The organism is Streptomyces sp. NPDC091280 (genome assembly GCF_044768565.1).
Taxonomy (GTDB): Bacteria; Actinomycetota; Actinomycetes; order Streptomycetales; family Streptomycetaceae; genus Streptomyces.
Genome location: NZ_JBIVUZ010000003.1, coordinates 568,555 through 623,606, shown reverse-complemented (window position 1 = coordinate 623,606; position 55,052 = coordinate 568,555). Strand labels below are relative to the sequence as shown.

The 55,052-nt window shown below is 70.1% G+C and carries 58 protein-coding genes and 3 tRNA genes (2 of these 61 only partly in view); 33 read left to right on the top strand and 28 right to left on the bottom strand.

Going from position 1 to position 55,052, the window contains the following annotated elements; translation table 11 throughout:
• The 7 genes from ACIQPR_RS12910 to ACIQPR_RS12880 form a co-directional block, all read right to left on the bottom strand.
• Window positions 1-33: the beginning of a hypothetical protein gene (locus ACIQPR_RS12910; RefSeq protein WP_266770641.1), read on the bottom strand. It extends 162 nt beyond the left edge of the window; 33 of the gene's 195 nt are visible here — the first part of the coding sequence; its start codon is at window positions 31-33; its stop codon lies beyond the left edge, outside the window.
• A 16-nt stretch (window positions 34-49) separates the two neighbouring features.
• Complete coding sequence (locus tag ACIQPR_RS12905; protein ID WP_262060931.1) at window positions 50-241, bottom strand: mobile element transfer protein; 192 nt, start codon at window positions 239-241, stop codon at window positions 50-52.
• A 2-nt stretch (window positions 242-243) separates the two neighbouring features.
• Entirely contained in the window at window positions 244-426 is a 183-nt protein-coding gene (locus tag ACIQPR_RS12900; RefSeq protein ID WP_403646206.1) for a hypothetical protein, read from the bottom strand.
• A 3-nt stretch (window positions 427-429) separates the two neighbouring features.
• The gene (locus ACIQPR_RS12895; RefSeq protein ID WP_403646203.1) at window positions 430-1,071 is read right to left on the bottom strand and encodes a DUF2637 domain-containing protein; all 642 of its coding nucleotides are present in this window, start codon (window positions 1,069-1,071) and stop codon (window positions 430-432) included.
• A gap of 82 nt (window positions 1,072-1,153) precedes the next feature.
• Window positions 1,154-2,536 (bottom strand): FtsK/SpoIIIE domain-containing protein, encoded by a 1,383-nt coding sequence (locus tag ACIQPR_RS12890; protein WP_403646200.1) that lies wholly within the window; start codon window positions 2,534-2,536, stop codon window positions 1,154-1,156.
• The gene (locus ACIQPR_RS12885; RefSeq protein ID WP_403646197.1) at window positions 2,536-2,892 is read right to left on the bottom strand and encodes a hypothetical protein; all 357 of its coding nucleotides are present in this window, start codon (window positions 2,890-2,892) and stop codon (window positions 2,536-2,538) included. The genes ACIQPR_RS12890 and ACIQPR_RS12885 overlap by 1 nt, the downstream gene beginning before the upstream one ends.
• Window positions 2,893-3,060: 168 nt before the next feature.
• Window positions 3,061-3,849 carry a GntR family transcriptional regulator gene (locus tag ACIQPR_RS12880; protein WP_403646194.1) on the bottom strand — a complete coding sequence of 263 codons (789 nt, stop codon included), beginning with the start codon at window positions 3,847-3,849 and terminating at the stop codon, window positions 3,061-3,063.
• A 110-nt stretch (window positions 3,850-3,959) separates the two neighbouring features.
• Here ACIQPR_RS12880 and ACIQPR_RS12875 point away from each other — a divergent pair, with 110 nt between their 5' ends.
• The 7 genes from ACIQPR_RS12875 to ACIQPR_RS12845 all read left to right on the top strand — a co-directional run bounded on the left by ACIQPR_RS12875 (window position 3,960) and on the right by ACIQPR_RS12845 (window position 9,049).
• Window positions 3,960-4,367, top strand: coding sequence for an NUDIX hydrolase (locus ACIQPR_RS12875; RefSeq protein WP_403646479.1), 408 nt, complete (start codon window positions 3,960-3,962; stop codon window positions 4,365-4,367).
• 46 nt (window positions 4,368-4,413) lie between these two features.
• Window positions 4,414-4,842 (top strand): ATP-binding protein, encoded by a 429-nt coding sequence (locus tag ACIQPR_RS12870; protein WP_403646191.1) that lies wholly within the window; start codon window positions 4,414-4,416, stop codon window positions 4,840-4,842.
• Window positions 4,836-5,219: a hypothetical protein gene (locus ACIQPR_RS12865; protein WP_403646188.1), complete on the top strand. Its 384-nt coding sequence runs from the start codon at window positions 4,836-4,838 to the stop codon at window positions 5,217-5,219. Before ACIQPR_RS12870 ends, ACIQPR_RS12865 begins: the two co-directional genes overlap by 7 nt.
• 76 nt (window positions 5,220-5,295) lie before the next feature.
• Window positions 5,296-6,138 carry a hypothetical protein gene (locus ACIQPR_RS12860; RefSeq protein WP_403646185.1) on the top strand — a complete coding sequence of 281 codons (843 nt, stop codon included), beginning with the start codon at window positions 5,296-5,298 and terminating at the stop codon, window positions 6,136-6,138.
• A gap of 403 nt (window positions 6,139-6,541) precedes the next feature.
• A complete protein-coding gene (locus ACIQPR_RS12855) occupies window positions 6,542-7,342 on the top strand; it encodes a TIGR04255 family protein (protein ID WP_403646182.1) in 801 nt (266 codons plus the stop codon).
• The gene (locus tag ACIQPR_RS12850) at window positions 7,342-7,965 is read left to right on the top strand and encodes a hypothetical protein (RefSeq protein WP_403646179.1); all 624 of its coding nucleotides are present in this window, start codon (window positions 7,342-7,344) and stop codon (window positions 7,963-7,965) included. Before ACIQPR_RS12855 ends, ACIQPR_RS12850 begins: the two co-directional genes overlap by 1 nt.
• Window positions 7,966-8,299: 334 nt before the next feature.
• Complete coding sequence (locus ACIQPR_RS12845; RefSeq protein ID WP_403646176.1) at window positions 8,300-9,049, top strand: hypothetical protein; 750 nt, start codon at window positions 8,300-8,302, stop codon at window positions 9,047-9,049.
• Window positions 9,050-9,627: 578 nt separating this feature from the next.
• Here ACIQPR_RS12845 and ACIQPR_RS12840 read toward each other — a convergent pair.
• Window positions 9,628-10,023 (bottom strand): hypothetical protein, encoded by a 396-nt coding sequence (locus ACIQPR_RS12840; RefSeq protein WP_403646173.1) that lies wholly within the window; start codon window positions 10,021-10,023, stop codon window positions 9,628-9,630.
• A gap of 485 nt (window positions 10,024-10,508) precedes the next feature.
• Between ACIQPR_RS12840 and ACIQPR_RS12835 the strand changes: the two genes are divergently transcribed.
• Window positions 10,509-11,486, top strand: a complete 978-nt coding sequence (locus ACIQPR_RS12835; RefSeq protein ID WP_403646170.1) for a cytochrome c oxidase assembly protein — start codon at window positions 10,509-10,511, stop codon at window positions 11,484-11,486.
• Between the two features lie 58 nt (window positions 11,487-11,544).
• Here ACIQPR_RS12835 and ACIQPR_RS12830 read toward each other — a convergent pair whose 3' ends face one another.
• Window positions 11,545-12,156, bottom strand: a complete 612-nt coding sequence (locus tag ACIQPR_RS12830; RefSeq protein ID WP_403646167.1) for a TetR/AcrR family transcriptional regulator — start codon at window positions 12,154-12,156, stop codon at window positions 11,545-11,547.
• A gap of 98 nt (window positions 12,157-12,254) precedes the next feature.
• On the opposite strand from ACIQPR_RS12830, the gene ACIQPR_RS12825 reads away from it, so the two are divergent.
• Window positions 12,255-13,058 carry an SDR family oxidoreductase gene (locus ACIQPR_RS12825; protein WP_403646164.1) on the top strand — a complete coding sequence of 268 codons (804 nt, stop codon included), beginning with the start codon at window positions 12,255-12,257 and terminating at the stop codon, window positions 13,056-13,058.
• 45 nt (window positions 13,059-13,103) lie between these two features.
• On the opposite strand, the gene ACIQPR_RS12820 is transcribed toward ACIQPR_RS12825, so the two are convergent.
• The 4 genes from ACIQPR_RS12820 to ACIQPR_RS12805 form a co-directional block, all read right to left on the bottom strand.
• Entirely contained in the window at window positions 13,104-15,008 is a 1,905-nt protein-coding gene (locus ACIQPR_RS12820) for a copper resistance CopC/CopD family protein (protein ID WP_403646161.1), read from the bottom strand.
• 177 nt (window positions 15,009-15,185) lie between these two features.
• Window positions 15,186-15,953, bottom strand: coding sequence for an SDR family NAD(P)-dependent oxidoreductase (locus tag ACIQPR_RS12815; RefSeq protein WP_403646158.1), 768 nt, complete (start codon window positions 15,951-15,953; stop codon window positions 15,186-15,188).
• Window positions 15,950-16,423 carry a cupin domain-containing protein gene (locus ACIQPR_RS12810; RefSeq protein WP_403646155.1) on the bottom strand — a complete coding sequence of 158 codons (474 nt, stop codon included), beginning with the start codon at window positions 16,421-16,423 and terminating at the stop codon, window positions 15,950-15,952. Before ACIQPR_RS12810 ends, ACIQPR_RS12815 begins: the two co-directional genes overlap by 4 nt.
• Window positions 16,424-16,432: 9 nt before the next feature.
• Window positions 16,433-19,414 (bottom strand): GNAT family N-acetyltransferase, encoded by a 2,982-nt coding sequence (locus tag ACIQPR_RS12805; RefSeq protein ID WP_403646152.1) that lies wholly within the window; start codon window positions 19,412-19,414, stop codon window positions 16,433-16,435.
• A gap of 89 nt (window positions 19,415-19,503) precedes the next feature.
• On the opposite strand from ACIQPR_RS12805, the gene ACIQPR_RS12800 reads away from it, so the two are divergent.
• From ACIQPR_RS12800 to ACIQPR_RS12780, 5 genes are all read left to right on the top strand, one after another.
• Window positions 19,504-20,217 (top strand): siderophore-interacting protein, encoded by a 714-nt coding sequence (locus tag ACIQPR_RS12800; RefSeq protein ID WP_403646150.1) that lies wholly within the window; start codon window positions 19,504-19,506, stop codon window positions 20,215-20,217.
• A gap of 71 nt (window positions 20,218-20,288) precedes the next feature.
• Entirely contained in the window at window positions 20,289-20,885 is a 597-nt protein-coding gene (locus ACIQPR_RS12795) for an HhH-GPD-type base excision DNA repair protein (protein WP_403646148.1), read from the top strand.
• Window positions 20,886-20,997: 112 nt separating this feature from the next.
• On the top strand, window positions 20,998-21,663 hold the full coding sequence (locus ACIQPR_RS12790) for an HdeD family acid-resistance protein (RefSeq protein ID WP_403646146.1): 666 nt from the start codon (window positions 20,998-21,000) through the stop codon (window positions 21,661-21,663).
• Window positions 21,664-21,748: 85 nt separating this feature from the next.
• Entirely contained in the window at window positions 21,749-22,069 is a 321-nt protein-coding gene (locus tag ACIQPR_RS12785) for a hypothetical protein (RefSeq protein ID WP_403646143.1), read from the top strand.
• Window positions 22,070-22,127: 58 nt separating this feature from the next.
• Window positions 22,128-22,250, top strand: a complete 123-nt coding sequence (locus tag ACIQPR_RS12780) for a hypothetical protein (RefSeq protein WP_403646141.1) — start codon at window positions 22,128-22,130, stop codon at window positions 22,248-22,250.
• Between the two features lie 65 nt (window positions 22,251-22,315).
• Here the strand turns inward: ACIQPR_RS12780 and ACIQPR_RS12775 are convergent, their stop codons facing one another.
• Window positions 22,316-23,851 (bottom strand): helicase HerA-like domain-containing protein, encoded by a 1,536-nt coding sequence (locus tag ACIQPR_RS12775; RefSeq protein WP_403646139.1) that lies wholly within the window; start codon window positions 23,849-23,851, stop codon window positions 22,316-22,318.
• Window positions 23,852-23,956: 105 nt separating this feature from the next.
• Between ACIQPR_RS12775 and ACIQPR_RS12770 the strand changes: the two genes are divergently transcribed.
• Window positions 23,957-24,253 (top strand): type II toxin-antitoxin system VapB family antitoxin, encoded by a 297-nt coding sequence (locus ACIQPR_RS12770; protein ID WP_003999914.1) that lies wholly within the window; start codon window positions 23,957-23,959, stop codon window positions 24,251-24,253.
• Between the two features lie 121 nt (window positions 24,254-24,374).
• Entirely contained in the window at window positions 24,375-24,995 is a 621-nt protein-coding gene (locus tag ACIQPR_RS12765) for a LytR C-terminal domain-containing protein (RefSeq protein ID WP_403646476.1), read from the top strand.
• Between the two features lie 100 nt (window positions 24,996-25,095).
• On the opposite strand, the gene upp is transcribed toward ACIQPR_RS12765, so the two are convergent.
• Complete coding sequence (gene upp, locus ACIQPR_RS12760) at window positions 25,096-25,731, bottom strand: uracil phosphoribosyltransferase (protein ID WP_403646137.1); 636 nt, start codon at window positions 25,729-25,731, stop codon at window positions 25,096-25,098.
• Between the two features lie 148 nt (window positions 25,732-25,879).
• Between upp and ACIQPR_RS12755 the strand changes: the two genes are divergently transcribed.
• From ACIQPR_RS12755 to ACIQPR_RS12720, 8 genes are all read left to right on the top strand, one after another.
• Complete coding sequence (locus ACIQPR_RS12755) at window positions 25,880-26,074, top strand: hypothetical protein (RefSeq protein ID WP_403646134.1); 195 nt, start codon at window positions 25,880-25,882, stop codon at window positions 26,072-26,074.
• A 244-nt stretch (window positions 26,075-26,318) separates the two neighbouring features.
• Entirely contained in the window at window positions 26,319-26,852 is a 534-nt protein-coding gene (locus ACIQPR_RS12750) for a hypothetical protein (RefSeq protein ID WP_019073297.1), read from the top strand.
• Window positions 26,853-26,908: 56 nt separating this feature from the next.
• Window positions 26,909-27,340, top strand: a complete 432-nt coding sequence (tadA, locus tag ACIQPR_RS12745) for a tRNA adenosine(34) deaminase TadA (protein WP_403646130.1) — start codon at window positions 26,909-26,911, stop codon at window positions 27,338-27,340.
• Window positions 27,341-27,385: 45 nt separating this feature from the next.
• A tRNA-Ser gene (locus ACIQPR_RS12740) sits at window positions 27,386-27,470 on the top strand.
• Between the two features lie 58 nt (window positions 27,471-27,528).
• The gene (locus ACIQPR_RS12735; protein ID WP_403646494.1) at window positions 27,529-27,771 is read left to right on the top strand and encodes a hypothetical protein; all 243 of its coding nucleotides are present in this window, start codon (window positions 27,529-27,531) and stop codon (window positions 27,769-27,771) included.
• Between the two features lie 192 nt (window positions 27,772-27,963).
• Entirely contained in the window at window positions 27,964-28,845 is an 882-nt protein-coding gene (locus tag ACIQPR_RS12730; RefSeq protein ID WP_403646127.1) for an RNA polymerase sigma factor SigF, read from the top strand.
• 304 nt (window positions 28,846-29,149) lie between these two features.
• A complete protein-coding gene (locus ACIQPR_RS12725) occupies window positions 29,150-30,046 on the top strand; it encodes an RNA polymerase sigma factor SigF (protein ID WP_403646124.1) in 897 nt (298 codons plus the stop codon).
• A gap of 59 nt (window positions 30,047-30,105) precedes the next feature.
• Window positions 30,106-30,756: a hypothetical protein gene (locus tag ACIQPR_RS12720; RefSeq protein WP_403646121.1), complete on the top strand. Its 651-nt coding sequence runs from the start codon at window positions 30,106-30,108 to the stop codon at window positions 30,754-30,756.
• Between the two features lie 55 nt (window positions 30,757-30,811).
• On the opposite strand, the gene ACIQPR_RS12715 is transcribed toward ACIQPR_RS12720, so the two are convergent.
• Window positions 30,812-31,015: a hypothetical protein gene (locus ACIQPR_RS12715; RefSeq protein ID WP_403646118.1), complete on the bottom strand. Its 204-nt coding sequence runs from the start codon at window positions 31,013-31,015 to the stop codon at window positions 30,812-30,814.
• Window positions 31,016-31,215: 200 nt separating this feature from the next.
• Between ACIQPR_RS12715 and ACIQPR_RS12710 the strand changes: the two genes are divergently transcribed.
• The 4 genes from ACIQPR_RS12710 to ACIQPR_RS12695 all read left to right on the top strand — a co-directional run bounded on the left by ACIQPR_RS12710 (window position 31,216) and on the right by ACIQPR_RS12695 (window position 35,663).
• Window positions 31,216-31,737 (top strand): MarR family winged helix-turn-helix transcriptional regulator, encoded by a 522-nt coding sequence (locus tag ACIQPR_RS12710; RefSeq protein ID WP_403646115.1) that lies wholly within the window; start codon window positions 31,216-31,218, stop codon window positions 31,735-31,737.
• A 21-nt stretch (window positions 31,738-31,758) separates the two neighbouring features.
• Window positions 31,759-34,242 (top strand): MFS transporter, encoded by a 2,484-nt coding sequence (locus ACIQPR_RS12705; protein ID WP_403646112.1) that lies wholly within the window; start codon window positions 31,759-31,761, stop codon window positions 34,240-34,242.
• Window positions 34,243-34,342: 100 nt separating this feature from the next.
• Window positions 34,343-35,164, top strand: a complete 822-nt coding sequence (locus tag ACIQPR_RS12700; RefSeq protein WP_403646109.1) for a YceI family protein — start codon at window positions 34,343-34,345, stop codon at window positions 35,162-35,164.
• Between the two features lie 28 nt (window positions 35,165-35,192).
• Window positions 35,193-35,663 carry a PPOX class F420-dependent oxidoreductase gene (locus ACIQPR_RS12695; protein WP_403646106.1) on the top strand — a complete coding sequence of 157 codons (471 nt, stop codon included), beginning with the start codon at window positions 35,193-35,195 and terminating at the stop codon, window positions 35,661-35,663.
• A 9-nt stretch (window positions 35,664-35,672) separates the two neighbouring features.
• On the opposite strand, the gene ACIQPR_RS12690 is transcribed toward ACIQPR_RS12695, so the two are convergent.
• From ACIQPR_RS12690 to ACIQPR_RS12650, 9 genes are all read right to left on the bottom strand, one after another.
• Window positions 35,673-36,443: a TetR/AcrR family transcriptional regulator gene (locus ACIQPR_RS12690; protein ID WP_403646103.1), complete on the bottom strand. Its 771-nt coding sequence runs from the start codon at window positions 36,441-36,443 to the stop codon at window positions 35,673-35,675.
• A 12-nt stretch (window positions 36,444-36,455) separates the two neighbouring features.
• Window positions 36,456-37,955 carry an MFS transporter gene (locus ACIQPR_RS12685; protein WP_403646100.1) on the bottom strand — a complete coding sequence of 500 codons (1,500 nt, stop codon included), beginning with the start codon at window positions 37,953-37,955 and terminating at the stop codon, window positions 36,456-36,458.
• Between the two features lie 106 nt (window positions 37,956-38,061).
• Window positions 38,062-40,347, bottom strand: coding sequence for an ArnT family glycosyltransferase (locus tag ACIQPR_RS12680; protein ID WP_403646097.1), 2,286 nt, complete (start codon window positions 40,345-40,347; stop codon window positions 38,062-38,064).
• A complete protein-coding gene (locus tag ACIQPR_RS12675) occupies window positions 40,344-41,852 on the bottom strand; it encodes a glycosyltransferase (RefSeq protein WP_403646095.1) in 1,509 nt (502 codons plus the stop codon). The genes ACIQPR_RS12680 and ACIQPR_RS12675 overlap by 4 nt, the downstream gene beginning before the upstream one ends.
• A 13-nt stretch (window positions 41,853-41,865) precedes the next feature.
• Complete coding sequence (locus ACIQPR_RS12670) at window positions 41,866-43,524, bottom strand: ATP-binding protein (protein ID WP_403646092.1); 1,659 nt, start codon at window positions 43,522-43,524, stop codon at window positions 41,866-41,868.
• Window positions 43,521-44,261, bottom strand: a complete 741-nt coding sequence (locus ACIQPR_RS12665; RefSeq protein ID WP_026179246.1) for a response regulator transcription factor — start codon at window positions 44,259-44,261, stop codon at window positions 43,521-43,523. Before ACIQPR_RS12665 ends, ACIQPR_RS12670 begins: the two co-directional genes overlap by 4 nt.
• A gap of 203 nt (window positions 44,262-44,464) precedes the next feature.
• On the bottom strand, window positions 44,465-45,475 hold the full coding sequence (locus tag ACIQPR_RS12660) for an amidohydrolase family protein (protein WP_403646089.1): 1,011 nt from the start codon (window positions 45,473-45,475) through the stop codon (window positions 44,465-44,467).
• Between the two features lie 120 nt (window positions 45,476-45,595).
• On the bottom strand, window positions 45,596-46,495 hold the full coding sequence (locus ACIQPR_RS12655; RefSeq protein WP_403646086.1) for a DUF2797 domain-containing protein: 900 nt from the start codon (window positions 46,493-46,495) through the stop codon (window positions 45,596-45,598).
• Window positions 46,496-46,531: 36 nt separating this feature from the next.
• Window positions 46,532-46,957 (bottom strand): HGxxPAAW family protein, encoded by a 426-nt coding sequence (locus tag ACIQPR_RS12650; protein WP_403646083.1) that lies wholly within the window; start codon window positions 46,955-46,957, stop codon window positions 46,532-46,534.
• A 73-nt stretch (window positions 46,958-47,030) separates the two neighbouring features.
• On the opposite strand from ACIQPR_RS12650, the gene ACIQPR_RS12645 reads away from it, so the two are divergent.
• Window positions 47,031-47,537, top strand: a complete 507-nt coding sequence (locus ACIQPR_RS12645; RefSeq protein WP_403646080.1) for a MarR family winged helix-turn-helix transcriptional regulator — start codon at window positions 47,031-47,033, stop codon at window positions 47,535-47,537.
• A 170-nt stretch (window positions 47,538-47,707) separates the two neighbouring features.
• A complete protein-coding gene (locus tag ACIQPR_RS12640; protein ID WP_403646077.1) occupies window positions 47,708-48,178 on the top strand; it encodes a hypothetical protein in 471 nt (156 codons plus the stop codon).
• Window positions 48,179-48,761: 583 nt separating this feature from the next.
• Here ACIQPR_RS12640 and ACIQPR_RS12635 read toward each other — a convergent pair.
• From ACIQPR_RS12635 to ACIQPR_RS12625, 3 genes are all read right to left on the bottom strand, one after another.
• Window positions 48,762-48,983: a hypothetical protein gene (locus ACIQPR_RS12635; protein ID WP_019073270.1), complete on the bottom strand. Its 222-nt coding sequence runs from the start codon at window positions 48,981-48,983 to the stop codon at window positions 48,762-48,764.
• Between the two features lie 156 nt (window positions 48,984-49,139).
• A tRNA-Arg gene (locus ACIQPR_RS12630) sits at window positions 49,140-49,212 on the bottom strand.
• A 195-nt stretch (window positions 49,213-49,407) separates the two neighbouring features.
• A tRNA-Ser gene (locus tag ACIQPR_RS12625) sits at window positions 49,408-49,498 on the bottom strand.
• Between the two features lie 169 nt (window positions 49,499-49,667).
• Between ACIQPR_RS12625 and ACIQPR_RS12620 the strand changes: the two genes are divergently transcribed.
• The 3 genes from ACIQPR_RS12620 to ACIQPR_RS12610 form a co-directional block, all read left to right on the top strand.
• Entirely contained in the window at window positions 49,668-50,135 is a 468-nt protein-coding gene (locus tag ACIQPR_RS12620) for an SSI family serine proteinase inhibitor (protein ID WP_403646075.1), read from the top strand.
• Window positions 50,136-50,310: 175 nt separating this feature from the next.
• The gene (locus ACIQPR_RS12615) at window positions 50,311-54,639 is read left to right on the top strand and encodes a PAS domain-containing protein (RefSeq protein ID WP_403646072.1); all 4,329 of its coding nucleotides are present in this window, start codon (window positions 50,311-50,313) and stop codon (window positions 54,637-54,639) included.
• Between the two features lie 232 nt (window positions 54,640-54,871).
• Window positions 54,872-55,052, top strand: partial view of a hypothetical protein gene (locus tag ACIQPR_RS12610; RefSeq protein WP_403646070.1) — the beginning only. 1,604 nt of this gene lie beyond the right edge of the window; only the first 181 of its 1,785 coding nucleotides appear in the window; its start codon is at window positions 54,872-54,874; its stop codon lies off the right edge, out of view.

The following is a 55,052-nucleotide window of genomic DNA, read 5'->3' as shown; positions in this document are numbered from 1 at the left end:
GAGCACGACGACGAGCGGCAGGCTGACGGTCACGGGGCGGAACTCCCTTTCAGCGGACGGGGCAGCGGTGGGTGTGGGCGGCCAACTCGGCGGCGGCCCGGCTGTCGTAGTCATGCGAGGCACCGCAGCGCGGGGCGGTGCAGGCGGCGGTGTGCTTCTCCTGGCCCCGGTCGTCGTAGGACGTGGCGACCTGGACGGGGCCGATGCGGATGACGTTGCGAAAGCGGCGGTTGGCGGTCACGATCAGTTCTCCTCTCGCGGGTTCGGGGCGGGGAACTCGGCGAGGATGCGGGCAGCTTGGGCAGAGTCCGATGTCCGGTCGGCGGCTTCCTCGGCGAGGAGCCGGGCGAGTGCCCACCGGTTGCTGCGGGCCATCTCGCGGGCCGCGTCGAGGTAGTCGGCGGCGGTGTTGAAGGTGAGGGGCACGGGTCAACTTCCTGTCGGTGTGAGGTGCTCAGCGATGGCTTCAGCTATGGGCGCAGGGATGCCGAGGCGGGCACGGAGGGTCGGGGTGTCGATGGGGATTCCGGTTCGGGTGTGGTGCTCGGCGGCGACCTTGCGGGCGTGCTCGACCAGGGCGGCCGGGACCGGCACGGCGGGGCGGTTGGGTGGTGCCTTGATGGCAGCCGGTTGTGCGGGTGTCGCAGGCGGGGGTTCGGCCGCGTCCTCCTGGACGTCGGCGGCCTCAATGTCGTTGGTTGCGGCGGGTGTTGCGGTGTGGGCGAGGAGAGTTCCGCCGAGGAAAGCGACGGCGGGCCAGCCCGCGACGAGGATGCGCAGCCAGGCGGGGACGTCTCCGAGGTCGAGCAGGCCGGCGGTGGCAACGTTCGCACCGAGGGACGCGGTCAGCGCGATGACGAACCAGCACCAGCCGGAGGCTTTCGCCTCTCCGGTCCGCAGTCGGCGCCAGGCGACGACGAGCAACAGGTCGACGCTGATCGGGTAGGCCCACGCTTTCCACCCGTCCTGTCCGGCCGCCGAGGCGATGTCGTGCAGGTGGGCGAAGGAGAGAGCGGCGGCGATGAGCGCTTGGACGAGTACCGCGTCGACGCGGGCCAGTTGGGCGCGCATGATGCGGCTCCTTCCGGGTTCGGGCATGGGAGGGGTAAGGACGTGGCGCAAGGTGGTCACGCCAAACCGGGGTGAGGGAAGGTCAGTTGGTTGCCGGGCGCGGCTGGATGTTCGGGCCCGGGGCCTTGACCGGTTGTGCAGGCGCGTACGGCTGGAAGCGCTTGAGTGCGGGCAGGTCGGGCACCAGGTGCGCGGAGTCGCGGCAGATCTCGGCGGCGTCGCCGAGGGACAGGTAGGGCGTGCGGATGCGGGACCAGCCGCCGGAGGTGTCGCCCGCGACGGCCAGGCCGGGGCGTTCGGGAGCAATGGCGCAGGCCGCACCGACAGCTTCGGGGGCGATGTCGCCCAGGGCCATCTTGGCGGAGGCTTCGTCATTGACGCGGTGGCAGACGCGGCCGGTGAGCTGGGCGCGGAGCATGGTCGCGCCCTTACCCAGCTCGGCGCCGAAGCGCTGCCCGCAGACCTCCAGGTAGATGCCCGCCGCGCGGCCGAGCTGGGCGAGGCGGATGAGCTGGGTGACCATCTCGTCGCGGCGTTCCTCATCCTTTCGGGTGGCGACGAGGAAGAGTTCGGCAACCTCGTCGACGAACAGCACGATCGGTACCGGGCGTTCGCTCTCGGGCAGGCCCCAGATGTCTGAAGTGATCTCCTCATCGGGGGTGTTGGGGGCGATTCCCTGCCGGGACTTGATCAGGTCGTAGCGTTCCTCCATTTCGTCGATAAGCGCGGGCAGCAGGTCGGCCGCCTGGTCGGGGTCGGTGGCCAGGGCCGAAAGTCGGGCAGCGAACGGGGACAGTTCCACGCCGCGCTTGCAGTCGATGCCGACCAGGGCGACCGGCTGACGGGCGAGTCCGGCGAGCAGGTGGCGCAGGTACATGGACTTGCCCGACAGGGTTGCGCCGAGGGTGAGTTGGTGCGGGACGGTGCGGTAGTCGCGTACGAACGGGGTGGCGTCCTCGCGCAAGGCGACCGGCACCTTGAGGAGGCCGGAGGGGAGCTTGCGGGTGCGCGGCATGCGGACCTTGCGCAGTACGTCGTAGCCGACGAGCCGGAGTTCGACGACGCCGGGCTTGACGGTGGTGACGTAGACGGCGTGAACTCCCCAGGCGTGCCGCAGCCGTTCGGCGGAGGCGGCGACGTCGGCGGGTTCCTGGCCCGGGGCAAGCCGCAGCCGTATCCGCAGTCCGGTCGTGGTGGGTCGGATGATGCCCCGGCGGGGCGGTACGGGCCGGACCTCGCGGCGGGTGGTGGCCTTGACCGCGAGGATGCGCAGCCGGGACGGGGCGACGGTCAGGCCGCAGGCCTCCATGACCGAGCCGTACGAGCTGAGCAGGCGGGTCGTGGATATCGGCAGGCCGATTGTGGACCAGTACGCGGCCGGGTGCATGGCCCGGGTGTAGGCGGCCCCGCCACCGATCGCGGCGAGGGGACCACCCACCTCCAGGAGCGTCGTCAGGTCGGTCATCAGGCGGCGACCCCGGCGCCGACCGGGAACGCGGCCGGAGTCACGGCGGCGGCCCGGAAGGCGATGCCGTGACGCTGCTGCCCGTTGAACACGCTCTCCCAGGGACGGGCGACCAGCCCCGGCAGCGAGACCGGAGCTCCGAGCGCGAGCCCTTCGGACACCCCGCCCTCCGGGACGGTGACCTTGATGAGGGACGACTCGCCCTCCTCGATGTAGACGACGCCGAGCGTCATCAGCGCCTCGCCGCTGACGGCGTCCTTGGCGATCTCGCCGGTCTGACGGTCACGAACCTTCGGCTCCGGAGCCTCGGTGAGGAGGATCGTCGCGGCGGTGGTCTCAACACGGATGGTACGCAAGGAAGCTTTCCTATCTACTCGTCTATATATGTAGCGATCCGCGAACCCGATCTCCGGGTTCGCGCGGACCACCCTGCCACACAACTTGCCCACTCGTCTATACGAGTATGCACGTTGGGGTGTACGAGTTCGGGAAGCGTCCCCCGCGCACCACCGCCGGTCATGCGATCAGGTCGCCGGGAGCTGGTAGGAGAGGACGTACGCGTCCGCCGCCATGACCGTGTCGCAGACCTCCACCGCCCGCCCTTCCGTGTCGTACGCGGTCCGGATCAGGTGGATCACGGGCACACCGGAGGCCAGCCGGAGCGTCTTGACCTCGGTGGGCGAAGGCATGCGGGCGCGGATCTCTTCCTCGAAGTGGTCGAGGTGGTGGCCGAGTTCTTCGAGACGGGCGTAGATGCCGCCGGGGCCCGGGTTGGGTTCGGCGATCTGCGTACCGCGGGCGATGTCGAGCGGAAGGTAGGAGGTGGCGAACTCGACCGGCTTCCCGTCCAGGAGATACCGGCGTCGGCGGGCGAGCACCCGCCGTACCGAGCCGAGACGGGTGGAGATGTCCTGGCTGGCCTTCTCCTCCTTGACCTCCAGGCTGTCGACCTGGGGGTGACTTCCGGCAGCGTCGGCCTCGACGATGAACGCGGACTTCCCCTGCTCACGGTGCCGCCGGGCGAAGCGGTCGGAGGCGAGGCGCCGTACGGGCGGGCGGGGCCGGACGAAGACGCCCTTGCCGTGTTCGGCATGGACCAGGCCCTCGCCCTGGAGGACGGAGAAGGAGTTGCGGACTGTCATCCGGGAAACGCCGTAGTGCTCGACGAGGTCAGCTTCGGAGGGCAGCTTGTCACCCTCGTGGAATCGCCCACGGTCGATCGCCTCACGCAGCTGGTCGGCGATCTGCCGGAAGACCGCACGATCGCTCGTGGGGTCGAGATCACCGAGCAGGCCGGAACGGAGAGGGCTCACGTTGAGTACTCCTTTAGGTATCTAGACGAGTGGGCGAGTGTTGTTGCTACGGTGGAGAGCCTAGCCAGCCGGGAGGGCCGAGGAACGTGAGCACTGACCGTCCGCACTCTGTGAGCGTCGCCGGAGTCATCGTCGACGACCACGGCCGCGCCCTCCTGATCAAGCGCCGCGACAACGGCAAGTGGGAACCCCCGGGCGGTGTCCTCGAACGCGAGGAGACCATCCCCGAGGCCCTCCAACGCGAAGTCCTCGAAGAGACCGGCATCAAGATCGCCCTTCCCGCGACCCTCACCGGCGTCTACAAGAACATGACCGGTCTGATCGTCTCCCTGGTCTTCCGCTGCCAGGCCGCCGACGGCACACCCACCACCGGAGACGAGACCCGCGCACTGCGCTGGGCCACCCGCGAAGAAGTATCCGAACTCGCCGACGAGGCATACGCGATCCGCGTCCTGGACGCACTCGACGCGGCATCCCCGCCGGCCATCCGCGCCCACGACGGCATCAAACTCGTCTAGCCCGAACCCGCTGCACATGGCGGCCTACCAGCACGAAGGAACTTGTATGCACGAGTATACGAGCACTGCGCGGGTCTGGGGACTCACTTGCCCAGGATTTCCCGAAGAGGTCAGCCGGGCCCGCCGCTGGACCCGCGACATCCTGCGCGACTCGCCGCTTGCGGAGGACGCCGAACTGATCGTGAGCGAACTGAGCGCGAACGCCATCCTCCACACGGCGAGTGGGCGGGAGGCCGGCACCTTCCACCTGGCGCTTGCGGTGTCCCCGCAGGTGGTCGCCCTGTCGGTGACGGACGGCGGGGGCACGGCTTCGGCCCCGAAGGTCGAGCACCGGGACCAGGAGGCGGAGCACGGCCGAGGGCTCGGCATGGTCAGCGCGATTGCTCACCGGGTCGTGGTCCACGACAGCGACGGTGGCCACACGGTCACCGCGGAGCTCTTCACGGACGTCCGACGAGGAGGGCACCCATGCTGAACACGACGGTCGACCCAGGCTTTTGGTGCGAGTGCTGGACCCGGCACGTGGACGACGACCGGCCGCCAACGCTCTTCGGCTCCTACGACGCGCGCACCGAGGTCGAGGCGAACAACTGGGTCTCCGAGATCCTGCGCACCATCTCACCGGCACTCGACTCCGGCGCCTCCGAGGAAGCGTGGGAACGGCTCTTCGACCACCGCGTCAATACCCGACGAGCCCTGTTGCGCCGCATGCCCTGGACCGTGTCCGTCACTCATGCCCGCACGCTCATCACCTGGACCGTAAGCCCCGTGACCTTCCTACCGCTGGCGCACCGTCAGGCCGCAGAACTCCCCACATGCGCATACGACTTCAAGCCCCACAGGTCCACTTGACGCTCAACACCTGGCCCAGATGCTCAACTCGCACCTCATCTCCCCACTGGGCCAGGCGTCGGGCATGCTCAGCCCTGTGAGCACCGACAGCAACGATCACCCTTTGAACAGCACCAACGCCACTGCGCACGGTGTCGGTGCAGACTTACCCAGGACAATTGCCGCCCTGGACGAGGCGGAGACGTACCGAGTCCTAGTGACGGGAACGAATTGGGCCACCTTCGGGCACGCCTATGCGTCAGCCGCTGAAGCTCCCAAGAGGTTGGCTGAACTCCTCGCCACGGACCAGAGCGTGAGGACCAAAGCGCTCGACTACCTGCACCACGCCCTGCACCACCAAAACACCCTCTACGAGGCGACGGTGCCCGCAGCGCTGTGTGTTGCCGCGATCCTTCCGAATCCACGAACCACCTGCGCCGTGGACAAGAACCACCACTTGACCACCGTATGCATGCGCGCCGAGTTGCTTCACTGGATCGCCTCGGTGGCTGACGCGGTCACGGAGGAGGTCGACGTCCTCAGCCGGCGGCAAGGATTCCCCCTGGACGACTACCCGCCGGCCGTCGGCATCCGAAAGATTCGACCGCAGCTGTACTCAGCCGCCGTGGCATACGTCGACGACACCGACCGGCAGGTAGCCGAGGCCGCGATCACAGCGTGCATTCCGCTCCTGGACGATCCCCGCCTGTTGCACCACCGCTCAGCACTGATACCTGCGATCCGGCAGACCCTGGGAACCAGCGAACGGTGGCAACACAGAGAGCAGGCCATCGACGCCCTCGACACATGGGGCGAGGACTCCACAGGCCTGGAGGGCCAGCAGAATCCCTTCATGTGCTGTGACAGCGACTCCCCAACGGACAGCGCCACATGGTCCATTGACACAAGCGAGGGCTACAGCGAACCGCCACCGTTCTGACCCACCCCAGTGATCACGACCTACCAACCGAGTGAGTTACAACTTTCTCTACTGGTTCAAGGCGGCTCGCTCCGCTCCCCGCGCGCGGCCTGGCCCCCGGCCGGGCCTGCGCTCCTGTCTCCGCCCCGCTCCAGCCCGGCCGGCGCCCGTGCCGCGCTCAAAGCGTTCAGCCACCTGACGTCAGAGAAGGCCACTCGTGCACACTGCGGTCGGGCTCAAAGCCTGGCCGAGTCGCAAACCAGAGGTACGGTCCCCTGACCATGCCCGACCCCAAATCGGACATGCCACCAGCCAAAACCGCTCCGCCAACCTCAGCATGTCTAACCGCAACGGCTAGCACCGCCCAGGATTCACAGGCGTACGACCCGCTGCCCCCAGGGGACTGTGAAGTAGAGTGTGAAGCGTGAGCGACTCTGAGCACTCGACGCCGTTTCCAAGCGAGCCAACTCCAGAGGTAAGGCTGCAAAGGGCGCCCCTGGTGAAGGTGATCGCGCAAGCACGTTTCCCTCAGCTTGCCAGTATGGCTGGTGGTGACATCGAGAAGACTTTCGCTCGCGCCATGGCTACCGACTTCCCTCTGGCGCAACAAGGGCAGTCATTCAATGTGGTACTCAGCCCGCAGGGGGTGACCCAGGAACCCACCAATGTCACCACTCTGCAACTGCGAACCATTGATGAATCCTGGATTGTCACGCTCACACCTGGCTCTTTGGCAATCGAGACCACATCATACCCCGGTCGAAATGCATTCTGTAGTCGCTTCCTGAAGGCGCTCCAAAAGTTTACAGAACTGGCCGGACCTCCTTATTTTGAGCGACTAGGCATTCGGTACGTCAACAGGATTTCAGACCCCAACCTACTGCAAATCCTGGATGAACTCGTAAGGCCAGAGGTATTGGGCACGGCAATTACTCCCTTGCCGGATGGATTTAACCTAAGCCACTGCCTCAGTGATAATGCATTCAATTGGCAAGGGGGAGGCTTGCAAGCAAAATGGGGAAAGCTTCCACCGGACGTCCATCTTGACGTCGCCTTGCCGACAGTGCATACATCTAACTGGCTCCTTGACCTTGACTCCTTCAGCACTGGAAGGCTTGACCCGAGCACCAGTAATCAAACCCTAAATAACCTGGCCGGGCGAGCTTACGATTTCTTCCGCTGGTCAGTAACTGACAAGTTCTTGGACACTTTCGGGAGGGAATGATGAACGAGGCTGGCACGACATCATCGGTGCCCTCGGGCACCAACATAACCCCCCTAGTCGGAGAGTCGCAGACAGAATCATTTGTTGCCAAGGCAGCACGCAAGGCCTGGCTCACTGGTGCCATCGTGACAGGCACGCTAGGAACAGTCGCCTTCACACTGCAGGCGCCGACGGTCGAACCGGTCGCCCTCTATTGGCAAAACGTAGAGGAATACTCCGGGCAACCATCAAGCCCCACCCCACTCGTTGAAGCAGAGAGTGCAGCGCAAAAAGCGCAGCCGGTTGACACCGAAACGGCCATTCGTCAGCTTCACTCCCAATCGGGACTCACTTGGGATCAGCTAGCACGTCTGTTCGGTGTCAGTCGTCGTGCTGTTCACCTTTGGGCTGCCGGCGGGCGCATGAACTCTCGGAATATTGAGTTCCTGGGAGTCCTGAAGCGAGTCGCGAGAGGCCTTCCGGCAAGTACCTCTGAGGAGCGTCGTGCGCTGCTATTCTCTCAGGACGGCGGCCGGAGCCTCTACGATGTCCTGCGCAACTTCCACACACCGCGCGATGAGAGCTCGACCGAATCTGGCTATAGCTTTGATCAACTGATCGGCGCCTTGCACGATAGGAAGTGAGTTGGACTCTAGAGAGCCGGGCACGACTCACGCTAAAGACTGTCCTTGCACGAGTGAGCCGCAGAAATCAGGGGGCCCAAAAACCCCCACCGATTCCACCGCTCGCCGACTCAAGAACTTCAGACAAGGCGACGTACTCGATATCGCCACAATCCCCATACAGAGTCGATCCACAAGTACGCTGAGGCGCTTTCTTTCTGCTCGAATTTTCGGAACGAGCATTCGAGGACATGAGTGCCCTCATGGCGTAGTTCTCATCTCTCAAACATGCGACATTGTTCTATCTAGTCGTTTTACCGTTCAAGTAGCCCCACTTGCCTATCTCCCTGAAAACATGGCAGCGGAAGCACGCAATGGAAAGCGGCCTCGCTACGTCCACGTTCCCAATTTTGGGGAGCATGCCTTTGTCGATCTCTCTGCTGTCGCCACCATCGATAAAGAGGATCTATCCAAGGTCACGCATAAGCATGGCGTATCTAGCGACATGGAGATTCGCAACTTTGGGAGGCGTGTCGCACGTCGATTTGGTAGGTTCGCATTTCCAGACGATGTAGTGCCATGGTTGAAGCCGCTTGAGGACCTGGTACAGAAGAAGCATGAAAAAAACAGCGCCGAAGGAGAAGCACTCCGTCAAGTATGTCAATTTCGAGTAGAGTGCGCAGCTAAATGGTCGGAAGGCGCTCCATATAGCCTAACTCTTTGCGTGATCCTCTACTCTGATGTTCTGCCCAGCCTATCCACCGCTAGCGGTGAAGACGATGATTTTGATATCCCGCTAAATTCGCGTTTGAAGCAGTGGCTATATAACGACGACATGACACCGAGGGCCTCCTCTGACAAGATCGCTCGCGAGCTCCAGAAATCCGATACACCTCCAGAGGATATTCACTGGCTTTGGATAGCATTGGCTCAGTCGTGGGCCCAGAAATGCGCTCCTGCGCCACGTGATCAGAGTCCAAACGTTATGGCAGCTGTGGAAATGATTGAAGCCGACGTAGTATCAGAAGATCGTTATCCACTCTCCAGGTATCGCCTCAGCGAGGAACTCGATCTTGATCACCTTTCTGGACCAAGCCCGGTCTAGGCGTCATCAGGGCTAGGTCAGCCGAACTAAGACACCCAGTGAGTGTCTAGTTGCGTGGCAACGCCCACGAACAATGGCGGACAAGCGCAGCGTTTGCACACCGTGAACTCAGGTGAGAGGCACATCAGCCCGAGGCAGCACCCCGACACGAAAGTTACTTCGGGACAAAGAAGCCATCGCCCGACGGCCCACCATCCCGCTTCTGCCGACGCGGCTTGCTCTAACCGACGTCATCGGGCAGCGTGGCTGAGACCCGGTGGTGGGTGCTCTGACACACGCGCGCCTGGTCGCTCGACGATCCGCCATCGTAGTTAACGTTCGTCGGCTGAGGCCCCAGACGTCTATGGTTCAGGGTCCGGCAGTTCGGGGATTGCGAAGGCAAGATGTGTGCCATTCGCGTGCCAGAACCTGCGGGGACTCACGGGGAACAACGGGGAGTCGACCACAGACCGCCATGGGCCGGAGCCCAGTTCCGCCGCAGCTCAGTACGGGAGTAGCGCTCAGAAGCCCCGAGCTTCCCAAGCTGAGGGCGTAGCGCCACAAACTGCTTCCTGGGACCCCGGCCGGCGGCGGCCCGACTAGGTACTAGGCCATCCCAAGGTCACATCGATGGCGCGAGCTTCCCACCCCGGTCTGTCCACAGCCACACGGACGTTCCAGGCACCTCGGTCACCAACCAGACGCACAAAGCGGGTGAGCCCTTCGACGTCGCCAACAGCCAGACGGCCATCCGACAGCAGGAGCTGGCCGTCGAACACGGTCGCAAAGGTCGGATCGAGGCCCGAGGCATCGGTCGAGTCCCTGAAGATACGGACTCGGATGAGATCCGATTGAGGACGGACCCGAACTGCCACATGGGTGTCACAACTGGCGGCGTCAGCGTCTCCCAGATCGAGGGAGACAGGTACCCAGTCGGTGGCACCCAAGTGCAACACCGGATGATTCACATACACCTCAACGCCTGCAATCTGCATCCGGCGCCCCCCTCACCAAGTCGACAGTCGCCCCCTGGCCGTCTTCGCATCCAGGGATCCTCAGTACGCAAGGATGATGGCACGAGGGACAGACATTCCTTCGAGGTCGGAATCTCGGCCCTTCCCCGTCTCAGTCTCCGTCTCATTCAGCACCGTTCACTGCCGTTCAGGCGAGACCCCAAGCCGTCTCAGTGCCAGCCGTTAGCCGCCCATGAACCCAGATGAACGCCGCCGTACCCAGCCCAAGCACCCACCACCACAGTTGGAAAGCGTGTTGGGGGCAACCCCTCACGAGTTCGAATCTCGTATCCTCCGCCAGTGCCTCACCGGGCACGATGTCGAAGGGCCCCACCATTCGTGGTGGGGCCCTTCGACGTTGTCCGTATCTGTTTCCGTATCCGTCCCAGGGCGGCTCCTGCCCACAACGCCCGGCGGCATAGAGTGCTGCGGCAGGTTCGGCAGGTGTGGGATGGAGGTGGGGCGGGATGGAGAGTCTGCCGCAGTTCAGTGCGGGACGGCTGTTCGGCTCCTGGCAGGTGGATGTGCCCGCGCTGCTGGTCGTCGTGCTTCTCGGTGGTCTGTACGGCTGGGGTGTCCTGCGGCTTCGGCGGCGCGGGGAGAGTTGGCCGGTGGCGCGGACCGTCGTGTTCGGGCTGTTCGGGCTCGGGACGATCGTGGTCGCCACGATGTCGGCGCTGGCCGTGTACGACCGCGTCCTGTTCTGGCCGGCCGCCGTCCAGAACGTGCTTCTGGATCTGATCGCCCCGCTCGGCCTGGCCCTCGGCGACCCGTTGCGGCTCGCCCTGCGGGCCCTGCCCGAACGCGCGGCGGCGCGTGCGCAGGGAGCTCTGACCGGCCGCGTGCTCCGGCTGCTCACCTTCCCTCTGGTCAGCACAGCACTGGTTCTGACGACGGAACTGACGATCTACTTCACGCCGTACTTCGAGACGGCGTTGGCGAACGACTGGCTGCACCAGTTGATGTACCTCCAACTGCTGCTCGCCGGGAGCCTGTTCGTGCTCCCCGTGCTCACGCGCGAGGAGGCGCTGCCCGCATGGTGCACGCATCCGGTGCGGGCGGCACTCGTGTTCGTCGACGGGGTCGTCGACGCGGTGCCGGGCATCGTGGTGATGACCCACGGCACGTTGATCGCGGGGTCCTGGTACCTCGCCCACGCCCCGTCCTGGGCCCCGGACGTCCAGCACGACCAGCAGCTCGGCGGCGGCGCGATGGTCGGCATCGCCGAACTCGTCGCCCTTCCCTTCCTCCTCGCGATCCTGGTCCAGTGGGCCCGCACCGAACGTGCCGAGACGGTCGCGCTGGACCGCCGACTGGACACCGAACTGGAGCGGGTCCCGCCGACACCCGCGCAAGCCGTGACGGACGACGGCCCGGAACTCGTCCGCCCCTGGTGGGAGACCGAGAACAGCGAGGTCGCGCAACGCATCCGGGGCCAGCGGTAAGGGGTCCTTCCCCCACCTCTTCCCCAGAGGCTCTCTCACGGCCCTCACACAACGGTCCTCACACCACCGTCAGGGCTTCCAACTCCCTTATCAGCCGGGCCCCTTCGCGGGTCATGATCTCCGGGTCGCGCAGCGCGTTGGAGAGCAGTGACATGCCCTGGTAGGCGGCTACGAGGGTGAGCGCGAGCCCTTCCGGGTCGGTCGCGCCGAGCTGGCGGTACTGCTCCTCCACCCACTCCAGCAGCTGCCGTACGACCTGGCCGGCGGTGACATCGAGGCCGTTCTCGTAGCGCTTGTCCAGTTCTACGGCGAGGGTGCCCATGGGGCAGCCGTGGCGGGCGGTGATGTCCTTCTGGTCTATCCAGCCGCCGATGAGGGTCTTGAGACGGGCGCGCGGGTCGGGGAGCCGGTCGAGGCGGGCGGTCAGGGTCGCGAGGTTGCCGGTGTGCTCGGTGAGAGCCGCCTCGATCAGTTCGTCCTTGGTCTTGAAGTAGTAGTAGACGTTGCCCGTCGGCACGTCGGCGGCGCGGGCGATGTCGGCGATGGTCGTACGCTCCACGCCCTGCTCGTGCAGGACCCGGGCGGTGGCGGTGGTGAGCCGCTGCCGCTTGCCGCCGGCCGCGGCGGATCGAGCTGGTTCGGAATCTTCGGAATCTTTTGAGTCAGTCACCTGACTTACTATAGACAACGAGCGGGTCGCTCGTGCTAACGTCGTTCACGTCGGAGTTAGTCAGCCGACTCACTCACACATCGTACAGGGGGATCGACGTGATCGTGGTGACGGGTGCGACCGGGAACGTGGGACGGGCGCTGGTACGGACGCTGACGCGGGACCGAGTCCCGGTGACGGCCGTGGCACGGCACATCAGCGGGCCGGGGACGGCGGCCGGCGACCTGGCCGAACCGGAAGGTCTGCGGGCCGCGTTCGAGGGCGCGGAGGCGCTGTTCCTGCTGGTGGCGGGCGAGCGACCGTACGACATCCTGGACGTGGCGAAAGCGGCCGGTGTGCGCAAGGTGGTGCTGCTGTCCTCGCAGGGCGCGGGAACCCGGCCGGAGGCGTACCCGCACCCGCGTCGATTCGAGGCGGCCGTCAGGGAGTCGGGGCTCGACTGGACGATCCTGCGGTCGGGCGGGCTGGACAGCAACGCGTTCTCCTGGGCCGAGTCGATACGCGCCCGGCGCACGGCAGCGGCTCCCTTCGCAGACGTGGGCCTGCCGTTCGTGGACCCCGACGACGTGGCCGCGGTCGCCGCCACCGTCCTGCGCGAGGCCGCGCACACGGGCGCGACCTACACACTCACCGGCCCCGCCGCTACGACACCCCGCGCGCGGGCGGCGGCGATAGCGAGGGCGCTGGGCGAACCGGTCACCTTCACCGAGCAGTCCCGCGCACAGGCCCATGAACTGATGGCGGGCTTCATGCCGCTCCCCGTGGTCGAGGCCACGCTCGACCTCCTGGGCGCGCCTACCGAGGAGGAGCGGCGGGTGAGCCCGGACGTCGAGCGGGTGGTGGGGCGGGCACCGGGTTCGTTCGCGGAGTGGGCGGAGCGCAACGCTGCGGCCTTCCGCTGACGGCCCGGCCCACCGCACGATCCCGGCCCACCGCACGATCCCGACCTACCGCACGATCCGCACCCGCCGCTCCACGCTCACCTGGTCGATGTCCGACGTCCTGATCGTCACCTTCATCGTCCAGGTGCCGGCGATGGGGATGTTGAGGGAGTTGGTGCCCCAGTAGCCGCCCTCGTCCTTGATGCCGGCGTCGAGGGGGCCGATCTTCTGGGACGGGAGGGTGAAGGAGAGGCGGAGTTCGGGGACAGTCGCGAAGCCGCCGTCGGGGCCGTAGACGACCGCTTCGACGGAGTTCTCGCCGACGCGGCCGGGGTCGATGGTGATCTGTACCTTGCCGCCGGCGTTGCCGACGCGGAAGGGGACCATCGTGACGGAGGCCGCGGGGATGCCGGCCGAGGTCGCCGTCCGCTGTGCCTCCGCCGCCGCCCGGCCGGGGAGTGTGTTGGTCAGCAGGGTGGTGATCACCAGCACGATGACGCCGACGGCGACTTCGAGCAGGACCGAGCGGCGCAGGCCGCGGCGGTATCCGTCCGGGGAGCCGTCACCGGCACCGGGGTCCGGGAGCTGCCGTTTGCCACCGGTGCCCGGCGGGGGATTCGGGTCGTCGCCGTCGTCGTCACCAGTGAGAGCCTGGGTCGTTGCCGTCGTCGTCGTCGTCGTCGCCGCCGCCGCCGCCGTCGCCGCCGTGTCCGGGCCCGCGTCCGCACCCGCACCCGCACCCGCACCCGCACCCGCACCCGCACCCGCACCCGCACCCGCACGGACCAACTCCGGTACGGGGAGCTGTACTTCGGTTCCTGCCAGCCGGGCCGTCCACTGGCGGGACCAGGCCGCCGCCGCGAGCAGCAGGAGTACCGCGCCGAGTTTCACGATCAGGATGCGGCCGTACGACGTGCCGGTCAGGGCGTTCCAGGAGCCGAGGCCGCGCCAGGACTGGTAGACGCCGGTGACGACGAGGACCGTCACCGAGATGAAGGCGAGGCGGGAGAAGCGGGCCACCGGGGCCGCTCGGAGGTCCGGGGAGCGGTAGAGGACGGTCAGGAGGGCCGTGAGGCCGCCCAGCCAGACCGACATCGCCAGCAGGTGCAGGACCGCCGAGGTCATCGCCACCGGTACCTGGATGCCGGCGGACGCGTGCTCCGCCGATGCCCAGGTCAGGGCCAGCGCGACGGCCAGGGCGGTGCCGGTGCCCAGGGCGGCCCGGCCGAACCGTTCCCGGCCCCGGAGCCGTAGGAGAAAGGCCGCTGTCGCGGCGAGGAGGAGCAGGCGGGCCGCCAGGGCCTGGCCGGGGCGGGTCGTCAGGGTGCGGGGGAGGGCGGCGGGGTCGAAGGCCGAGGCCAGGCCGGTGCCCGCCTCGTAGGGGGCGCGGAGGATGAGGAGGGCCAGGGTCGAGGCGAGGAGGGTCCACCAGCCGGTCAGGATCGGCTTGTTGAGGATGGCGGGGTTCGGGGGGCGGCACAGGGCCAGGAAGGTGGCCGTGCCGATGAGGAGGGCGGCGGCTATGTAGGCGAAGTAGCGGGTGACGTCGTACAGGCTGCCCGTCAGGGGGTTCTCGTTCGGGGCGGTGCTGATCGGGGTGGTGGTGGCGGAGGGGTTGCCGATGGAGAAGGTGAAGGCGCCCGAGACGGGGTGGCTGTCGGCCGAGACGACGCGCCAGGCGACCGTGAAGGTGCCGGTGCCGAGCTTGGCCGGGAGGGTGACGCTCGCCGTGTCGCCGGCGCCCTTCGCGTGGTGCGCGGAACTCGTCTTCACCCGCCGGTTGTCGGGGTCGTAGACGCGGAAGGAGTCGTCGAGCAGGGCGACGGACTCGGAGAAGGTCAGGGTGAGGGTGTGAGGGGCCGACTTGAGGACGCTTCCGTCGGCGGGGTCGGTGGATTCGAGGGCGGCGTGCGCGGACGCGGTGCCCGCGCTGCCGAGGAGGAGCAGGACCAGCACGGTGCCCAGCAGCACCAGCCCTTGAACTCCTCGCCGCCGGCCGACGCCGGTGCCTCGTTCCCCGCTGCCCGCTCCCCTGTCCCATCCGTCGCGTCCAAAACGCTGTCCCTCGTTCCGTCGTCGGCGCACGTCATATCTCCGTCTTCGGACTTGCAGGCCTCGGGATACGTACGGACGCGCCCCGCCTTTCGCTCACCATGTGGGCCGGGCCGAGACTCCGCCGTCCACGACCAGGTCGTGGCCGGTGACCCAGGTGGCGAGGGAGGACGCCAGGAACACGCACGCGTCGCCCACGTCCTCGGGGCGGCCCAGCCGTCCCGTCGGTGCGGCCTCCCGCCACCTCCGCACGCCTTCGGGCCAGGCCTCTCCCAGCCCGTCCCGGTCGATCAGACCGGGCGAGACCGTGTTGACGCGGATGCCGTACGGGCCGTACTCCAGCGCCGCCGACCGCGCGTGCATCACCACGGCCGCCTTGGACGCGGAGTAGTGCGCGTGCAGCGGGGCCGGGGCGCTCGCCTCGATGGACGCGATGTGTGTCACGGAGCCGGCGCCCTGTTCCCGCATGATCTCCGCCGCCGCCTGTGTGCAGGCGAACACGCTGGTGAGGTTGGTGTCGACGACCGCCCGCCACTCGGCGGCCGTCATCCCGGGCAGCGCGCGCGTCGGCTGTACGGCCGCGTTGTTGACCAGCGCGGTCAGCCGTCCGCCGCCGAACTCCGCCGCCTCGCGGACCAGCGCCCGGCACTCGTCCTCGTCGGTCAGTTCGGCTCGCAGTACGACGGACCGGGCGCCCGACTCCCTTACCCGCGCCGCCACTTCGTCCGCCGCCGCGACCGCCGTACGGCAGTGGAGCACGACCGCCGCCGCGCCCTGTTCGGCGAAGCGCAGGGCGATGCCCCGGCCGATGCCGCCGCCCGCGCCCGTGACCAGGGCGACCTGGCCGCTCAGCAGGCCGTTCATGGGCGGCACAGTCCGGCGACGCGGGCGGCCTCGGCCGGGTAGCGGGCGGTCAACTCGGCCGCGTCGCCGTGCTCGTAGCCCTCGAAGGTGAAACCGGGCGCCATCGTGCAGCCGAAGAAGGTCCACCCGCCGTCGACCGCGACCCGCGCGCCCATCCAGGTGCCGGCCGGCACGGTGAACTGGAGGTGGTGGCCGTGCAGGACGTCCGGGCCGAGGACCGCCGTGCGGGCGGTGCCGTCAGGGGCGAGGAGCAGGAGTTCGAGCGGGTCGCCGAGGTAGAAGTGCCAGACCTCGTCGCTGGGCAGGCGGTGCAGGGCGGAGAAGTCCGGGGCGGCGAGGAGGGCGACGATCGCGGTGCCCTCGGGGCGGCCGTCGGACCGTTCCGGGCCCGCCCAGGTACGGCGGAACAGGCCGCCCTCGCGGGGGATCGGCTCCAGTCGGTAGTGGGCGACGAGGTCTTCTGGGGTCACCCCGGCAGGCTACGGGAAGGCCACCTCACGGGGGAGAAACGCCAATTGGGCGCGCTTTTCGGGCAAGTACACGTCCGGAATGTCGATCTCCGGCAGCACCACCTCCGGGCCCGCCACGAAGCCCTGCCGCAGGAAGCGCGCGATGGCCTTCTCGTTGCGCACGTCCGGATCGACCACGACCCGGCGCCGGTCCAGACCGAGCAGGACGTACCCGGCGAGGACATCCATCAGCGCCGCCGACCAGCCGGGGCGCGGGCCGTCCGGTCCGGCGGGGGCGAGCAGGAGGTGGATGCCGATGTCTCCGGGCGCTACGGCGTAGCAGTCGCCGACGCGGTCGGCCGCCGGGTCGTAGGTCTGGAGGAGGGCGACCGGTTCCTCGTCCCTGAGCACGAGGTGGGCGTGGTGGGTGTCGAGGGTGGCCATGTGGGCGTAGATCTCGGCGACTTGGGGCTGTGTGAGGCCGTTCATGCCCCAGAACGCGGCGCGTTCGTCGCGGACCCAGCGGTGGATCGTCGCCGCGTCGGCCTCGGGGTCCAGGGGCAGGACGCGGACGGTGCCGAAGCCGTCGACGTGCTGTTCGTGGACGGCTGCGCGGGTGGGCCACGTGGAGATGGGCCGCTCGGGGGTGAGGCGGGTGAAGTCGGTCGTCACGGGGGCCATTTCTCCCTTGAGCCACAAGGGCAGTTGATCGTGGTGGTGGGGTGAGGCGGGGTCTCCCGAGGCGCCCGACGGGACCACCCACAGGCTGTCCTCCCGCCGGGCCAGGTCCCACACGAACCGGGCCGCCGGGCCGCGTGCGCTCAGGTCGGTGAGCCCGGGCACGGAGGAGGTGCACAGCACGCAGTCGTGGTCACCGGACAGGCCGGGACCGGGAGTCGGGGTTCCGGGGAGGGCGCGCCAGGGTGTGAGGCGGTGGGTGTCGCCCCAGGTGCCGGGCGGTGCGGCGGCGACTTCCTCGACGGCCGCGCGTACGGTGTCCGGGCGGTCGATGCCGTACAACTTCGTTGCGCGCAGCAGGTGTTCGAGCGCGAAGCCGACGCGCGGGAGCAGCGCGAGCCACGGCTGGAACACCTCCGGGTACGCGGGCGGCTCGGCCAGCGCGGCGAACGCCGGGTGCGCCGCGAGCCGTCGTACGACCGCGCCGCGCACGGCCGCGTAGGCGGCGGCGTCGGTGCTGTCGGCGTCCATGCGGCGGTCCCAGCGCCGGAGCCGGTCGCGGAGTGCGGTGGCCTCGGGACTGAGGTCGGTGAGGGCGGCCAGGTGGTCCAACAGGGGTGCGGCGGAGCCGAGATGGGTGTCCATGTGGAGGGCGGGCATGTCGGCGGCCGACCAGTGGGAGCGGGCGGCCAGGAGTTCGGCGATGCGGTCGGCTCGGTGGGGCGGGGCGAACTCGACGCCCAGGTCGTCGAGGTGCAGTCCCGTCGTGGGGGTGGAGTGCGGGGGCTGTGGCGTTCGGTGCGGGGGCTCGGTGTGTCGGGGGGAGGCTTCCTCCGGGGGAGGGACCTCGCGGGCATGGTCGCGTGGGGTGGCCGGGCCGCGTTGGTTGGCCATGACCGCGATGCCGTCGGCGGGCGGTCCGGCGTGGGGCGGCTCGTGCCAGCCGTGCCATTCGTGGCCGGGTTCCCAGGCGGGGACCAGGCGGGTGCGGTTGGCCTCGGCGCGCAGCGGGACCTGACCGGCCACCCGGTGCAGCAGTCCGCCCTCGGTGTCGGCGGCCTGGACGACGTTGACGGGCTCGGCCCAGTCGTCGAACGCCCGGTCCACGTCGGCGACTTGGCGTGCGCGGAGGAGGGGAAGGAGGGTGGAGAAGCCGAGGTCTTCCGTCACGCGGGGCGGGTAGCGGAGGCTGATGGCGAGGGGCGGGGTGCCGGGTGGTGCGGTGAGTCCGCCGTCCAGTCCCTCCGGGCCGCCGATGACGACCGGCCCGCGTTCGGTCTCGATGACCTCGACCTCGACGGGTGTCTCCCCGGCCACCTCGACGATCTCCGTGTGCCGGGCCGCGCGCCGCCACACGCCGTCCGGGCCGAGGGCCTCCACACCGGCGCCGGTGCGGCGCAGGCGCTCGCGGTAGAGGTCCTGGTAGTCGGCCATCGCGTTGGTGATGGCCCAGGCGACCGTGCCGGTGTGACCGAAGTGGGCGATGCCGGGGACGCCGGGCACGGCGAGGCCGACCACGTCGAACTCCGGGCAGGAGAGGTGGACTTGCTGGTAGACGCCGGGGTCTTCGATGAAGCGGTGCGGGTCGCCGGCGAGGACGGGCAGGCCGGTCGTGGTCCGGGCCCCGCTCACCAGCCAGCCGTTGCTGCCGGAGGTGCCGGGCCCGTCCGTGGCGAACAGGCCGACCGCGTCGGGCCCGAGGTGCCGTATCGCCTCCTCCCGCCACAACTTCGCCGGAAACCCGGCGAACAGGATGTGCGTGGCGAGCCAGACGGCGAGGGGGGTCCAGGGTTCCCAATGGCCGGGCTTGAGGCCTGAGTTGGTGAATTCGGGGGCGAGGGTGGGGGCGAGGGTGGGGGTGGTGGCGGGGGCGGGGGCCGACTCGGCAGACCCGGCAGACCCGGCAGGCCCGGCAGGCCCGGCAGGCCCGGCAGGCCCGGCAGGCCCGGCGGCACGATCGGGTGCCTCGCCCGAATTCGCAGGCCCGGGTCCCGAATTGCCTGCGGTCAGGCCCTCGTTGACGCCGTCGACGTATGCCCGTACCCAGCGGGCGGTCTCCGGGTCCCGTCGCTCCAGTGCGGTGAAGCAGCGTCTCGCCGTGTCGTCCAGGCGGGCTCGGCGGGCGAAGAGGTCCCAGGGGAGGGCGCTCGTGCCGAGGAACGCGGCCGAGGTGCCCTGGGCGCGATGGCGTTCGACCTCCAGTTGCCAGGCGCGGTCGCGCGCCGTGGCGCGGCCCTGGGCGTGGGCGAGTTCGTCGGCGCTGTCGGCCCGCAGGTGGGGGATTCCCCAGGCGTCGCGGTAGGTCCTGGCAGCGCGGTGGATCTCGCTCGTCACCCTGTGGCCTTTCTGCCCTGCGGCTGCTTTTTAGGTTAGCCTTGCCTAAGTTCTTGGTGGGGAAAGCGTACGCGAAGGGTGAAGAGACGATGGTGCAGGGGCGCGGCTGGGAGGGCGCGGTGCTCAAGCTGCTGCGCGCGAAGGACTTCGAGTTCACCGTGACCCGGGCGGAGGACGTCACCCCGCACTACCGCCGCCTCCGCCTCACCGACGGCGGCATGCTCGCGGCGACCGGCGTCCACCCGACGATGTGGGTCCGGCTCTGGTTCGACAACGCGGGCAAGCCGCACCAGCGGGCGTACACCCTGGTCGACCCCGACCCGGCGGCCGGTACCTTCGGCCTCGAATTCGCCCTGCACGAGGGCCGCGCGAGCGACTGGGCGCGGGCCGCGAAGCCCGGCGACACGATCGAGGCGACGGTCCAGGGCACCGGCTTCGAGGCCCCCGACCCGGCCCCCTCCCACCTCTTCGTCGTCGGCGACCCGGCATCCGTCCCCGCCGTCAACTCCCTTCTGGAGGCGGTGGGTTCGACCGTCCCGGCGACGATCTGGTTCGAGGGCGAGCCCGACGGACTCCCCCTCCGCACCGATCCGGACCGGCACGAGATCCGCGCGCTCCCCAGGGGCCGACTGGCCGAGCGGATCCGCACCGACCTTCCCAGCCTCCTCCGGGCCACCCCCGACCCCTACGTCTGGATCACCTGCGACACGACGACGACCCGCGCGCTGTCGTCGTACGTCCGCAAGGAACTGGGGGTACGGCGGGAGCGGGTGCACGCGTTGGGGTACTGGCGCGCGACCTGAGACCGCACGTGAGCGAAGAGGAGGGCGGGGACTAGGAGGCGCCCCACTCCGGGACGCGCCATCATCGACCCATGGACGTCACCCTTCACCTCGCCCAGGACCCCGAGGCCGACGAACTCCTCGGCCGCTCCCCGCTCGCCGCGCTGGTCGGGATGCTGCTCGATCAACAGGTGCCGATGGAGTGGGCGTTCAAGGGGCCGCACACGATCGCCGACCGGCTCGGGGCCACCGATCTGGACGCGCACGACATCGCCGCCCGCGACCCCGAGGCCTTCGCGGCGCTGCTCTCCGAGAAGCCGGCCGTGCACCGCTACCCGGGCTCGATGGCCAAGCGGATCCAGCAGCTGTGCCAGTACCTCGTCGAGCACTACGACGGGGACGCGAGCGCCGTATGGGCGGGCGTGGGGACCGGGGCCGAACTGCTGAGGCGGCTTGAGGCGCTGCCCGGGTTCGGCAGGCAGAAGGCGCAGATCTTCCTGGCCCTGCTCGGCAAACAGCTCGGGGTGACGCCGAAGGGCTGGCGGGAGGCGGCCGGGGCGTACGGCGAGCCCAAGTCGTACCGTTCCGTCGCCGACATCACCGGGCCCGAGTCGCTGACCAAGGTCCGCGCGCACAAGCAGGAGATGAAGGCGGCGGCGAAGGCCGCGAAGGCGGCCGGCGGGAAGTAGCGGGCCGGTCCGCCACCTGGGACAACGCACGGCCCCTTCAGACGCACGGCTCCTTCAGCCGGACGGCCCGTCTCCGGTGGCGGGCCGTGCGGTCCCGGTCAGAGCATGGACCATGACCGAGGCATCGAGCGGCTCCTCCTGGGGCCCGGAGTTCGACGACCGCCGCGCCCACGCGACGCGGCCCCCGCACGACGACCGGTACCGGGAACCCGACCTCGAAGGTCCCCTGCACGCCCTGTCCAAGGCCGCGTGGCAGGTAGTCCTGCTCACGGGCGTCGCGTCGCTGGTCCTGGGCGTCCTGGTGCTGGTGTGGCCGGGCGCGTCCCTGTTCGCGGCGGGCATCCTGTTCGGCATCTACCTGCTGATCAGCGGTGTCTTCCAGCTGGTCTCCGCGTTCGGCACGCACAAGGCGACCTCGCTGCGGGTGCTGGCGTTCATCAGCGGCGCGCTGTCGATCGTGCTGGGCCTGTTCTGCTTCCGCGGTCCGATGCAGTCGATCCTGCTGCTCGCCCTGTGGATCGGCATCGGCTGGCTGATCCGGGGCATCACGCAGACCCTGGCCGCGGCCTCCGACAAGAACATGCCCGCCCGCGGCTGGCAGATCTTCCTCGGCGTCGTCACGTTCGTCGCCGGCATCGTCCTCATCGACTCGCCGTTCCGCTCGGTCGCCGTCCTCACCCTCGTGGGCGGCATCTGGCTGGTGGCGGTCGGCGTCGTGGAGATCATCACGGCGATCCGGATGCGCGGCCGGGCCCAGCAGCTCCCGACGTCCGCCTGACCCGACCCCCACCCCCTACTCCATGCGGGCGTATCTGACTCCGGACGCGCTGAACGCCGTAGCTCCGCAGGGCAGATTGACCCCCGTGAGCACCGCACGCAGCCTCCCCCGCAGCCGTGCCTGGCTGCGGGCGCTCGTGCTGCTGCTCGCCCTGCTGGTGCCGGGCACGCACGCGGAACCGCGCGCGACACCGCTCGCCTCGTCCGTCGAGACGACGCCCATCGAGTACGACGCCCTCGACACGGCCACAGCAGTTCTACGGCCCTCCTCCCCCGCCGTCCCGCGCCCCGCCCCACCCCTGCGTCCGGCACCGGCGTCCCCGGCCCCCGGGGCCCGCCCCCTCCCCGCGCCGCCCGGAGCGTCGTACACCCTGCGCGCCCAACGGACCGTGATCCTGCGCTGCTGACGAACCGACCGCCCCACCAGGCCCGTCAGTCCGTCCGTACGACGCGAGGAGCACACCCATGCCCATCGACCCGTACGCGGTCCTACGCGCCCTCCTGCGCGCAGAGGCCGCCCGCAACACCCCCAAGCCGGAGACCCGCCGCCCCGAACCGCAACGGCCCCCGGAGGAACCGAAGCGCTGATCCGCCTGTAGGCGCGGCGGGGGCTGGGGCGGCCAAGCCCCCGCCCCGTCCCCGCCGCGCGAGCGCTACCGCTTTCGTCTGGCCGTGCCGAACAGGGAACGGGTGATCTCCCGGCCGATCTGGGTGCCGACGGAGCGGGCCAGGGACTTGAACATGCCGCTGCCGATGACCTGTTGGACCATCGACTCGTCCTCCTTCTCTTTCTCCCTCTCCTTGGCCTGAGGCCTCTCCGCTGGTGTCGGCTTCGGTGATCCGGTCGGAGACGGTCCCGGCCCGGTCAGTTTTTCGTAGGCCGACTCTCTGTCCACAGCCTGTGCGTAACGGCCGTAGAGAGGTGAGGACTTGACCGCTTCGTCGAGGGCGGTCGGGGGGATCGGGCCCATCAGGGATTCCGGGGCGCGGAGGCGGGTGACGGCCACCGGGGTCGGGGCGCCGTTCTCGCTCAGGACCGTGACCACCGCCTCGCCCGTGCCCAGGCCCGTCAGGATCTCCTCCAGGTCGTAGGCGGAGTTCGGGAAGGTCTTCACCGTGGCCTTCAGTGCCTTCTGGTCGTCGGGGGTGAAGGCGCGCAGCGCGTGCTGGACGCGGTTGCCGAGTTGGGCCAGGACGTCGGCGGGGACGTCCTTCGGGGTCTGCGTCACGAAGAAGACGCCGACCCCTTTCGAGCGAATCAGGCGGACGGTCTGCGTGATGGAGTCGAGGAAGGCCTTGGAGGCGTCGTTGAAGAGCAGGTGCGCCTCGTCGAAGAAGAAGACGAGCTTCGGCTTGTCGGCGTCGCCGACCTCCGGGAGGTCGTGGAAGAGGTCGGCCAGGAGCCACATCAGGAAGGTCGAGAAGAGTTGTGGTCTGTCCTGGACGGCGGGGAGTTCGAGGACCGAGACCGTGCCCCGGCCGTCCGCAGCTGTGCGCAGCAGCTCGCTCGTGTCGAACTCCGGCTCGCCGAAGAAGTCCGCCATGCCCTGCGCCTCGAACGCGGTGAGGGAGCGGAGGATCACGCCGGCCGTGGCCGTCGACAGGCCGCCGATGTTCTTCAGTTCCGGCTTGCCCTCGTCCGAGGTCAGGAAGGTGACGACGGCCCGCAGGTCCTTGAGGTCGATCAGCTCCAGGCCCTTGGTGTCGGCGTAGTGGAAGATCAGGCCGAGGGACTGCTCCTGGGTCTGGTTGAGCTGGAGGACCTTGGAGAGCAGTACCGGGCCGAAGCCGGTGATCGTGGCGCGGACGGGGATGCCGTGGCCGATGCCGCCGAGGGCGTAGAACTCGGCCGGGAAGCCGGTCGCCGTCCATTGTTGACGGACCTCCGCGGCCCTGCCCGCGACCTTGTCGTTCGGTACGCCCGGCGCCGAGATGCCCGACACATCGCCCTTCACGTCCGCCAGGAACACCGGCACGCCCTGCGCCGAGAGCTGCTCGGCGACGAGCTGGAGCGTCTTGGTCTTGCCGGTGCCGGTGGCGCCGGCGACCAGGCCGTGGCGGTTGAGCATCGGGAGGGGGATGCGGATCTGCGCGTCGGGCAGGCAGGCCCCGTCCCAGAGCAGGGCGCCCAGATCGAGTGCGGGTCCTGTGAAGGCGTACCCGGCGGCGATCTTCTCGCTGTCACTCATATCAGGCCCCTGTTCCCTTTTTGCCCGTCTTTGCGGCATCTTTTCCAGCGTCGCACTCCGCCTCCATGGCTGCGCCCGGAACGTCATGACCGGTAGGCTTTCCGTGTGATCTTCAAGCGCATCGGAAACGGCCGGCCGTACCCCGACCACGGCCGGGAAAGCACCCGGCAGTGGGCGGACGTCGCGCCGCGCCCGGTCCGCCTCGATCAGCTGGTGACGACCAAGGGCCAGCTCGACCTGGAGACCCTGCTGGCCGAGGACTCGACCTTCTACGGCGACCTCTTCGCGCACGTCGTGAAGTGGCAGGGCGACCTGTATCTGGAGGACGGCCTGCACCGCGCGGTCCGCGCCGCGCTCCAGCAGCGGCAGGTCCTCCACGCGCGCGTCCTTGAGCTGGACTGACCCGCTCCGGTAGACCGTTGACCCTTTCGGGTTGGTCTTGGCGCTGTCGAATGATCATCTAGTAGGCATCACCGCCCGGGCGCACTACGCTGCGCTCATGAGCATGCTGACTCCCCCAGGCATGGGCGGCCAGTACCGGATCACGGGGGACAAATACCCGCGCATGCGCCGTCCGCGGCGCCGCGGACGGCTCGTCCTCATGGCGGTCGCGTCCGTCGCCGTACTGGGTGTGGGCGGGTGGGGCACCTTGCAGCTCATCGACGTCTTCACCGGTGGCGGCAAGCAGGCCGCGGCGGCCGGTCCCAAGGCGGACTGCGCCTCCAAGGTGACCGCCTCGCCCACCACGAACGCGGCCGTCCCGAAGCCCGCCCAGATCACCGTGAACGTCTACAACGCCACACCCCGCAGCGGCCTCGCCAAGTCGACCGCCGACGAGCTGAAGAAGCGCGGGTTCCTGATCGGCGACGTGGGCAACGCGTCCGCGCAGTTCGACAAGAAGGTCAAGGGCACCGGGATACTGCTCGGCCCCGCCGCCTCCCTCGACACCTCGCTGCCCGTCCTCGCCACCCAGCTCACCGGCGCCGAGCGCCGCACCGAGGCCACCCGCAAGGGCACCGCCGTCGACCTGATCATCGGCACCGCCTTCAAGGACCTCACCGCGAAGGCAGCCGCCGACAAGGCCCTGGCCGCGCTGAGCGCACCGGCACCGGCGGGCAGCGCCTCGCCCAAGGCGTGCTCGTAGCCGAAGGCGTGCCCGCCACCCCGTAGGCGTTCCCGCGCGCACGAAAACTCCCGTACGGCAGGTAAGAGCCGTACGGGAATTCGGTGTTGAACGGTGGTGGCTACTCCGCCGCGCCGTAGAGCCGGTCGCCCGCGTCGCCGAGGCCCGGGACGATGTAGCCGTGCTCGTTCAGGCGCTCGTCGACCGAGGCCGTCACGACCGTCACCGGGGTGCCCGCCAGGTCGCGCTCCATGACCTCGACGCCCTCGGGGGCGGCCAGCAGGACCACGGCCGTCACGTCGTCGGCGCCGCGCTTGATCAGCTCGCGGATCGCCGCGACCAGGGTGCCGCCGGTGGCCAGCATCGGGTCCAGGACGTACACCTGGCGGCCCGAGAGGTCCTCCGGCATGCGCGTGGCGTACGTGGAGGCCTGGAGCGTCTCCTCGTTGCGCACCATGCCCATGAAGCCGACCTCGGCCGAGGGCAGCAGCCGGACCATGCCGTCCAGCATGCCGAGGCCGGCCCGCAGGATCGGCACCACCAGCGGGCGCGGGTAGGACAGCTTGACGCCGGTGGTCGGGGCGACCGGCGTCGTGATGTCGACCTGTTCGGTGCGCACGTCGCGCGTGGCCTCGTAGGCGAGCAGGGTGACCAGCTCGTCGGCCAGGCGGCGGAAGGTCGCGGAGTCGGTGCGCCGGTCGCGCAGCGTGGTGAGCTTGTGGGCGACCAGGGGGTGGTCGACGACGTGGAGACGCATGTCCACAACAGTAGCCGGGCCCCGCGGCTGCCGCGGCCCCCCTGCGGTCGGCCCCGGCGACGCCCCCACCGGCCGCGATTCCGTCCGCACTGGCATCAAACCGCCCGTCCGGGGGAAAGTGGGAGGGACGGACCGGGGTGGTGAGCCGATGCCTGACCGTGAGTCCCACGAGGACCCGTCGCGGCACGAGAGCCGGGAGAGCGATGCCGAGCGCCGACGGCGCCGGGCGCAGTTCCTGCGCGACCTGACCGAGGCCCGTGAGCTGCGCGACCGTGTCCAGCCCCGGCGCGCCAAGGCCGCCCGGCTGCGCCACGCCATGCGTATGCGCACCTTCCGCTGGTAGTTGAGGCCTGCCTCACAGGACCTTGTAAGGCCAACCGGGTGCGTGCGCACGGCGATCGGCGCGTACGATCCCGCTGGTGGTCGATCAAACACGGGCGGACACAGGGAGCCGAAGATGTCCCCTGAACGCCTTGTTTCTGCCACGATTCCGAGTGGGTGGGGCTCGGAGCACGAGCTCTCCCCGCCCGTAACCTCCGCCGGGGGGACCCCCAACCGGCACGCCTAAGACCAGTGGGAGAGTCACGGTGTACTTCGCCGCACTGCTCGCGCGCACCGAAGACGGGTGGGAAGCGAGCGACACAGAGCTCGACGATGTCGAGAGCCTGTCGGATCTGGCCGAACTGGCCCGTGAAGCCTCGCCCGAGGACGACACGGTGCTGGTGCTCATCGAGCAGGAGGACGCCTGGTTCGGCGTCGTCCGCATCGACGGCGAGGACGACCCCCGGATCTACGTCTCGGACGCAGCCGCGGCAGCCCGCAGCTCGTACGGCGAGATCCTGCTCACGGACGAGCTGCTCGGCAGGGATCCGGACGACGACGATGTCGTCGACCTGGACTCCCTCGACCTCGACGGCACCGAGGACGGTGACTCCGAGGAGGACGACGACGAGGACGGCACCTCGGCCGAGGCCGTTCCGCACAGCCCGGTCGGGGACAGCCAGATCCTCGACGACCTGGGCGTGGGCGAGAAGGAACTGCGTCAACTCGACGCCGACGACGCGCTGAGCGCCATCGCCGAGGCCCTGGGGGCCTCGGAGGTCCTGGAGACCGTCCGCTGACCGCAGCACACGCAGAAGGGCCTTCGGACCCGGTACGCGACCACTGGCGGGCCGCGATGCGGCTCGCCCTGGCCGAGGCCGGAGCGGCAGCCCGGGGCGGCGACGTCCCGGTCGGCGCGGTCGTACTGTCCCCGGACGGTACGACCGTGCTCGCCGGCGGCCACAACGAACGTGAGGCGACCGGCGATCCGACGGCGCACGCCGAGGTCCTCGCGATCCGGCGCGCGGCGGCGGAGACCGGCGAGTGGCGGCTGTCCGGCTGCACGCTCGTCGTCACCCTGGAACCCTGCACGATGTGCGCGGGCGCCCTCGTGCAGTCCCGGGTCGACCGGGTCGTCTACGGCGCCCGGGACGAGAAGGCCGGCGCGGCCGGCTCGCTCTTCGACGTGGTCCGCGACCGGCGCCTCAACCACCGCCCGGAGGTGATCGGCGGCGTGCTGGCGGACGAATGCGCGCACCTGCTCACGGAGTTCTTCCGGGATCGCTGATTACCGATTTCAAACCACGCCCCACCTTGTTGTAAGGTCTCTCTCGGTAGCGTGTCCGAGCGGCCGAAGGAGCTCGCCTCGAAAGCGAGTGTGGCGCAAGTCACCGAGGGTTCAAATCCCTCCGCTACCGCTTCTGGAGGGCCCCGTCGAGAGACGGGGCCCTTCGTGCGTAGATCAAAAATCGGGCCGTGACGGTTACACTCACCGCCGGCAACAGGGGGCCCACGGGCACGGACGTCACAGGGGAGGCCGCGATGGCGGTGAACGCGAAGAAGATCGCCGTCTATGTGCTTGTGGTCTTCGCGCTGTATGTGATCATCACCAAGCCGGCGAAGGCGGCCGACTACGTCCAGATAGGTTTCGAGGGCATATCGGACGCCGCGAAGGCCATCGGCGACTTCATGACCTGGCTGGCCGACGGGGCGCACTAGCCGACCGACGGCCTCGAAGTCCGACTCCGCACTCCACCACGGCATCACGGCACTACGGCCCTCCGTCGTTTCGGCGGAGGGCCGTAGTGCCGTAGTGCGTCCTATCGACCGATTTGCCACTCAACACGGCGTAACGAAGCGATATGCGGTGCTTGCACACAGTGCACATGTGTTGTGATGCTATGACCGCTATTGACGGATGAGTTGACCGATGAAGAGGTGGCGTTGACCGTGTCGGCCAGTACTGCGCCGCCCCAGGAAGTCACGGAAGTCACAGAAGTCACGGAAGCCCCGCCGGCCGCGCCGCGCAGCCGCGGTGCCGACACCCGGGCCCTGACCCAGGTGCTGTTCGGCCAGCTCAAGGGACTCCAGCCGGGCACGCCGGAGCACAACCGGGTGCGCGGGGCGCTCATCGAGGCCAACCTCCCGCTCGTGCGCTACGCCGCCGCCCGCTTCCGCTCCCGCAACGAGCCGATGGAGGACGTCGTCCAGGTCGGCACGATCGGTCTGATCAACGCCATCGACCGCTTCGACCCGGACCGGGGCGTGCAGTTCCCGACCTTCGCGATGCCGACCGTCATCGGCGAGATCAAGCGCTACTTCCGTGACAACGTCCGCACGGTCCATGTCCCGCGCCGGCTGCACGAGTTGTGGGTGCAGGTCAACGCGGCGACCGAGGACCTGACGACCGCCTTCGGGCGCACTCCGAGCACCGCCGAGATCGCCGAGCGGCTGCGGATCGGCGAGGACGAGGTGCTGTCCTGCATCGAGGCCGGCCGCTCGTACCACGCGACCTCCCTGGAGGCCGCCCAGGAGGGCGACGGACTGCCCGGCCTGCTGGACCGGCTCGGCTACGAGGACCCGGCCCTGGACGGCGTGGAACACCGCGACCTGGTCCGGCATCTGCTCGTCCAACTCCCGGAGCGCGAACAGCGGATCCTGCTCCTGCGCTACTACAGCAACCTCACCCAGTCGCAGATCAGCGCGGAACTCGGCGTCTCCCAGATGCACGTCTCGCGGCTCCTCGCGCGCAGCTTCCAGCGGCTGCGCTCCGCGAACCGCATCGAGGCGTAGGGCCGTATCGAGCCGTAGAACCGCGTCGAGGCACAACCGAAAGCGCTGGCGAACCGTCACCGGTACGAACGAATCGCACATCAGGGCTCTTCCCGACAGTTCTGCGCCGAAAAACCGTCAGACCCCCTGTTTCCAGGGCTGATTCGTAACTGACATGTCGACATGTCACTACAGCGTGTTGCCGACATGTGACATTCTGCCGGAAGCGCGTTTGCCGTGGCCCAGGCTCCGGTATTCAGGTGAAGGCACCGCTCCCCCGACGGGGGCGATCGCCGCGACCGTCCCGCGACCCAAAGGGGGTGGCATGTCCGCAGACCAGGGCAGCTCGAAGGTGCTCACGCTCACGCTCGCCAAGAGCGAGGCCGAGCCCGCACTCGACGCCGTTACGGTCCTTGAGGCCGTACCCGCCGTACCGGCCCCGGCCCTCCCGACCACGGGAGCCATCGACACCCGCACCCTGTCCCGCTCCCTCTTCCTGCGGCTCGCCGCACTCGACGAGAACAGCCCCGAGCGCGGTTACGTACGGGACACCCTCATCGAGCTCAACCTCCCGCTGGTGCGTTACGCCGCCGCGCGTTTCCGCTCCCGGAACGAGCCGATGGAGGACATCGTCCAGGTCGGCACGATCGGCCTGATCAAGGCGATCGACCGGTTCGACTGCGAACGCGGGGTGGAGTTCCCGACGTTCGCGATGCCGACCGTCGTGGGCGAGATCAAGCGCTTCTTCCGCGACACCTCGTGGTCGGTGCGGGTCCCGCGGCGGCTCCAGGAGCTGCGGCTGGCCCTGACGAAGGCCAGCGACGAGCTCTCCCAGAAGCTGGACCGTTCCCCGACCGTCCCCGAACTCGCCGCCGTACTGGGCGTGTCCGAGGAGGACGTGGTCGACGGCCTCGCGGTCGGCAACGCGTACACGGCCTCCTCGCTCGACTCCCCGGCCCCCGAGGACGACGGCGGCGAGGGCTCCCTGGCGGACCGCCTCGGCTACGAGGACACGGCCCTGGAGGGCGTGGAGTACCGCGAGTCCCTCAAGCCGCTGCTGGCCAAGCTCCCGCCCCGCGAGCGCCGGATCATCATGCTGCGCTTCTTCGCCAACATGACCCAGTCGCAGATCGGCGAGGAGGTCGGCATCTCCCAGATGCACGTCTCCCGCCTCCTCACGCGCACCCTGTCGACCCTGCGCGAGGGCCTGATCTCGGACTGACCGTCCCGAAGCGGAGCCCCGGGGTTCCTATTTGACGGAGTGTCAGCCACCATGGCGCGATGCGTCGTCGTCCCTCACGGACAACTGGCCGCCGAGGCGCCCTCCTGGGCGCGTCGGCGGCCGTCGCGTGCGTGACGCTCACCGCGTGCGCGGGCGGCCCCGACGACGGCTACGCGGCGGTCGGCCCACCCCGCCCGCCCTCGGCCACGACGGCCCGCCCGACCGCCGGCGTGACGCTGGTACCGCTGGACCCCCCGAAGTCACCGCGGGCTAAGGGGACTTCGGCCGGGGAAACCCCCGCCGAGGGGACGTCGGCCACCGGTCCGCCCAAGGACACCGGGTCCGGCCCTGGCAGCACCCGGTCACCGGCACCGCCTCCAGCCACCGGCCCTACGGCGACGACCCGCGCCGCCCTGACCTGGAGCACCCCCACCCGCGCCCCCACGGCCCACCGCCGGTGCGAGGCCGTGACGCTGGCCTTCCACAACTCCGGCGGCACGGCGGTCCGTTCGGGGTCGGTGACCTTCGGGACGCACATCATCGGGGCTCTGGGAATCGACTGGGCGACGATCGACTCCACCGAGCGGCTCCCGGTACCGATCGCGCCCGGCGCGCGGGAGAAGAAGACCTGGACGGTGTGCGTGGACGCGTGGCGCGTACCGCTGGGCACACACGTCGAGACCCGGGACGTGTCGGTCACGTGGCGGTGAGCACCGGCTCGCCACGGGGCCGGCCCGCAGGCCGGCCCGGGTAACGCGTTCGGCGCTACATCATCGCCATGTACACCACCGCCGCCACGACCAGCACGGCGACGACGACGCCGACGATCAGGCCGATGCGGGGGCCGGCGGAGGCGGCGGCCTGCTGCTGGTGGCCGCCCTGGGGGGTCTCGTCGACGAAGGCGCGGAACATCTGGGTGCTGCCGGCGGGGTCGTAGTTGCCCTCGGGGCCCTGGGTGTTGTTTGCCATGGGCCGAGACACTAGCGAATCCCCGGGGGACACCCAAGTGCGGGGCCTCGCGCGGCCATTCCCACCTGTGGGTTTACGTTCGCCAATGCTTGCCTTTGCCAACTTTTTATGCCATGCCCACCCGTTTTATTTGCCTGTAGCAACCAACCTCTCTTATGGTTGCCCTAAGCAACCGAACGGGGAGAGTCAGGGGAGGTGTGATGGCCGAGCGGGCGCAGTACGAGGAGCTGATGCGTCAGTTCAGTGCCTTCGGCGCCGTACGCAGGGAGCTGGGACGGATCCTGCCGTCCGAGTGCCCCAGCGGTTCCGCGGCCGTCCTGACCCTGCTCTGCCGGCACGGCGACATGCGTATGAGCAGGCTCGCCGAGCTGCTCGCCGTGGACATGTCCGTGACCAGCCGCCATGTGGCGCACGTCGCCGCCCGCGGCTGGATCGAACGGTCCCCCGACCCCGCCGACAAGCGCTCCCGCATCCTGCGCCTCACCCCCAGCGGCCTGGCCCAGGTGGACGAACTCTCCCGGCGGACCGCCCAGTTGCTCGCCGACCGGCTGGGCGACTGGAGCGACGACGAGGTCGGCCAGCTGATCCGGCTCATGACCCGGCTGCGGACCAGCTTCGACGACAGCCGCAGCGCCCCGCCGAGGCCCACCCCGGCCGAAACCCCCCACGCACCCCACACCCCCCACCCAGCACTCGACCGCACCACCCGTACACCCGCATAAGCACGGAAGAAAAGGAAGCTCATGGCAACGACCACACCAGCCGGTGTGCGGGCTCACGCCAAGCACGGAGGGGGATCCCCCGCGGCCCCCGACGGCGCTCCGATGACACACCGGCAGATCATGGAGGCGCTCTCCGGGCTGCTGCTCGGTCTGTTCGCCGCGATCATCTCCTCGACGATCGTCACCAACGCCCTGCCGACCATCATCGGCAGCCTGGGCGGCGGCCAGGAGGCCTACACCTGGGTCGTCACCGCGGCCCTGCTCTCCATGACGGCCTCGGTGCCGCTGTGGGGCAAGATGGCGGACCTGGTCAGCAAGAAGGCCCTGGTCCAGATATCGCTGATCATCTACATCATCGGCTCGGTCGTCGCCGGTCTCGCGCAGAACCCGGCGATGCTGATCAGCGCCCGTGTCATCCAGGGCCTCGGCGCGGGCGGTCTGTCCGCGCTCGTGCAGGTCGTGATGGCCGCGATGATCTCCCCGCGCGAACGCGGCCGGTACTCCGGCTACACCGGCGCCACCTTCGCGGTCGCGACCGTGGGCGGTCCGCTGCTCGGCGGTGTGATCACCGACACCTCGTGGCTCGGCTGGCGCTACTGCCTGTTCGTCGGCATCCCCTTCGCGCTGGTCGCGCTGATCGTGCTCCAGAAGACGCTGAACCTCCCGGTCGCCAAGCGGAAGGTCAAGGTCGACTGGGCCGGCGCCTTCTTCATCACCGCCGCCGCCTCGCTGCTGCTGCTCTGGGTGACCTTCGCCGACGACAAGTACGACTGGCTGTCGTGGCAGACGTACACGATGGTGGGCGGCACGGTCCTGCTGGCGCTGCTGTTCGTGTTCACCGAGACCCGGGCGAGCGAGCCGATCATCCCGCTGCGCCTGTTCCGCAACCGCACCGTCTCGCTCGCTTCGCTGGCCTCGCTGTTCGTCGGGGTCGGCATGTACTCGGGCACGGTCTTCTTCTCCCAGTACTTCCAGCTGGCCCGCGACAAGTCCCCGACGATGTCCGGTGTCATGACGATCCCGATGATCGGCGGCCTGTTCGTCGCGTCGATGGTCTCCGGCCGCTTCATCACGAAGACCGGCCGCTGGAAGGGCTGGCTGGTCGCCGGCGGTCTCTTCCTCACCGCGGGCCTGGCCCTGCTCGGCCTGATGCGCTACGACACCCCGTACTGGGAACTGTCCATCTACATGGCCATGTTGGGGATCGGCGTCGGCACGATGATGCAGAACCTGGTGCTCTCCACGCAGAACCAGGTCACCCCGAAGGACCTCGGCGCCGCCTCCTCCACGGTGAGCTTCTTCCGCTCGCTCGGCGGCGCGGTCGGCGTCGGCGTGCTCGGCTCGGTGATGTCCGGCCGGATCACGCACTACGCCAAGGACACCGTCACCTCGCTCGACCCGCAGTCGCAGGCCGCCGCCGCGAAGGCCGTCGGCAGCAGCGCGCTCCCGGACATGGACGCCCTGCCGAGCACGGTCCGCACCTGGCTGGAGGGCGCCTACGGCCACGGCATCGCCGACGTCTTCCTCTACGCGGCGCCCTTCGCGCTCATCGCCTTCGTCGTCGTCCTGTTCATCAAGGAGGTCCCGCTGCGGACCTCCGGCGGACTGGCCCAGGCGGCCGAGGAGGCCGTGGGTGTGCTGGACGCGGCCGAGGTTCCGCCGCCGGCCCGGGAGGAGATCGCACCCGTGACCACATCCGACCCCACACCCGACTCCACGTCCGACCCGGCGCCCCTGGTGGGCGGGATTCCCCTCCGCGGCTTCGTGCGCGGTGCCGAGAGCGCGCCCCTGCCACAGGCCGCCGTCACGCTGATCTCCCTCGGGGGACGCCAGTTGGGCCGCTCGGTCACCCAGGCGGACGGCTCCTACACGCTGGACGCGCCGAGCGTCGGCTCGTACGTCCTGATCGCCTCCGCGGACGGCTTCCAGCCGCAGGCCTCGACGGTCGTGGTCAACGGCCACGAGCCGGTCGCCTACGACGTCCTGCTGAGCGGCACCAGCGGCCTCAACGGGCTGGTGCGGGCGGCCGATTCGGGGCTGCCGGTCAAGGACGCGATGGTGATCGTGACCGATGTGCGCGGTGATCTGCTGTCCGCCGGGACCACCGGTGAACAGGGCGAGTTCGCGTTCGCCGAGCTGGTGCCGGGGGCGGTGACCGTCGCGGTGAACGCCGACGGGTACCGGCCGCGCGCGCTGCCCGTCGAGGTCGGCGGCACCGGGGTCACCCGGGTCGAGATCGACCTCGACTCCGGCGCCCGGGTGCTGGGCGTGGTCCGTGCCCCGCACGGCCCGCTGGCCGACGCCCGCGTCACCCTCGTGGACGCGGCGGGCAACGTGGTCGGCACCGCCACCACCGGGACGGACGGGGCGTACGCCTTCACCGACCTGAGCGGCGGCGAGTACACGGTGATCGCGACGGGCTACCCGCCGGTCGCCACCGCCCTCACCGTGAACGGCCGCGGAGCGGACGGCCACGACATCGAACTCGCCCACCCCGGCGAGTAGTTCATCCCCGCACCCCGGCCCGTGGAACGTGTCCCGAGCGGAGGCACGCACCACGGGCCGGTCCCATTCGTACCGCCGTACCGCAAGGAGCCAGAAGGACATGGGACTGACCGCGAAGATCCGTACCCGCGACGGATGGGCCGTGTCGCACGCGGTCGTCACGGTGACCGACCCGACCGGGGCGCAGGTGCTGCGGGCCGAGGCGGACGCGGAGGGGGCGGTGCGGGACCCGAACCCGCTGGCCCCCGGGCCGTACACGGTGATCGTGACCGCCGTCGGGTACGCGCCCGCCGCCGCCACCGCGATCGTCACCGCGAGCGGCCGGGCCGAGGTCGGCACGCTCACGCTGGCCCGGCAGGGCGGCACCGAACTCCCGCCGCCCGGCCCCTGGACCGTCGACCCGGCGCACTCCACGGTCGGCGCGCTCGCCCAGCACCTGGGCATCTCCAGCGTGCGGGGCCGCTTCACCGACTTCACGGCCGGCGTCGAGATCGCACCCGACGACATCGCCAAGTCCCGGGTGGAGGCGGTCATCCGGGCCGCGTCCATCGACACCGGCAACGGCATGCGCGACGAGCACCTGCGGTCCGCGGACTTCCTGGACGTGGCCCGCTTCCCGGAGATCACCTACCGCTCCACGGCCCTGACCGCCGCCGGTTCCGACCGCTGGACGGTCTCCGGCGAACTGACCCTGCACGGCGTCGTACGGCCCGTCGCCCTCGACCTCGCCTACCTCGGCACCGGCGCCGACCCCTGGGGCGGCACCCGGGCCGCGTTCCGCGCGACCACGGAACTGCGCCGCGAGGACTTCGCCATGAACTACAACCAGGTCGTCCAGGCGGGCATCGCCGCGATCGGCACGACCCTCAAGGTCGAACTGGACATCCAGGCGGTGCAGGGGGAGTCACTGCCTCAGGCGTGACAGGGCGCCGTGCGCCTAGGGTGGCGGTATGGCACCGAACATCGCGACCAACACCACCGTCTCCCTGGCCGAGTTGCTCGACTTCGTACGACCCCGCCACCGCGCCCTGCTGCTGACCCGCAGGTCCGACGGCGGCCCGCAGGCCTCGCCGCTGACCTGCGGGGTCGACGACTCCGGGCGGATCGTGGTCTCCACCTATCCGGAGCGCGCCAAGACCCGCAACGCGAAGCGGGACGCGCGCGTCAGCATCGTCGTCCTGAGCGACGAGTGGAACGACCCGTGGGTCCAGATCGACGGCACGGCCGAGGTCGTCGACCCGCCGGAGTCGGTGGAACCCCTCGTCGAGTACTACCGCAACATCGCGGGCGAGCACCCGGACTGGGACGAGTACCGCGCGGCCATGCTCAAGCAGGGCAAGTCGATCATCCGGATCACTCCGGAGCGGTGGGGGCCGGTGGCGACGGGCGGCTTCCCGGCGCGGCTCGCCGACGACAAGTAGCGCCCGGTCTCAGCCGCGCTTCACCATCGCCTCGATGCCCGCCACCAGCAGGTCGAGGGCGAAGGTGAAGTCGCGGTCCATCATCTCCGCGACCGTGTCGCCGCCCCGGGCCGCCATGAGCTGCTTGGACTCCGCCAGGATCTCGGGGGTGATCGGGGCCTCGTCGACCGTGGTCATGACGTCCCGGAAGTAGTCGTCGGGGGTCATGCCGGCGTCGGCGACCCGGGCGAAGAAGTGGCCCTCGATCGTGCCGTAGCCGTACACGAACTGGAAGACGGTCGAGATCGCGCCCGTCAGGCCGTGGTCCGGCAGGCCCGTGCGGCGGATCACGCGCTGGACGACGCGGGAGAAGGCCAGGTTGTTCGGCCCGATGTTGAGGAACGTCCCGGCGAGCGGCGACAGCCACGGGTGCCGGACCAGCAGTCCTCGGTACTCCGTGGCCAGCGTCCGCAGCTGCTCCCGCCAGTCCTCGCCCTCGGCCTCCGGGTCGGGCAGGGGCAGTTCGCCGAAGACGGAGTCCAGGGCGAGTTCGAGAAGGTCGTCCTTGGTGTCGACGTACCAGTAGACGGACATCGCGGTCACGTTCAGCTCGGTGGCGAGCCGGCGCATGGAGAACTTGGCGAGCCCCTCGGCGTCCAGCAGGCGTACGGTCGCGTCGGTGATGCGGGTGCGGTCGAGCCCGGAGGGCTGGCCCGCGCTCCGTCCGCCGCGGCGCGTCCTCGTCTCAAGCCAGACGCTGGTGCTCGCGGAACGCCCTGACGGCGAGCCTGTCTTGGCCATGACGCACCTTCCTCAAGATCTGCATTCCGGATCACTGTATTCAGGGGCGCGGGCCACCACCTCCGAGTCTGCCCGTTCCGCCCGCCACAACAACGCCGCCGCCAGCAACCCTCCGGCCAAAACAGCCACCGCGCCGACAAGCTGACTGGCCTCCAGCGCGGAGGAGAAGGAGGCGGTCACCTTCTTCCTCTCCTCGGCCGACGAAGCCGTCGCCAGGCCCTCCGGCAACGAGCTCGCCGCGAAGCGTGAACTCAGGACCGCGCCGAGCACGGCGACCCCCAGGCCGTTCCCGAACTCCCCCAGCGTGCCGTTGACGCCCGCCCCGACGCCCGCCTTCTCCGGCGGGATCGCGCTCATGATCGCGTGGGCCATCGCCGGGTTCGCCAGCGCCGCCCCCGCCCCGATCAGCAGCAACCCCGCCAGCGTGCCCGCGTATCCGCCGGACGCGACCACCGCGATGGACGCCAGCCCCGCCGACATCAGCACCATGCCCAGCGCGATGGCGAGCGGAGCGCCCAGCTTCGCCGTCCACTTCGCCGCCAGGCCCGAGAAGTTGAGCGCGACGATCGCCAGGGCCAGCGGCGCGGTGCGCAGGCCGGCCTCCAACGGGCCGTAGCCGAGGACGAACTGGAGGTGCTGGGTGAGGAGGAAGAGGGAGCCGGCCATGCCGAAGGTGATCAGGACGACCCCGGTGACCGCGCCCGTGAAGCGGCGGTCGCGGAAGAAGTCCAGGTCGAGCATGGGGTACGGGACGCGGCTCTCCCAGTACGCGAAGGCGGCCAGTACGGCGAGCGCCACCGCGCCGGTGAGCAGTACCCGGTCCGAGGTCCAGCCGTGCGCGGGGCCGGAGATGATCGCGTAGACCAGCGCGGCCATGCCGACGGTGGAGAGCAGGGCGCCGAGGAGGTCGGGGCGGTCGCCGCGCGGGTTCTTGGACTCGGGGACCAGGGCAACGGCCGCGACCAGGGCGAGGGCCGCCACCGGCAGGTTGATCAGGAAGATCGCGCCCCACCAGAAGTGGTTCAGCATGAAGCCGCCCAGGAGCGGGCCGGTCGCGAAGCCCAGCGCGTTGACCGCGGCCCAGATGCCGATCGCCCTCGGCTGTTCCTCGGGGGTGAAGATCTGCATCACCACGGCGAGGGTGGTGGTGATGAGCAGCGCCCCGCCCACTCCCATGCCGGCCCGCGCGGCGATCAACTGCCCGGTGGAGTCGGCGAGTCCGGCGATCAGCGAACCCGCGCCGAACAGCACCAGTCCGGTGATCAGCATCTTCTTGCGGCCGTAGCGGTCGGCCGCGCTGCCCGCGGTGAGCAGGAGTCCCGACTGGACGAGCGAGTACGCGTTGATCATCCACTGGATGTCCGCGGTGCTCGCGTCGAGTTCGCGGGTGAGCGAGGGGATCGCCACGTTCAGGACGGTGTTGTCGAGCAGCACGGTGAGCTGCGCGAGGCAGATGACTCCGAGGACGATCCAGCGCTGGGAGTGGCCCTGGAGGGCTGGGGAGGTCGACATGTTGTACACCGTAGAGTAGTTCTTGTACGGCGTACAACGATGTTTTTCCGGACATGGAAAGGGGCGGTGACCGTGTGGTCACCGCCCCTTCGGCGTCAGCCGGGTGTCAGCTGCTCGTCTTCTGCGTCAGGTCGTAGAAGGTGGCCGAACCGACCGTCACCTTCTTGTAGTTCTTCTCGACCCACGAGGAGATCTGCGAGGAGCTGCCGGTGCTGCTGCCGCCCATGCCGGTGCCGCCCGAGATGAAGTAGTGGATCTTGCCCTCCGCCACGTACTTCTGGAACTGGGCCAGCGTCGGCGACGGGTCGGTGCCGTTGAAGCCGCCGATCGCCATCACCGGGTCACCGGTGGCGAGTTGGTAGCTCGCCGCGTTCTGGGAGCCGATGGACGCGGCGACCCAGGTGTACTTGCTCGCGTCCGTCTGGAGCAGCTTCTTGGCCGCCGAGGTGACCGTCGCGCCGTTGAGCAGGCCGCCGACGCCACCGCCGCCGCCCATGCCACCGCCGTCGCCGGTCCCGCCGCCGAAGCCGCCGCCCTGGTTCTGGGTGCTGCCACCGGTGCCGCCGCCGGGCATCGTGCCCGTGCCGCCGCCCGGGAAGCCGCCGCCCTGGTTCTGGGTGGTGCCACCGCCCTGGTTCTGACTCGTGCCGCCGCCCTGGTTCTGGGTGGTGCCGCCGCCCTGCTGGCCGGGCATCGTGCCCATGCCGCCGCCGGTGCGGTTGCCGCCGCCGAAGCCGCCGCGACCGCCGCCGCCGCCGGGACCGCCGCCCATCATGCTCGCGCCGGCCGGACCGGCCGTCGGGATGGAGCCCGTGTGCGCCGAGTTGACCGTCGACATGGTGTAGGCGGCAGGACCGGCCAGGCCCGCCACGATGCTCAAGCCGACCGCCGCGAGGGCGAGTTGGCGGCCGATCTTCGCGACGAAGATCAGACCGAGCGCGCCCGTCAGCGAGCCGAGGAGCACGAGCCACTTCAGCCAGGGCAGGTAGTCGGGGGTGCGGTTGAGCAGGACGTAACCCCACACGCCCGCGGCGACCACCGCCGCGGCGAGGGTGATCGAGGCCCAGATCTCGCCGCGCCGCTCCCACAGGGAACCCGCGCCGATGCCGATGACGGCGGCCAGGTAGGGGGCCAGCGCGATCGTGTAGTACTGGTGGAAGATGCCGGCCATGTAGCTGAAGACGACCAGGGTCGTGACCAGCGAGCCGCCCCACACCAGGAGCGAACTGCGCCTGACCGACGTGCGGTTGAGCTTGCGCGTGGCCACCAGGCCCGCGACGAGCAGGATCAGCGCGGTGGGCAGCAGCCAGGAGATCTGGCTGCCGATCTCGGAGTTGAACATCCGGTCCCAGCCGGTGGCACCCCACTGGCCCGACCCGGTGCCGCCACCGCCGCCGCCCACACTGCCGGTCTCGTCGCCGCTGAGGCGGCCGAACCCGTTGTAGCCGAAGGTCAGTTCAAGGAAGCTGTTGTTCTGCGAACCGCCGATGTAGGGGCGCGAGGAGGCCGGCCACAGCTCGACGATCGCCACCCACCAGCCGCCCGCGGCGACCAACGCGGCCGTCGCCAGGCCCAGTTGGGCGAACCTCTTCTTCACGCTCACCGGCGCGCACACCGCGTACACGATGGCCAGCGGCGGCAGGATCAGGAAGGCCTGGAGCGTCTTCGCGAGGAACGCGAAGCCGATCGCGGCACCCGCCCACACCAGCCACTTCGTACGGCCGTCCTCCAGGGCCCGGACGACGAGGTAGCAGGCCACCGACATCAGCAACGCCAGTGCCGCGTCAGGGTTGTTGAAGCGGAACATCAGCGCGGCGACCGGGGTGAGCGCCAGCACGGCGCCCGCGATCAGACCGGCCTCGGGGCTGTGCCGGCGGCGGACCGCCGCGTAGACGACCGCGACCGTGCCGACGCCCATGAGGACCTCGGGGACCAGGATCGCCCACGAGTTGAGGCCGAAGATCCGGACCGAGATCTCCATCGGCCACAGGAACGCCGAGGGCTTGTCGACGGTGATCGCGTTGCCCGCGTCCAGCGAGCCGAACAGGAAGGCCTTCCAGCTCTTGCTGCCGGCCTGGACGGCCGCCGAGTAGAAGGAGTTCGAGTACCCGGACGCGCTCAGGTTGTACAGGTAGAGGAGCGCGGTCGCGAGCAGCATGCCCCAGAAGGCGGGCCGCACCCAGCGCGGGTCCTCGGGCCGGCCGCGCCACAGACGGCGGCCGAGCGGCTGCTTCGGCTCGCCGGACTGCGGGGCCGGAGTGCCCGGGGTGTCCGGGAACGCCACCGGTTCGCGCACGGCGGTGTCTCTGGCACCGGCGTCACCGGTCGGCGCCCCCCAGGACGAGGGACCGCCTCCTCCCGGATAGGTCGTCTGATCGGTCTCGGTGGTCATCGGGGGTCCCTCGGGTCGGTGTCGTGGGGACGCACCGGCTGCAACCGCATCGTCGCGTCCCTCCAGGTGCCGTCCGCGGCTTCACCGGCGCGGAACTGGGTGGTGGTGTCGTACGACGCTCCCTGCTGGGACTGCCGGGTGGGCAGCGGGCCGTAGGAACCGTGGTGCTGTGCGTGCTGCGTGTGCTGGGGTGCCGCCGCGGCCGTCGCGTAGGTGGGCGACGAAGGGGAGTCGAAGGCCGCGGCCGTCGGCTCGTCGGTGCTGTCACCGCGGTCCGGGAAGACCCAGGCGCGGAAGAGCAGGAAGCGCAGGACGGTCGCGGCGAGGTTGGCGGCCACCAGGACCGCGAGTTCGGTGGAGTGCGCCGGGTTGCTGCTGGCCGCGTTCAGGGCCGCGAGGGAACCGCTGGTCAGCGCGAGGCCGATGGCGAAGACGACCAGGCCCTGCGCCTGGTGACGGACGGCTCCGCCCTTGCCGCGCACCCCGAAGGTGAGGCGGCGGTTGGCGGCCGTGTTGGCGACCGCCGAGACCAGCAGCGCGAGCGCGTTGGCGATCTGCGAGCCGGAGAACTGCCGGAAGGCGCTGTAGAGCACCAGGTAGAAGAGGGTCGACAGACCGCCCACCACACAGAAGCCGACGAGCTGGCGGGCCAGCCCCGTGGGCACGTCCTTGATGTCACGGTCCCGGGGGTCGTCGCCGAAGGGACGCTTGACACGGTCGAGCGGCAGCGAACCGGAGGCCAGGGCCTTGCCCACGCGCCACACTCCCTTCAGGTCCTCGGTCGCCGTCTTCACGATGTGGACGGTCGAGTTCGGGTCGTCGACCCAGTCGACGGGCACCTCGTGGATGCGCAGTCCGGCCCGCTCGGCCAGCACCAGCATCTCGGTGTCGAAGAACCAGCCGGTGTCCTCGACGAGCGGCAGCAGCGCCTGGGCCACATCACGCCGGATCGCCTTGAACCCGCACTGGGCGTCCGAGAAGCGGGCCTGGAGCGAGCCGCGCAGGATCAGGTTGTAGGTCCGGCTGATGAACTCGCGCTTGGCGCCCCGCACGACACGGGACGAGCGGGCCAGCCGGGAACCGATCGCCAGGTCGGAGTGACCCGAGATCAGCGGCGCCACCAGGGGCAGCAGCGCGTTGAGGTCGGTGGAGAGGTCGACGTCCATGTAGGCGAGGATCGGGGCGTCCGAGGCGGACCAGACGGTGCGCAGCGCCCGGCCGCGCCCCTTCTGCTCCAGCCGGAAGGACGTGACCTCCGGGATCTCCGACTCCAGCCGCGCCGCCACCAGGGGAGTGGTGTCGATCGACGCGTTGTCCGCGATGGTGATGCGGAACGCGTACGGGAACGTGCGCTTGAGGTGCTCGTGCAGTCTGAGCACACATGGCTGGAGGTCCTTCTCCTCGTTGTAGACGGGGATCACTACGTCCAGGACAGGCGTACCGGCGTCGCCGGCCGGGAGGTGCTCCCGCGCCGGCAGGGTGCCGGGAGAAGAGTCGGTTCGCATGAACCAAATCTCCTCAAGCGCCCTGTTGCACCCATGTGGTGGCACTGTGCTGTGCCTGTGAGTGCGATTGCCAATTCGTTTCGGGGTCGGGCGTCGGCACGGCCGGGGCGAGCGCGGGCAGATGCACGGTGAACACCGTGCGTCCGGGAACGCTGTCCACGGTGACGGCGCCGCCGTGCGCGGTCGCGACCGCCTGCACGATGGCCAGGCCCAGGCCGGTCGACCCGGTGGAGCGGGAACGCGCCGAGTCGCCGCGCGCGAAGCGTTCGAAGACATGCGGCAGCAAATCCGGCGGAATGCCCTGGCCGTTGTCCTCGACGTCCACGCACATCCACGGCCCGCGCCGCTGGACACGGGCGGTGATCGTCGTACCGGGCGGGGTGTGCTTTCTCGCGTTGCCCAGCAGATTGACCAGCACCTGCTGGATACGGGCCGCGTCCGCCGACACGAGGGCCGGTTCGTCGGGCAGGTCGAGCCGCCAGTTGTGGTCCATGCCGGCCGCGCGCGAGTCGCTGATGGTGTCCACGACGAGCGGGATCAGGTCGGTCTGGTCGAACTGGAGCGGCCGGCCCGCGTCGAGCCGGGCGAGCAGCAGCAGATCCTCCACGAGGAGGGTCATGCGCCCGGCCTCGGACTCGATCCTGCCCAGCGCGTGCTTGGTGTCGGGCCCGGTCTGTTCGCGCCCGCGACGGGTCAGCTCCGCGTAGCCCCGGATGGAGGCGAGGGGCGTACGCAGCTCATGACTGGCGTCCGCGACGAACTGCCGTACCCGCATCTCGCTCTGCTGCCGTGCGTGCAGGGCGCCGTGCACATGGTCGAGCATCCGGTTGAGCGCGGCCCCGACCTGACCGACCTCGGTATGCGGATCGGTCTCGGACTCGGGCACCCGCTCGTTGAGGGTCACCTCACCGGTGTGCAGGGGCAGTTCGGAGACCCGGGTGGCGGTGGCGGCGACGCGGCGGAGGGGGCGGGTGGCCACGCCTACGAGCACGTAGCCGGCGATGGCCGCGGCTACCAGGCCCGCTGCGGTGACGCTGACCTCGACGAGGATCAGGGTGTTGATGGTGTTGCTGACCTCGGAGGTCGGCAAGGCGATGTAGTACGAGTCGCTGCCGTCCTGGCCAGTGGTGTACTGGACCCGGTACTCACCGAGGCCCGGCACGCTCACGGAGTGGTTCTTGCCGTCCTTCGCCACGGAGGCGATGGCCGCCTTCTGCGCCGTGGTGAGAGTTCCGGCGGTCATTCCCTGGAAGACGCCGTTGCTGTCGCGCTTCTGCTCGGCGATGGCGGCGCTGACGATCTTCCCCTTCTGCACGTACGCGGCGATGGTGTCGGGCTGCGTCGGGGGCTGAATGGCGAACTTGGCGGCCTTGGCACTCGCCGGCGTGGGGTCCTTCGCCGACGTGTTGTCACCCGTTTTACTCCCCGGGGCCTGGTTCTCGCCCGGCGGCTTGCCGTCCAGACGATTGCCGACCGCGCGCCTGGCGGCATCGTCCACCTTGCTGTCGAGCTGCTGGTAGAGGTGATCCTGCAAGGCGAGCGTCGTCACCGTACCGATCACCGCACACACCACCGCGATCAGCGTCACGGACGCGACGACGAGCCGGGTCCGCAGGGTACGCGGCTTACCCGCTCGCCTCTTCTGCGCATGCGGCCGTCGTCGCCCGCTCATGAGGCCGCGGGCTTGATCAGGTAACCGGCACCGCGACGAGTGTGGATCATCGGCTCACGTCCCGCGTCGATCTTCCGGCGGAGGTACGAGATGTAGAGCTCGACCACATTGGCCTGCCCACCGAAGTCGTACGACCACACACGGTCGAGGATCTGTGCCTTGCTGAGTACACGACGGGGATTACGCATCAGGAAGCGCAACAGCTCAAACTCGGTGGCGGTGAGGTGGATGCCCTCGCCGGCCCGCGACACCTCGTGGCTGTCCTCGTCGAGGGTGAGGTCACCCACGACCAGCACGGAGTCGGAACGGCGGTCCGCCGCACCGGAGCGGCGGATCAGCCCGCGCAGCCGGGCCACGACCTCTTCGAGGCTGAACGGCTTGGTGACGTAGTCGTCGCCGCCCGCGGTGAGACCGGCGATCCGGTCCTCGACCGCGTCCTTCGCGGTGAGGAACAGCACCGGCACGTCCGGCAACTCACGGCGCAGCCGGCCCAGGACGGTCAGCCCGTCCATGTCGGGCAGCATCATGTCGAGGACGACGGCGTCGGGCCGGAACTCGCGCGCGGTCTGGATCGCGCCGGTTCCGTCTCCCGCGCTGCGGATCTGCCAGCCTTCGTAGCGAAGGGCCATGGACAGCAGCTCGGTGATCGACAGCTCGTCGTCCACCACAAGCACTCGGACGGGGCTCCCGTCCGGCCTCAGCAGTTCGGTGCGCCCCTGGGGCGAGGTCGTGGTCATGGTGGACACGTTGTCGTGGTCCTCTTAGAGCACGCTTTCTAGAGTCTGTGATTTTCCTGAGAAACACACAGGGGCCTCTCAGGGAACGCCTTGGAATCTCTTGCTCTGGACTTATCCCGCCCCGCACACGGCCCCGGCGGACCTGTGCGTTCCGCTCGTGCCGCCTCGGTCTCCCCTGTATCCCCGCAACCTCCGCGTCTCCCTCACACTATGGCGCCCGGTCCGAACAGCCGCGCCCCGTTGTCGTGACACACAGCCCGCAGCCAGTCGTCCCCGAGGTCCAGCCGCTCCAGGGCGTGCAGCTGGTGCAGATAGGGATACGGGATGTTCGGGAAGTCGCTGCCGAGCAGAACGCGGTTTCCCAGGGCGGCCAGCCGGGGGAGTGCCCGGGGCGGGAAGGGGGCGAAGCGTTCGCTGAAGTCCGTGAACGCCATCGTCGTGTCCAGCCGCACCTCCCCGTACCGCTCGGCCAGGTCGAGGAAGTCCTCGTACTCCGGCATCCCCATGTGCGCGACGACCAGCCGCAGCCGCGGATGCCTGGCCAGCACCCGGCCGATCGGCTCGGGCCCGGTGTGCTTGCCGGGGGCGGGTCCGGACCCGCAGTGGATCACGACCGGTGTCCCGGACTCGGCGAGCAACCCCCAGGCGGGATCGAGGAGTTCGTCGGCCGGGTCGTACGCGCCGACCTGCACATGCGCCTTGAAGACCCGCGCCCCGGACTCCAGCGCCTCGCTCACGTAGTCCTCGACTCCCGGTTCCGGGAAGAGCGTCGAGGTGTGCAGGCAGTCGGGGGTGCGCGCGGCGAAGTCGACCGCCCAGCCGTTGAGCCAGCGGGCCATGCCTGGCTTGTGCGGATAGAGCATCGCGGTGAACGCGCGTACTCCGAACTCCCTTATCAGCGCGACCCGTTCGTCCTCCTCCCTCCGGTACGTGATCGGCCACTCCAGCGCTCCGCCGGTCGAGGGCCCGAGCGCGTCGAAGTACCCCCAGACCTTGCGCAGCACTCGCTCGGGCATGAAGTGGGTGTGCACGTCGACGAGACCGGGGAGGCCCAACCGCCGCCAGAACCCACGGATCTCGGCCGCTTCGACGGCCACGGGCCCTTCGACGGCCTCGGCCACCGCGCCGACTTCACCGACCGCTTCGGCGGCACCGACCCCGTCGTCCGCACCGATCCCGCCGTCCGCACCGACCCCTTCGGCTTCACGCTCCATACGGCACCGACTCCCGCTCCTGCCCGTCGCTGTCCAACCGGCCCTGCTCGTCCAGGAGGAGGGCGGGCGTCCCCAGGTTCCCAGAGACCTCCGCCGACACGACTCCCCTCCCCGCCGTCCTCAGAACAACCCCTCCTGGACCCCCGGTGCTTCCCTTCTGAACTCCCGCACCGGCACCGTGAGTTCGACCGTCTCGCCCCCGGCCGGGATCAGCTCCCAGCCCGTCATCAGCCGGGTGTCCAGCACGACCACGCCCCTCGCGGTCGCGAGGTGGAGATCCGGTCCCGCCGCCGCGAGCACCTCCCCGCTCACCACCCCGCCCGCGGTCAGCCCGCTCACCTCACCGGCGGGGGCCGGAAGGTCCTTGAGGCCGAACGCCTCGACGTGGTCCACGGGTCGGTACGGCTCGCGGTGGAGCGACTCCGGCCATTCGCGCAGGGCGAGGGCCCGGCCGTGCAGGTCGGCGAGCTCGGCCGCGCGCTCCGCCGCCGAACCCGGCAGCGCGGAGCGGACGGCGCGCTTCTCGCCGTAGGGGATCCGGTCGGGTACGCGCAGGGCCGCGCGCAGGAGTTCCTCCGAGCGGCGGGCCGCCATCAGCGGGCCGAGGCCCAGCCAGCTGAAGCAGACGGCGCCCTGTTCAAGCAGCCGGGCGGAGCCGCGCTCTTCGGCGGTGATGCCGACCTTGAGCAGGCCGGGGCCGAACCAGGCCAGATATACGTGGTACGGGCGCGGGTCGTCCGCGATCGTGTCGGCGGCCACCGAGTGCGCCCGGTCCAGCCGCGCGCACTCCTCGCACCGTGCGCCCGTGCTCCGCTCCGGCACGGCCGCCCGCACCGGACAGGGATGCCCCCGCGCTCCCACACATGTCCGCCCGCCCCCTTCCGCGACCTCGAAGGCCACCCGCTTCCCCCGGGGCAGCGGGCTCCCGCGCCCGCCGTCCCACTTCAACTCGGGACCGCCCACCGTCCATCGGAGTCCCGAGCACTTCCACGTCCGTGGTGCCCGTGATGTCTGTGCCATCGCTCAAGAGATTAGAGGGCGCCACTGACAACGGCCTCAGCCTGCGGTTTCTCCGACCGGGGCCGCGACAGCGCGAGCTGCGGCGGCTGACGCGGTGGCGGATGCGGTGACGGATGCGCGGAGCGCGACCGCGCGCTCCTCGTCCGTGCGCTCCGGTGCCGGCCGCCCCCGCCCCGCGAGCCGGCATCCGACACACCCCGCGTGCCCGGCCGCCGCGAGCGGGTCGCGTACCCGCATCCCCCACTGCGCCCGGTCCCGCCGCCCGGGCGGCTTGCCCCAGCCGGTGAGGTGGAGCGCCCAGGTGACCAGGACGCCGACGACCACGATCGCCAGCCCGCCGCTGATCAGCGCGGCGGAGACGGTGCACACCCCCGCCCCGGCGACGGCCGTCCCGACGGTCGCGATGCCGCATCCGGTCCACCCGGCGACCGTATGCCCCTCGTCATACTGGTGTGCGCTCATGTGCCGACCTCCCTGAACCCCTCACCGTCTAAGAAGTTCAGAATACAAACCTCTTACGAGCTAAGGCAATACCATGCATGCCAAGCCCCGTCCCGCCGCCACCCCGGCCCAGGCCCTGGACGCGATGGACTCCCTCATCGCCACCGCCCAGTTCGGCCAGCAGGAAATGGCCGAGCGGCTGGGCCTGAACGTCACCGATCTCGTCTGCTTCGCCTACGTCCTCAAGGCGGGCGAGAACCTCCTCACGGCGGGCGACCTGGCCGAACACGCCCACGTCACGACGGGCGCGGTGACCGGCATCCTCAACCGGCTCGAACGCGCCGGCTTCATCACCCGCGTCCCCGACCCCACCGACCGCCGCCGCGTCCGCGTGGCCTCGGTGCCGGACGCGGTCACCCGGGTCGTCGCCCTCTACGGGCCCTACTACGACCGCCTCAACGCCCAGTTCGCCGACTACTCCCCCGAGGAGATCGCCGTACTGGCCGACTGGTTCGCGCGGACGTCGACGCTGGCGCAGGAGTACATGGAGGAACTCCGCGCGCGGGACAGGGAGAAGGGCGGGAGGAAGAGCGGGAAGTAGGCCGCTCCGGACTCGGCGGGGGGTGAGCCGGACCCCGATGGTGTAGCGGGCTCCACCATCGGTTCGGGAGACCGCTTCATCGTGCCCGCCGCCGTACGACGGCATCGTTGATCTCAGCCGGTCAGAGGGATCGGCGCAGGTCGAACGGCCGCCGTACGAAGGGAAATCCCATGACAGCCACTCCTGGTCCCTTCGCCTCCTTCGCCAGGTTCGTGGTGTGCGGCGGCGGGGTCGGGGTGCTGTCCAGCCTGGCGGTGCCGATGGTCGCGACGCTGATGCCCTGGGGGGTGGCGAACGCGCTGATCACGATCGCCTCGACCATCCTCTGCACCGAGCTGCACGCCCTGTTCACCTTCGGCACCGGGCGCCGTCCGGGTCTGCGCGAGCACTGGCAGTCGGCGGGTTCCGCCACGGCGGCCTACGCGGCGACGTCCGCCGCGATACTCGTCCTGCACATGGTCCAGGCCTCCCCCACGATGCTCACCGAGCAGATCGTCTACCTCAGCGCCTCGGGCCTGGCCGGCATCGGCCGCTTCGTGGTCCTGCGCCTGTTCGTCTTCGCCGACCGGAAGGCTCCGGCCACGGTCGCGCTTCCGGTACGACCGCTGCCGACGGCGCCCGCGTTCGGCGCGGCGGCGTGAGTGAACCGCTGAGCCAGGAGGGCGGCGGGCGGCGGGTGTTGGCCGTCGGACGTCGGGCATGACTGCGCACGCCCGGCCCGCCGCGCCTGATCCGCCGTGCCTGGCCGAGCGTGCCTGGGACCTGTCCGGCGGATCAGGTCGCGGGAAAGCGTCAGTGCCTGATCAGCCCAGGTGAGCGGGGTCTGGTGCCTCCAACTGCAAGGCGGAGGAGGGAGTCGACGCGATGGGGGTCCCCCCGGTCGGGCGGAGCCGGGACTGGGGGAGTCGGCGAGTGACGACAAGGCCGCGGGTGGGTGTGCCGGACCCCGCGTCTGCGGCATGATCCGCCGGACAGGCCCTAGCCCGCCCTGCGGTAGGCCTCGTCCAGTTCCGCGAAGGACGCCGGTCCGTCGTCGAGCGGCAGCGCCTCCTCGTCCCCGAAGTCCGGGGCCTGGAAGGGGTTCGTCGCCGGAGGGGGCGGTCCCGCGTGGACACGGCGGGTCGCCCCCTCCGGGGCGGAGAACAGCGAGGTCGGTTCGATGAGAGGTCTCCCGTTCGTTACAGGCCGCCAGGACCTGGTGTGCCGTGACCGGGCACTGCGGTCCTACAGCTTGCTCATCTTGGCGTACGGGCTCAGGATGCGCTCCTGGACCGACCCGAAGTCGACGAGCACCGCGATTCCGTCCTCGATGCCGATGACCCGGCCGAGGCCGTACATGTCGTGTGTCACCTGGTCGCCCACGGCGAAATGCTTGGGGGCCGCCGCGGCCGGTGCCTTGAAGGGACTGGTGGGCAGATAGCGCTTCGGTGCAGCTGGCTTAGTCATTGCTTCCAGTATGGGCCCAGACACGCGTCTCGCTGAGGCCGTCCACATCGCTTGTTCATCACAACCTGGTGGACGAACGGTCCGACGATCTTGCCGAGAGGGCCGTCCCGCACGAACGCGAGGGGCCCCGGATCACTCCGGGGCCCCTCGACGATGTGCACTCGGCAGGATTCGAACCTGCAACCTTCTGATCCGTAGTCAGATGCTCTATCCGTTAAGCTACGAGTGCTTGATTTTTTCTTGTTCTCCTTCGCCGGTCCCGGCCCTTTCGGCCCGCTCGCGGCGACAGGAAGAACATTACATGACTGCCGCCGCCATGTGAAATCCGTTAGCCGTACCCCTTGTGAGCTGCGGAAACGGCCTCAAAACGACCTTGTGTACGACCGAAGCCCCGGTCGGTTCGACCGGGGCTTCGGTTGGGGTGCGGAGGCGGAGGGATTTGAACCCTCGATGGGATTTGCGTCCCAAACCGCATTAGCAGTGCGGCGCCATAGACCGGACTAGGCGACGCCTCCAGCAACGACCTCCCGCGCGAGCGCGAGTGGTGCGTGCAGATGATGACACAGACGAGCGGGGTGCCACCAATCGCGACCTACGGTACTAGGCAGGCGGGCCGCAGGGCAAAGCCGTTGATGCCGGCCGCCGGGTCCGCATCGTCCGCGGGCGGCGGGCGTTAGTCAGGTCATGTTGCAGGTCAACCGTCTCCTCCTGATCGCCGCCGCGTCCGCCGCCACCCTCGGCGCACCGGCCGCGGCGCCCGCCCTCGCCGCCCCCGCGACCGCCCGCACCCTCGCGCCGCCGCCCGTCCGCGACGAGGACCGGTCCGGCGGCGACCATCTCACCGTCACGGTCCGGCACGCGGGCGCCGCCGACGGCACGCACGAGTTGTACTGCCACCCCGGCGGCGGCACCCACCCGGACGTGACCGGCGCCTGCGCGGCCGTCGGCCGGGACACCCGGTGGGGGAAGGACCCCTTCGCGCCGGTCCCCCCGGACAGCATGTGCACGATGATCTACGGCGGTCCCGCGACCGCCCACGTCACCGGCACCTGGGCCGGACGCCCCGTGGACACGACGTTCGACCGGAGCAACGGCTGCGAGATCTCCCGCTGGAACCGGATGGTGCCGCTGCTGCCCGACCTCGGCCGGTAGGGGGCCGACGACGGTCGGTCACACGTTCTACGTCACTTCACCGTGCGACCTCCCTCTCATCTCACTCCGCGAGCACAAGGAGTGCCCTTAGACTCCCTCGCGTGACACGTCGCGGGCCGGTTGGCAAGATGGCCTCCGCGGTCGGCAAGGTGCGGTAACAGGGAGGAAGCGTCTCGTGAGCAGCAGGCCATCCCGAGGCGCTGCTCGCCTCGCAGCCATACTCGACGCGCTCCCGGACGCGTTGGTGCTGGTCAACGCCAACGGAACCGTCGTCAACGCGAACACCATCGCGCTGGAGGCCTTCGAGGCGCCCGGCACCGCGCTCGTCGGACGCGGACTGCTGGACCTGCTGCCGGAGTTCGACTCCCGGCTCATCCCCGGTTCCATGCGGCGCCCCGACTCGATGGACCCGCGCGGCCGGACCAAGCCGACCCGGATGATCGCCCGCCGGACCGACGGCTCCGAGTTCCCGGTCGAGGTCACCAGCGCCAACCTCGAAGACGGCCAGCAGGCCTACGACGGCTACGGCTACACCGCCGACGAGCTGCTGATGCTCGTCGTCCGCGATCTCTCCGGGACCGTCGACACCGAGGCGGAGCTGGCCCGTTCGCAGCGGCAGACCGAGATGATCCTGCGGGCCGCCGCCGAGGGTGTCGTAGGGACGGACACGGACGGGCGGGTCGTGCTCGTCAATCCGGCCGCCGCGCAGATCCTCGGGTACCGGGCCAGCGATCTCGGCGGCAAGGAGCTGCACACGCTGGTGCTGCACTCGCGGGCGGACGGTTCGCCGTTCCCGTACGCGGAGTCGCCGCTCGCCGACACCCTGCGGTCCGGGCGCAAGCACCGGGTGCGCGGGCAGGTGCTGTTCGCCAAGAACGGGGACCGCGTCTCCGTCGACCTGACCACCGCGCCCGTGCGCGACGGCGACCAACTCGTCGGCGCCGTGATGACCTTCACCGACCGGCGGCCCTACGACTCGCTCGCCGAGGAGAAGGAAGCCGCCGACAAGCTGCACCGCGACGAGCTGGAGCGGATCGACGAGGAGCACGCCTCCGAGCTGACCGCGCTGCGCCAGAAGCACATCACCGAGGTCGAGGCGCTCCAGGAGCAGCACGAGGAGGAGCTCGCCGCGAACGGGGAGCGGTACGCGGCCCTCGGCGAGCGGGAGAAGGACCGGTACGAGGAACTCGCCGCGCGGCACGACCAGTTGCTGACGCTGCTCGGGCGTTCGCTGCGCGGCCCTCTCGACGAACTGCGCCGGGAACTGGCCGCGTTGGCCGCCGACGACGCCGGTCAGCTGTGGCCCGAGGCCAATCAGGTCCTTCACCACCTGTCGGCCGGCTACTCGCGCATCACGCAGCTCATCGACAACGTGCTCGGCTATCAGCGGCTGGAGACCGGGGCCGAGGACATCGCGCGGACGAAAGTGATGCTGGACGCGGTCGTCGCGGCCGGTGTCGACGGGGCCGTGGAGCTGATCGGGCCCGGCCGTGTGCAGTTCGCCGTGCACGCGCCGCCCATCGAGGCCGAGGTCGACCCCGCGCTCCTCGCGACCGCGCTCGCCCACCTCGTCGCGGATGTCGCCGGCGTCGACGCGACCGGCAACTCGCCCGCGTCGGCGGGCGGTTACATGGACAACACGGTCGTCGTGGCGGCGGCGCAGCGCGGTGAGGTCGTACGGATCGAGGTGCGCGGGCCGTACGCCGGGGGAGACCCGGTGCACGAGCCGATCGTGCGCGGGATCGTGCGGGCGCACGGCGGGGTGCTCCAGACGCACGACGTGCCGGGGATGAGCGGCAGCGCGTATGTGCTGGAGGTGCCGATCGGGGGCGGGGCGGGAGCCGTCGCGGCTCCGGCCGCGACCGGCGGTGCCGAACTCGCCCTGCCCGAGCAGGCCGGCGGCACCAGCGGGCGGCGCCGGGCCCGGCGGTCGTCGGTGGACGCGTTCCTGGAGAGCGAGGTGCCGGACGGCTCCTCCGACGACTCCGGCGGCGAGGCCGCGGTGCCCACCGGGCGGCGCAGAAGGCGCGCGGGCGAGGAGTCGGTGGCGGCCGTGGAGGCGGGCGGCGACGCTTCGTCCAGCGGTACGGGACGACGGCGCGGGCGGGCGGCCGAGGGCGGCGGCGACAGCGGTGACGGTTCCGAGGGTGACGCGGGCGGTGTGTCCGAGGGTGCCGTGATGACGGCGGCGGAGCACGCGGCCGGGACGGCGGCCTCGGGGACGGGGCTGGGTGGCACGGTGCCGCCGCAGGGTGTGCCCGCGCCGGGGCCGGGTGGCGGCGGCGAGCAGCGCCAGGCGTTGCCGGCCGCGTTGCCCGCGGGCGGGCCCGCGGGGGGCACGGTCGACGGCTCCGACAACGCCGGTGGCTCCGACGGCTCCGACGGCTCCGGTGACGAGGACGGGCAGCCGACCGGGCGTCGTAGGCGCGCCCTGGCGGCTGCGGCCGAGCGGGCCGCCGCGCAGGAGGCGGGCGCCCGGACGGTGTTCGCGCTGCCGCCGGCCGAGGCGGACCGGACGCCGGAGACGGACGCGCCGGTTCCGGTTGTCCCTGGGGTGCCGGTCTCTCCAGGAGTGCCGGTCGCTCCGGGGCAGGTCGCCGGTGACGAGGGGCGGCACGACGCCGTTCCGCACGACCAGTCCGACGACCACACTCCGCCGCAGCCGCATCCCGCGAGCGCGCCCACCGGGCGTCGGCGGCGGGCCGTGGCCCAGCCGCAGCAGCCCGCCGAGGGCGCGGTGGTTCCGGCGCAGGGCGGGGCCGTACCCGCGCTGCCCGGACAGAACACCGGGCAGCCGGCCGCCGCCGTGCAACTCGCCCCCGCGCAGGGCCTTCCCGCCCCGGGACAGACCTCTGGGGCCCAGCCGTTGCCGCTCCCGGTGGAGGCGGCCCCCGGTCAGGGCATCCCGGCGCAGGCGGCGCTGCCGCAGGGCGCCCCCGGCCAGCCGGTCTCACCTCAAGGAGTCCCCGGACAGGCAGTCCCCGTGCAGGGACTTCCGGCACAGGGACTTCCCGGACAAGCACTTCCCGGACAGGGGCTTCCGGGGCAGGGACTTCCGGGGCAGGGGCTCGCGGGTCAGCCGATTCCGCCGCAGGGCATTCCCGCTCAGGTCGCCCCGGCCCAGGCCCAACCCGGCGCGCCCGGTCAGCCTGCCGCGCCCGGTGCGCCCGGTGCGCCCGGTGCGCCCGTACCTGCGCAGGCGCTGCCCGCCGCTCAGCCGGCCCCGGTCGCGACCCCGGCCCCGGCCCCCGGCACCCCCGTGCCGGCCAACGGCGCCGACCCCGCCGTAGTCCCGAACGCGCAGCCGGTCCCGCAGCCGGGCGTGCCGGAACCGGCCGCTCCTGTCGCCGCGCAGGCCCGGGTCGCGCAGCCGTTGCCCGCCGAAGCGGGTGGTGTCGATCCCAACTCCACTCAGGGGCGGGCGATCAGTGTGCGGACGTTGGGGCAGGGCGTGCCGTTCACGCGGCAGGCGGCCCAGGTCCAGCAGCCGACCGCCACGCCTCCGCCGCACGCGCCGGGTGGTGGCGGGCGGCGGCGGAAACTGGGGACGCGGCCCGATGCCGGTAGCGCCGGGTCGGCGCGTCCGCATCCCCAGGGTGAGCCGGCCCAGCCCTCGATGGCCGGGCAGTCGCGGCTCGCGCCGATCACCGAGGGCGCCGGACGGTCGTACGCCATAGGAGCACCGGACGAGAACGCGGCCGAGGGGCCCGAGCCGCTGGACGGGCCGGGCGGGGCCGTGGAGATCGCGGACACGCCGAGGCCGCAGCCGCTCGACGACGAGCTGCCCCCCGAGCCGCTCGACAACCCGCGCCGGCTGCTGGTGTGGCCCGCGCCGGACGTGACGACCACGCAGGCGCTGAGCGACCGCGGGTACCGGCCGGTCATCGTGCACTCGCGCGAGGAGGTCGACGCGCAGATCGCGGCCTTCCCGGCGGCGCTGTTCGTGGACCCGTTGACCGGGCCGATCACGCGTACCGCGCTCCAGTCGCTGCGGCAGGCGGCGGTCGCGGCCGAGGTGCCCGTGCTGGTCACGGCGGGGCTCGGGCAGGCGACGCGCGAGGCGGCCTACGGCGCCGATCCCGCCGTGCTGCTGAAGGCGCTGGCGCCCCGGGACAGTGAGCAGCATCCGCCGCGGGTGCTGCTGATCGAGGAGCACGCGGAGATCGCGCTGGCGCTGACCGCGACGCTGGAGCGGCGCGGGATGCAGGTGGCGCGGGCCGCGAGCGACGCGGACGCGGTGACGCTGGCGGGGCAGTTGCGGCCCAACCTGGTGGTGATGGATCTGCTCCAGGTGCACAAGCGGCGGGCCGGGATCGTCGACTGGCTGCGGGCGAACGGGCAGCTCAACCGCACCCCGCTCGTCGTCTACACGGCGGCCGTGGACCAGGCGGACCTGCCGCGGCTGGCCTCCGGGGAGACCGTCCTCTTCCTCGCCGAACGGTCGACGAGCACGGAGGTCCAGTCGCGGATCGTGGATCTGCTGGCCCGGATCGGCACCAACTGAGCCCGTATGTTCTGGATATTCGGGACCGGAACTAGACGTTCAATACGATTCGATACTAGATGTAATCAGCCGTCGTGAACCGTTGACGGTCGGCGTACCCCTGTCGAATATGAGTCGGGCCGCACCAGAATTACGGTGCCCGAGCACAGGGGGAAATGTGACCACAGCTGCATCACGGAATCCCGCCGACCAATCCGGTGACTCCCCACTGGTTTTACCGACGGGGACGGTCGTGAACGTCAGCACGCTGAAGAAACCGCAGAAGATCACCGGCTATCGCCTGGTCAAGGAACGGGTCCAGTACAGCCTTGAGGGACAGCTCGACCCCAAGGGCGAGATCGTGTGGTTCCCGTCCTGGAACCTCAGGGTGGCAGCGCCGGTCAGCACCGGAGCCGCGCAGGAGCCCGTCCGGC

Coding starts and splice junctions, on each gene's coding strand:
- ACIQPR_RS12705 (WP_403646112.1), top strand. CDS start 31,759: ATGGCAACGACCACACCAGCCGGTGTGCGGGCTCACGCCAAGCACGGA.
- ACIQPR_RS12635 (WP_019073270.1), bottom strand. CDS start 48,983: ATGACTAAGCCAGCTGCACCGAAGCGCTATCTGCCCACCAGTCCCTTC.
- ACIQPR_RS12685 (WP_403646100.1), bottom strand. CDS start 37,955: ATGTCGACCTCCCCAGCCCTCCAGGGCCACTCCCAGCGCTGGATCGTC.
- ACIQPR_RS12620 (WP_403646075.1), top strand. CDS start 49,668: ATGTTGCAGGTCAACCGTCTCCTCCTGATCGCCGCCGCGTCCGCCGCC.
- ACIQPR_RS12645 (WP_403646080.1), top strand. CDS start 47,031: ATGCATGCCAAGCCCCGTCCCGCCGCCACCCCGGCCCAGGCCCTGGAC.
- ACIQPR_RS12835 (WP_403646170.1), top strand. CDS start 10,509: ATGGAGAGTCTGCCGCAGTTCAGTGCGGGACGGCTGTTCGGCTCCTGG.
- ACIQPR_RS12845 (WP_403646176.1), top strand. CDS start 8,300: ATGGCAGCGGAAGCACGCAATGGAAAGCGGCCTCGCTACGTCCACGTT.
- ACIQPR_RS12710 (WP_403646115.1), top strand. CDS start 31,216: ATGGCCGAGCGGGCGCAGTACGAGGAGCTGATGCGTCAGTTCAGTGCC.
- ACIQPR_RS12655 (WP_403646086.1), bottom strand. CDS start 46,495: ATGGCACAGACATCACGGGCACCACGGACGTGGAAGTGCTCGGGACTC.
- ACIQPR_RS12780 (WP_403646141.1), top strand. CDS start 22,128: ATGCCCATCGACCCGTACGCGGTCCTACGCGCCCTCCTGCGCGCAGAG.
- ACIQPR_RS12715 (WP_403646118.1), bottom strand. CDS start 31,015: ATGGCAAACAACACCCAGGGCCCCGAGGGCAACTACGACCCCGCCGGC.
- ACIQPR_RS12680 (WP_403646097.1), bottom strand. CDS start 40,347: ATGACCACCGAGACCGATCAGACGACCTATCCGGGAGGAGGCGGTCCC.
- ACIQPR_RS12850 (WP_403646179.1), top strand. CDS start 7,342: ATGAACGAGGCTGGCACGACATCATCGGTGCCCTCGGGCACCAACATA.
- ACIQPR_RS12700 (WP_403646109.1), top strand. CDS start 34,343: ATGGGACTGACCGCGAAGATCCGTACCCGCGACGGATGGGCCGTGTCG.
- upp (WP_403646137.1), bottom strand. CDS start 25,731: ATGCGTCTCCACGTCGTCGACCACCCCCTGGTCGCCCACAAGCTCACC.
- ACIQPR_RS12815 (WP_403646158.1), bottom strand. CDS start 15,953: ATGAACGGCCTGCTGAGCGGCCAGGTCGCCCTGGTCACGGGCGCGGGC.
- ACIQPR_RS12640 (WP_403646077.1), top strand. CDS start 47,708: ATGACAGCCACTCCTGGTCCCTTCGCCTCCTTCGCCAGGTTCGTGGTG.
- ACIQPR_RS12895 (WP_403646203.1), bottom strand. CDS start 1,071: ATGCGCGCCCAACTGGCCCGCGTCGACGCGGTACTCGTCCAAGCGCTC.
- ACIQPR_RS12670 (WP_403646092.1), bottom strand. CDS start 43,524: ATGAGCGGGCGACGACGGCCGCATGCGCAGAAGAGGCGAGCGGGTAAG.
- ACIQPR_RS12720 (WP_403646121.1), top strand. CDS start 30,106: ATGCGTCGTCGTCCCTCACGGACAACTGGCCGCCGAGGCGCCCTCCTG.
- tadA (WP_403646130.1), top strand. CDS start 26,909: ATGCGGCTCGCCCTGGCCGAGGCCGGAGCGGCAGCCCGGGGCGGCGAC.
- ACIQPR_RS12665 (WP_026179246.1), bottom strand. CDS start 44,261: ATGACCACGACCTCGCCCCAGGGGCGCACCGAACTGCTGAGGCCGGAC.
- ACIQPR_RS12725 (WP_403646124.1), top strand. CDS start 29,150: ATGTCCGCAGACCAGGGCAGCTCGAAGGTGCTCACGCTCACGCTCGCC.
- ACIQPR_RS12800 (WP_403646150.1), top strand. CDS start 19,504: ATGGTGCAGGGGCGCGGCTGGGAGGGCGCGGTGCTCAAGCTGCTGCGC.
- ACIQPR_RS12840 (WP_403646173.1), bottom strand. CDS start 10,023: ATGCAGATTGCAGGCGTTGAGGTGTATGTGAATCATCCGGTGTTGCAC.
- ACIQPR_RS12675 (WP_403646095.1), bottom strand. CDS start 41,852: ATGCGAACCGACTCTTCTCCCGGCACCCTGCCGGCGCGGGAGCACCTC.
- ACIQPR_RS12755 (WP_403646134.1), top strand. CDS start 25,880: ATGCCTGACCGTGAGTCCCACGAGGACCCGTCGCGGCACGAGAGCCGG.
- ACIQPR_RS12660 (WP_403646089.1), bottom strand. CDS start 45,475: ATGGAGCGTGAAGCCGAAGGGGTCGGTGCGGACGGCGGGATCGGTGCG.
- ACIQPR_RS12790 (WP_403646146.1), top strand. CDS start 20,998: ATGACCGAGGCATCGAGCGGCTCCTCCTGGGGCCCGGAGTTCGACGAC.
- ACIQPR_RS12775 (WP_403646139.1), bottom strand. CDS start 23,851: ATGAGTGACAGCGAGAAGATCGCCGCCGGGTACGCCTTCACAGGACCC.
- ACIQPR_RS12765 (WP_403646476.1), top strand. CDS start 24,375: ATGGGCGGCCAGTACCGGATCACGGGGGACAAATACCCGCGCATGCGC.
- ACIQPR_RS12690 (WP_403646103.1), bottom strand. CDS start 36,443: ATGGCCAAGACAGGCTCGCCGTCAGGGCGTTCCGCGAGCACCAGCGTC.
- ACIQPR_RS12890 (WP_403646200.1), bottom strand. CDS start 2,536: ATGACCGACCTGACGACGCTCCTGGAGGTGGGTGGTCCCCTCGCCGCG.
- ACIQPR_RS12795 (WP_403646148.1), top strand. CDS start 20,289: ATGGACGTCACCCTTCACCTCGCCCAGGACCCCGAGGCCGACGAACTC.
- ACIQPR_RS12870 (WP_403646191.1), top strand. CDS start 4,414: ATGCACGAGTATACGAGCACTGCGCGGGTCTGGGGACTCACTTGCCCA.
- ACIQPR_RS12650 (WP_403646083.1), bottom strand. CDS start 46,957: ATGAGCGCACACCAGTATGACGAGGGGCATACGGTCGCCGGGTGGACC.
- ACIQPR_RS12865 (WP_403646188.1), top strand. CDS start 4,836: ATGCTGAACACGACGGTCGACCCAGGCTTTTGGTGCGAGTGCTGGACC.
- ACIQPR_RS12695 (WP_403646106.1), top strand. CDS start 35,193: ATGGCACCGAACATCGCGACCAACACCACCGTCTCCCTGGCCGAGTTG.